Origin of the sequence: Paenibacillus sp. N3.4 (genome assembly GCF_008017805.1) — a bacterium.
GTDB lineage: Bacteria > Bacillota > Bacilli > Paenibacillales > NBRC-103111 > Paenibacillus_E.
The window spans coordinates 1-57,671 of record NZ_VRTT01000033.1 but is presented as its reverse complement, the minus strand read 5'-3'; the positions used below and the strand labels follow the sequence as shown (position 1 = coordinate 57,671).

The 57,671-nt window shown below is 40.9% G+C and carries 59 protein-coding genes, 4 pseudogenes and 1 riboswitch; of the genes and pseudogenes, 12 read left to right on the top strand and 51 right to left on the bottom strand.

The features are described 5' to 3' along the window. Positions 1-185: 185 nt before the first annotated feature. The 11 genes and pseudogenes from FU659_RS17900 to FU659_RS17855 all read right to left on the bottom strand — a co-directional run bounded on the left by FU659_RS17900 (position 186) and on the right by FU659_RS17855 (position 17,125). Positions 186-1,388 carry a macrolide family glycosyltransferase gene (locus FU659_RS17900; protein WP_147948825.1) on the bottom strand — a complete coding sequence of 401 codons (1,203 nt, stop codon included), beginning with the start codon at positions 1,386-1,388 and terminating at the stop codon, positions 186-188. Between the two features lie 1,270 nt (positions 1,389-2,658). Further along, entirely contained in the window at positions 2,659-3,813 is a 1,155-nt protein-coding gene (locus FU659_RS17895; RefSeq protein WP_147948824.1) for a heparin lyase I family protein, read from the bottom strand. A gap of 487 nt (positions 3,814-4,300) precedes the next feature. Next, on the bottom strand, positions 4,301-10,786 hold the full coding sequence (locus FU659_RS17890; RefSeq protein ID WP_147948823.1) for an Ig-like domain-containing protein: 6,486 nt from the start codon (positions 10,784-10,786) through the stop codon (positions 4,301-4,303). Positions 10,787-11,116: 330 nt separating this feature from the next. Continuing rightward, on the bottom strand, positions 11,117-11,359 hold the full coding sequence (locus FU659_RS17885) for a hypothetical protein (RefSeq protein ID WP_147948822.1): 243 nt from the start codon (positions 11,357-11,359) through the stop codon (positions 11,117-11,119). A gap of 58 nt (positions 11,360-11,417) precedes the next feature. After that, positions 11,418-11,633 (bottom strand): type 1 glutamine amidotransferase family protein, encoded by a 216-nt coding sequence (locus tag FU659_RS38895; RefSeq protein WP_397355978.1) that lies wholly within the window; start codon positions 11,631-11,633, stop codon positions 11,418-11,420. Positions 11,634-12,288: 655 nt separating this feature from the next. Further along, positions 12,289-13,389, bottom strand: coding sequence for a prenyltransferase/squalene oxidase repeat-containing protein (locus tag FU659_RS37305; protein WP_261807892.1), 1,101 nt, complete (start codon positions 13,387-13,389; stop codon positions 12,289-12,291). Further along, positions 13,366-14,150 (bottom strand): annotated as a pseudogene (locus FU659_RS37300) (prenyltransferase/squalene oxidase repeat-containing protein); the annotation flags it as partial. The pseudogene FU659_RS37300 and the gene FU659_RS37305, both read right to left, overlap by 24 nt. Before the next feature lie 496 nt (positions 14,151-14,646). Then, positions 14,647-15,012 carry a hypothetical protein gene (locus FU659_RS17870; RefSeq protein ID WP_187274220.1) on the bottom strand — a complete coding sequence of 122 codons (366 nt, stop codon included), beginning with the start codon at positions 15,010-15,012 and terminating at the stop codon, positions 14,647-14,649. A gap of 264 nt (positions 15,013-15,276) precedes the next feature. Continuing rightward, complete coding sequence (locus FU659_RS17865) at positions 15,277-15,648, bottom strand: VOC family protein (RefSeq protein ID WP_147948820.1); 372 nt, start codon at positions 15,646-15,648, stop codon at positions 15,277-15,279. Positions 15,649-15,904: 256 nt separating this feature from the next. Then, positions 15,905-16,498 (bottom strand): GNAT family N-acetyltransferase, encoded by a 594-nt coding sequence (locus FU659_RS17860; RefSeq protein WP_147948819.1) that lies wholly within the window; start codon positions 16,496-16,498, stop codon positions 15,905-15,907. 186 nt (positions 16,499-16,684) lie between these two features. Next, positions 16,685-17,125 carry a hypothetical protein gene (locus FU659_RS17855; protein ID WP_147948818.1) on the bottom strand — a complete coding sequence of 147 codons (441 nt, stop codon included), beginning with the start codon at positions 17,123-17,125 and terminating at the stop codon, positions 16,685-16,687. A 32-nt stretch (positions 17,126-17,157) separates the two neighbouring features. Here FU659_RS17855 and FU659_RS35595 point away from each other — a divergent pair, with 32 nt between their 5' ends. Next, the gene (locus FU659_RS35595) at positions 17,158-17,331 is read left to right on the top strand and encodes a hypothetical protein (protein WP_187274219.1); all 174 of its coding nucleotides are present in this window, start codon (positions 17,158-17,160) and stop codon (positions 17,329-17,331) included. Here FU659_RS35595 and FU659_RS17850 read toward each other — a convergent pair. From FU659_RS17850 to FU659_RS17760, 20 genes and pseudogenes are all read right to left on the bottom strand, one after another. After that, positions 17,324-17,848, bottom strand: a complete 525-nt coding sequence (locus tag FU659_RS17850) for a hypothetical protein (RefSeq protein WP_147948817.1) — start codon at positions 17,846-17,848, stop codon at positions 17,324-17,326. The two genes, FU659_RS35595 and FU659_RS17850, sit on opposite strands and share 8 nt — an antisense overlap. 356 nt (positions 17,849-18,204) lie before the next feature. After that, positions 18,205-18,525 carry a site-2 protease family protein gene (locus tag FU659_RS38890; protein ID WP_397355987.1) on the bottom strand — a complete coding sequence of 107 codons (321 nt, stop codon included), beginning with the start codon at positions 18,523-18,525 and terminating at the stop codon, positions 18,205-18,207. A 327-nt stretch (positions 18,526-18,852) separates the two neighbouring features. Further along, complete coding sequence (locus tag FU659_RS17845) at positions 18,853-19,326, bottom strand: HEAT repeat domain-containing protein (RefSeq protein ID WP_147948816.1); 474 nt, start codon at positions 19,324-19,326, stop codon at positions 18,853-18,855. Between the two features lie 487 nt (positions 19,327-19,813). After that, positions 19,814-20,158, bottom strand: coding sequence for a hypothetical protein (locus tag FU659_RS17840; protein ID WP_147948815.1), 345 nt, complete (start codon positions 20,156-20,158; stop codon positions 19,814-19,816). 242 nt (positions 20,159-20,400) lie between these two features. Further along, complete coding sequence (locus tag FU659_RS17835) at positions 20,401-20,907, bottom strand: DinB family protein (RefSeq protein WP_147948814.1); 507 nt, start codon at positions 20,905-20,907, stop codon at positions 20,401-20,403. A gap of 528 nt (positions 20,908-21,435) precedes the next feature. After that, positions 21,436-21,768, bottom strand: a complete 333-nt coding sequence (locus FU659_RS17830) for a DUF3024 domain-containing protein (protein ID WP_261807887.1) — start codon at positions 21,766-21,768, stop codon at positions 21,436-21,438. A gap of 207 nt (positions 21,769-21,975) precedes the next feature. Beyond that, the gene (locus tag FU659_RS17825) at positions 21,976-22,569 is read right to left on the bottom strand and encodes a hypothetical protein (protein WP_187274218.1); all 594 of its coding nucleotides are present in this window, start codon (positions 22,567-22,569) and stop codon (positions 21,976-21,978) included. Positions 22,570-22,767: 198 nt separating this feature from the next. After that, positions 22,768-23,100, bottom strand: a complete 333-nt coding sequence (locus FU659_RS17820; RefSeq protein ID WP_147948813.1) for a hypothetical protein — start codon at positions 23,098-23,100, stop codon at positions 22,768-22,770. 322 nt (positions 23,101-23,422) lie between these two features. Next, positions 23,423-23,974 carry a GNAT family N-acetyltransferase gene (locus FU659_RS17815; protein ID WP_147948841.1) on the bottom strand — a complete coding sequence of 184 codons (552 nt, stop codon included), beginning with the start codon at positions 23,972-23,974 and terminating at the stop codon, positions 23,423-23,425. A gap of 229 nt (positions 23,975-24,203) precedes the next feature. Next, entirely contained in the window at positions 24,204-24,674 is a 471-nt protein-coding gene (locus FU659_RS17810; protein WP_147948812.1) for a hypothetical protein, read from the bottom strand. 327 nt (positions 24,675-25,001) lie between these two features. After that, entirely contained in the window at positions 25,002-25,349 is a 348-nt protein-coding gene (locus tag FU659_RS17805; RefSeq protein ID WP_147948811.1) for a hypothetical protein, read from the bottom strand. 845 nt (positions 25,350-26,194) lie between these two features. Then, positions 26,195-27,091, bottom strand: a complete 897-nt coding sequence (locus FU659_RS17800) for a GNAT family N-acetyltransferase (RefSeq protein ID WP_147948810.1) — start codon at positions 27,089-27,091, stop codon at positions 26,195-26,197. Positions 27,092-27,931: 840 nt separating this feature from the next. Continuing rightward, entirely contained in the window at positions 27,932-28,435 is a 504-nt protein-coding gene (locus FU659_RS17795; RefSeq protein WP_147948809.1) for a hypothetical protein, read from the bottom strand. A gap of 248 nt (positions 28,436-28,683) precedes the next feature. Next, positions 28,684-29,103, bottom strand: coding sequence for a GNAT family N-acetyltransferase (locus FU659_RS17790; protein WP_147948808.1), 420 nt, complete (start codon positions 29,101-29,103; stop codon positions 28,684-28,686). Between the two features lie 164 nt (positions 29,104-29,267). After that, positions 29,268-29,839: pseudogene (locus tag FU659_RS17785) on the bottom strand (histidine phosphatase family protein). 229 nt (positions 29,840-30,068) lie between these two features. Beyond that, on the bottom strand, positions 30,069-30,410 hold the full coding sequence (locus FU659_RS17780; protein WP_147948807.1) for a hypothetical protein: 342 nt from the start codon (positions 30,408-30,410) through the stop codon (positions 30,069-30,071). A 552-nt stretch (positions 30,411-30,962) separates the two neighbouring features. Then, positions 30,963-31,394: a hypothetical protein gene (locus FU659_RS17775; protein ID WP_147948806.1), complete on the bottom strand. Its 432-nt coding sequence runs from the start codon at positions 31,392-31,394 to the stop codon at positions 30,963-30,965. Positions 31,395-31,632: 238 nt separating this feature from the next. Further along, positions 31,633-32,184, bottom strand: coding sequence for a GNAT family N-acetyltransferase (locus FU659_RS17770; RefSeq protein WP_147948805.1), 552 nt, complete (start codon positions 32,182-32,184; stop codon positions 31,633-31,635). 212 nt (positions 32,185-32,396) lie between these two features. Next, a complete protein-coding gene (locus tag FU659_RS17765; protein WP_147948804.1) occupies positions 32,397-32,939 on the bottom strand; it encodes an AAA family ATPase in 543 nt (180 codons plus the stop codon). Positions 32,940-33,167: 228 nt separating this feature from the next. Next, complete coding sequence (locus FU659_RS17760) at positions 33,168-33,551, bottom strand: hypothetical protein (RefSeq protein ID WP_147948803.1); 384 nt, start codon at positions 33,549-33,551, stop codon at positions 33,168-33,170. Between the two features lie 527 nt (positions 33,552-34,078). On the opposite strand from FU659_RS17760, the gene FU659_RS17755 reads away from it, so the two are divergent. The 3 genes from FU659_RS17755 to FU659_RS37290 are packed head-to-tail and all read left to right on the top strand — an operon-like array spanning position 34,079 to position 35,985. Beyond that, positions 34,079-35,017, top strand: a complete 939-nt coding sequence (locus tag FU659_RS17755; protein ID WP_147948840.1) for a tyrosine-type recombinase/integrase — start codon at positions 34,079-34,081, stop codon at positions 35,015-35,017. Continuing rightward, on the top strand, positions 35,014-35,526 hold the full coding sequence (locus tag FU659_RS37295) for a tyrosine-type recombinase/integrase (RefSeq protein WP_261807886.1): 513 nt from the start codon (positions 35,014-35,016) through the stop codon (positions 35,524-35,526). The genes FU659_RS17755 and FU659_RS37295 overlap by 4 nt, the downstream gene beginning before the upstream one ends. Next, positions 35,527-35,985: a tyrosine-type recombinase/integrase gene (locus FU659_RS37290; protein WP_261807891.1), complete on the top strand. Its 459-nt coding sequence runs from the start codon at positions 35,527-35,529 to the stop codon at positions 35,983-35,985. Between the two features lie 81 nt (positions 35,986-36,066). Here the strand turns inward: FU659_RS37290 and FU659_RS17745 are convergent, their stop codons facing one another. Next, positions 36,067-37,092, bottom strand: coding sequence for a tyrosine-type recombinase/integrase (locus FU659_RS17745; protein WP_147948802.1), 1,026 nt, complete (start codon positions 37,090-37,092; stop codon positions 36,067-36,069). A gap of 301 nt (positions 37,093-37,393) precedes the next feature. Between FU659_RS17745 and FU659_RS17740 the strand changes: the two genes are divergently transcribed. After that, a complete protein-coding gene (locus FU659_RS17740; RefSeq protein ID WP_147948801.1) occupies positions 37,394-38,101 on the top strand; it encodes a toll/interleukin-1 receptor domain-containing protein in 708 nt (235 codons plus the stop codon). A 15-nt stretch (positions 38,102-38,116) separates the two neighbouring features. Beyond that, positions 38,117-38,878 (top strand): toll/interleukin-1 receptor domain-containing protein, encoded by a 762-nt coding sequence (locus FU659_RS17735; RefSeq protein WP_147948800.1) that lies wholly within the window; start codon positions 38,117-38,119, stop codon positions 38,876-38,878. 306 nt (positions 38,879-39,184) lie between these two features. On the opposite strand, the gene FU659_RS17730 is transcribed toward FU659_RS17735, so the two are convergent. The 9 genes from FU659_RS17730 to FU659_RS17695 form a co-directional block, all read right to left on the bottom strand. Continuing rightward, entirely contained in the window at positions 39,185-40,243 is a 1,059-nt protein-coding gene (locus tag FU659_RS17730; protein ID WP_147948799.1) for a hypothetical protein, read from the bottom strand. Beyond that, positions 40,244-41,893, bottom strand: a complete 1,650-nt coding sequence (locus tag FU659_RS17725) for a hypothetical protein (protein ID WP_147948798.1) — start codon at positions 41,891-41,893, stop codon at positions 40,244-40,246. 592 nt (positions 41,894-42,485) lie between these two features. Then, the gene (locus FU659_RS39340) at positions 42,486-42,788 is read right to left on the bottom strand and encodes a methylated-DNA--[protein]-cysteine S-methyltransferase (RefSeq protein ID WP_187274217.1); all 303 of its coding nucleotides are present in this window, start codon (positions 42,786-42,788) and stop codon (positions 42,486-42,488) included. A 71-nt stretch (positions 42,789-42,859) separates the two neighbouring features. Then, complete coding sequence (locus FU659_RS39335; protein WP_187274216.1) at positions 42,860-43,060, bottom strand: hypothetical protein; 201 nt, start codon at positions 43,058-43,060, stop codon at positions 42,860-42,862. Continuing rightward, positions 43,045-44,505 carry an AlkA N-terminal domain-containing protein gene (locus FU659_RS17715; protein ID WP_147948797.1) on the bottom strand — a complete coding sequence of 487 codons (1,461 nt, stop codon included), beginning with the start codon at positions 44,503-44,505 and terminating at the stop codon, positions 43,045-43,047. Before FU659_RS17715 ends, FU659_RS39335 begins: the two co-directional genes overlap by 16 nt. A 564-nt stretch (positions 44,506-45,069) precedes the next feature. Continuing rightward, positions 45,070-45,261, bottom strand: a complete 192-nt coding sequence (locus FU659_RS37285) for an adenylyltransferase/cytidyltransferase family protein (protein ID WP_261807885.1) — start codon at positions 45,259-45,261, stop codon at positions 45,070-45,072. 113 nt (positions 45,262-45,374) lie between these two features. Further along, a complete protein-coding gene (locus tag FU659_RS17705; RefSeq protein WP_147948796.1) occupies positions 45,375-45,830 on the bottom strand; it encodes an ester cyclase in 456 nt (151 codons plus the stop codon). A gap of 422 nt (positions 45,831-46,252) precedes the next feature. Then, positions 46,253-46,339: riboswitch (cyclic di-GMP riboswitch) on the bottom strand. Between the two features lie 259 nt (positions 46,340-46,598). Next, positions 46,599-47,282, bottom strand: a complete 684-nt coding sequence (locus FU659_RS17700) for a DNA alkylation repair protein (RefSeq protein ID WP_147948795.1) — start codon at positions 47,280-47,282, stop codon at positions 46,599-46,601. A gap of 64 nt (positions 47,283-47,346) precedes the next feature. Then, positions 47,347-47,901, bottom strand: a complete 555-nt coding sequence (locus tag FU659_RS17695) for a DNA-3-methyladenine glycosylase family protein (RefSeq protein WP_147948839.1) — start codon at positions 47,899-47,901, stop codon at positions 47,347-47,349. Between the two features lie 225 nt (positions 47,902-48,126). Between FU659_RS17695 and FU659_RS35580 the strand changes: the two genes are divergently transcribed. Beyond that, on the top strand, positions 48,127-48,378 hold the full coding sequence (locus FU659_RS35580; protein WP_187274215.1) for a hypothetical protein: 252 nt from the start codon (positions 48,127-48,129) through the stop codon (positions 48,376-48,378). A 431-nt stretch (positions 48,379-48,809) separates the two neighbouring features. On the opposite strand, the gene FU659_RS37280 is transcribed toward FU659_RS35580, so the two are convergent. The 6 genes and pseudogenes from FU659_RS37280 to FU659_RS17665 all read right to left on the bottom strand — a co-directional run bounded on the left by FU659_RS37280 (position 48,810) and on the right by FU659_RS17665 (position 52,247). Continuing rightward, a complete protein-coding gene (locus FU659_RS37280) occupies positions 48,810-49,019 on the bottom strand; it encodes an adenylyltransferase/cytidyltransferase family protein (protein WP_261807883.1) in 210 nt (69 codons plus the stop codon). Between the two features lie 51 nt (positions 49,020-49,070). After that, positions 49,071-49,364: a putative quinol monooxygenase gene (locus tag FU659_RS17685; RefSeq protein WP_147948794.1), complete on the bottom strand. Its 294-nt coding sequence runs from the start codon at positions 49,362-49,364 to the stop codon at positions 49,071-49,073. Between the two features lie 46 nt (positions 49,365-49,410). Beyond that, positions 49,411-50,229, bottom strand: coding sequence for an SPL family radical SAM protein (locus FU659_RS17680; RefSeq protein WP_147948793.1), 819 nt, complete (start codon positions 50,227-50,229; stop codon positions 49,411-49,413). A 157-nt stretch (positions 50,230-50,386) separates the two neighbouring features. Next, entirely contained in the window at positions 50,387-51,100 is a 714-nt protein-coding gene (locus tag FU659_RS17675) for a 2OG-Fe(II) oxygenase (RefSeq protein ID WP_147948792.1), read from the bottom strand. Further along, positions 51,093-51,641 carry a methylated-DNA--[protein]-cysteine S-methyltransferase gene (locus tag FU659_RS17670; protein WP_147948791.1) on the bottom strand — a complete coding sequence of 183 codons (549 nt, stop codon included), beginning with the start codon at positions 51,639-51,641 and terminating at the stop codon, positions 51,093-51,095. Before FU659_RS17670 ends, FU659_RS17675 begins: the two co-directional genes overlap by 8 nt. Next, positions 51,625-52,247 (bottom strand): annotated as a pseudogene (locus FU659_RS17665) (bifunctional transcriptional activator/DNA repair enzyme AdaA). The gene FU659_RS17670 and the pseudogene FU659_RS17665 overlap by 17 nt, the downstream one beginning before the upstream one ends. Positions 52,248-52,461: 214 nt before the next feature. On the opposite strand from FU659_RS17665, the gene FU659_RS17660 reads away from it, so the two are divergent. The 4 genes from FU659_RS17660 to FU659_RS17645 all read left to right on the top strand — a co-directional run bounded on the left by FU659_RS17660 (position 52,462) and on the right by FU659_RS17645 (position 54,214). Beyond that, complete coding sequence (locus FU659_RS17660) at positions 52,462-52,659, top strand: hypothetical protein (RefSeq protein WP_147948790.1); 198 nt, start codon at positions 52,462-52,464, stop codon at positions 52,657-52,659. A 140-nt stretch (positions 52,660-52,799) separates the two neighbouring features. Beyond that, positions 52,800-53,099, top strand: a complete 300-nt coding sequence (locus FU659_RS17655; RefSeq protein ID WP_187274213.1) for an Ada metal-binding domain-containing protein — start codon at positions 52,800-52,802, stop codon at positions 53,097-53,099. Positions 53,100-53,104: 5 nt separating this feature from the next. Then, entirely contained in the window at positions 53,105-53,677 is a 573-nt protein-coding gene (locus tag FU659_RS17650) for a type 1 periplasmic-binding domain-containing protein (RefSeq protein ID WP_147948788.1), read from the top strand. A gap of 51 nt (positions 53,678-53,728) precedes the next feature. Continuing rightward, positions 53,729-54,214, top strand: a complete 486-nt coding sequence (locus FU659_RS17645; RefSeq protein ID WP_147948787.1) for a hypothetical protein — start codon at positions 53,729-53,731, stop codon at positions 54,212-54,214. Between the two features lie 212 nt (positions 54,215-54,426). Here the strand turns inward: FU659_RS17645 and FU659_RS17640 are convergent, their stop codons facing one another. Together FU659_RS17640 and FU659_RS17635 are read right to left on the bottom strand one after the other, a co-directional pair. Continuing rightward, positions 54,427-54,921 carry a TraG/VirB4 family ATPase gene (locus FU659_RS17640; protein WP_483874510.1) on the bottom strand — a complete coding sequence of 165 codons (495 nt, stop codon included), beginning with the start codon at positions 54,919-54,921 and terminating at the stop codon, positions 54,427-54,429. Positions 54,922-55,251: 330 nt separating this feature from the next. Next, on the bottom strand, positions 55,252-55,728 hold the full coding sequence (locus FU659_RS17635; RefSeq protein WP_147948786.1) for a UPF0158 family protein: 477 nt from the start codon (positions 55,726-55,728) through the stop codon (positions 55,252-55,254). 507 nt (positions 55,729-56,235) lie between these two features. Here FU659_RS17635 and FU659_RS17630 point away from each other — a divergent pair. Next, on the top strand, positions 56,236-56,631 hold the full coding sequence (locus FU659_RS17630; RefSeq protein WP_147948785.1) for a VOC family protein: 396 nt from the start codon (positions 56,236-56,238) through the stop codon (positions 56,629-56,631). A 171-nt stretch (positions 56,632-56,802) separates the two neighbouring features. Here FU659_RS17630 and FU659_RS17625 read toward each other — a convergent pair whose 3' ends face one another. Both FU659_RS17625 and FU659_RS38880 read right to left on the bottom strand, forming a co-directional pair. Then, positions 56,803-57,123 (bottom strand): hypothetical protein, encoded by a 321-nt coding sequence (locus tag FU659_RS17625; protein ID WP_147948784.1) that lies wholly within the window; start codon positions 57,121-57,123, stop codon positions 56,803-56,805. A 223-nt stretch (positions 57,124-57,346) separates the two neighbouring features. Then, positions 57,347-57,541, bottom strand: a pseudogene (locus FU659_RS38880) (Imm53 family immunity protein); the annotation flags it as partial. Positions 57,542-57,671: the final 130 nt, after the last annotated feature.

Sequence of the window (57,671 nt, the reverse complement as noted above, 5' to 3'; positions counted from 1 at the left end):
TTAAGCTTGCATTTTTTCGATATATTAGGCAAATGTGGCTCCGCCCATCGACCCAGTCGTGCTGCGATAGGTGTAAAAGCCGATCTTCAATTTATTAGCCGGCTTCCTGCCTCCTCCGATTGATTTTCTTAATGAAAATCAATTATCAACGTCGCAAGCGACCGCGGCTTCCTTGATCAGCGTCGCTAGATATGAAAATGATTATTAAATTCGAAAATCTCATCAACAGCTTGGTGATACCCACCTGATCGTTGAAAGGATTCCCTAATATTTGCAACAGCTTTATTAATAGATGGGTCGGTTAACAAATGATCTGCGGCTTCACGTAGTTGATTTGCTGTCAAGCTTTGCATTTGTAATTTAATGCCTGCTCCAATATTGGCGACTTGCTCGGCAATGATCGGCTGATCCGCACTTTGCGGGATTACAATTAGCGGAACCCCGTAATAGAGACCTTCATGGGTACTGTTCATTCCACCATGTGTAATAAATAATTGAGTGTATTGCAGTACATCAGTTTGTGGAACATAATTTTTTACGATGAAGTTTTTAGGAATTTCCCCTAAATCAGAAACTTGGGTTTTATTCCCAATTGACATAACAATAGTACGATCAGTGTTCCCAAATGCCTCAAAACAAAGCTTATAGAAATCAATTGCTTGGTTAAAGACTGTACCCAGTGAAATGTAAATTGGTTTTGTCCCCTTGATTGCAGTAAAGTCGAAGTTTTCTTGAGTTAATCGAGAAAAGATGGATGGACCTACAAATTTATAAGTTTGGTCGAAAGCTTCTCCATAAGGTTGTAACTCCCTTGTTGTATAAACGATTGTAAGTGGTGCAGGATTACAAAACACTTCGTAAGGAGAATGGATCTCCACATCATATTTTTCCTTCACCATTACCGTCAGGCTTTGAAATTTATCGTTTATAGGTTTAACTATTTCTGTAGGGACTTTTGTAGAAAATTGGTCCAACATTTTATCGAATGATGCTTTTGGCTGCGCAAAAGAAGTACAGGAGTTGATTGCAGGAAGCTTAAGAATTTGAGCAAGTAAACGTCCACAACCAAACATGGAATCATGGATGATGTAATCAAAATGCTCTCCATTAATTTGTTCAAGAACGCTTGGTATGACGATATCGGCCGTAAGTAAAAGACCGTTGATTCTTTCGAGTAAATAATCTCTTCCACCTGAGATAAAGGCCTTAATAAATTTTTGATCGTCAAATGTTAGTACTGTAGCTCCCGTCTTCTCAATACGCTCCCGAAAAGCTTCTATACAAAAGTACACTACCTCTTCTCCACGCGAAATAAGCTCTTGCACAACGCCTATAGTTGGATTGATATGCCCTTCGGATCCCCCATTAATAAATAAAACGCGCGCCATTGCTACCACTCCTTAGGTATACTGATCTCTAAATTTGTGTAAGAGTAAGGGGCTATGTCCCATACCATCGCTCGACTGCAATCAAGTTTATCATAGTACAATACTTGAAAATCTCAAAACTTTAATCACCATATTATTCCACCATTCTGCGCGTTTGTATTATGAGATCAACCAGAACTTACTGTTTGATCCCAGACTGTTGATAAAGTTCAACTGGGTACGAAGGATTTTGAAGAAAATGGTCAACATCAGGGTACTTTGTCATAAACTCATAAATTTGTCCAGCACTTGATGAACTGTTTTCCCGATGATTAGGATCAGCAGTAAAGAGTTCTATAAAAACGATAAAGGATCTGCCGCTGCAGATCCTTTGACATGACAAAATAGGAGTTTTTGTGGTGTTATTGTTGGCTGAGTTCGCTTTTAATCTTGACTGTGAAAAAAGTTGATCGACCAAAAGTATGCTATCTGCGCTAAACAAGTTTATCAATTTGGTTATTGAAAGAATGATTTCGGATACCTCAACTCACCTTTGATTCTTTTCATCTTTACCTCTGAATAAAGCATGACCTACTATTTGGTGGTTTTCTTCAGCTACAAGCGACAATTCGCGGATAAATCCTTCCGATGATCTAATCCTTTCAACGAGCCTGGATTCATTTTCCCTTGGCGGTAGCCTTCTCCTGTTTTTGTTGAGCTCTTGTTTTCAGTTAGCTCAATAATATAGTACTTAGACGATGATGCAAGGTGGGGATGGCATGCCTTATTGTTTCATCGGCAGTGAGGCCAACCATTTTGAGAAAGCGCATCGCCTGCAGGGACTGCGAGTACTGGTGCCCCACCTTTGTGCTGACGGCCGTGACAAGCGTTGCCGTAATGTTTCTTGATGTGGAAGGACGGGAGTGATCGTCTTGCTCACTTGGATCTTGATCACGCTAAGCGCTCCCGCCAGTAAATTTTGAAGTAGGTTGTGAGTACCCGCTTTCATCTGGTTACGAACAGTTCCTTAACGATCATTAAGACAGTCAGCTTTTGATAAATAACCTTTTTGACTGATCAACGTAAAGAAACAGCGACAGTGCCGCTGCTTCATTCAACTATAGTTTTTCATCAGTGATATAATTCAATAAGAAATGGCCGATACGTTCTGGATTTGGACATTTAGACATTCCATCTGTCACAACAATTCAGAGGTAATAACAGTCAGATTATTCAACTGAAACAGCCATCACTTGATGACCTTAGGGACAGCTCAATAGATCCTTAGTACTTACTTTACTATTAAAGTATACATGCTAGCCGATGTACTTCCATTGTTCCCCAAAGAAACCGTTGAATTTGCAGAATACGTTTTTTGATATAAATTAAATGTCCTTGGCGTGGATTCGCTATTTACCAGACTTGTTCCCGTGTCTGTCCAACCGCTTAGCCATGAAGGCTTGATAGTGATCGAATTATTTATTGCTACATAGACGGTTGCATTTCGAGTTACGTTAAAAGTTACCAACGGGTCTGTTGTGTAAGCTTTGGAATCATTTGCGGTCCTAATCCATTCAGCCCCTGCCACGATGGTCGGAACGGACGTAAATGTGAATGTCCTGTCACCGTATTGGCTATTGCCTGCCTGTAATTGTTTTTGCACGGACCAATTGGCCGCATTCGCCGTATCCTTGACGGAAAAATTAGAAATAACTGACTGAGCCGGATCCTTCCCGATACTAATATTACTAAGGTAACAGTTTCTAGTATTATTGGCTATGACTCCTTCATCCCGATTGTAGATTCCGAATTTCGTATGCATGTTGACGGTTGCTCTAGGGAAGCTCAAGCCCGATTGATCATACACCAGAACGCCGTTGATCCACAATTTGAAATAAGCATTCGTTTCGGAACCCTTCCACTCTACTTTAAAATCGTTCCATTGATTAGTTTTGAGCGTATAGTCAAATCCGGATCCTATACCTAATACAGACAATTTCCCCTTTTCATCTGCAGTTAACATCCAATAAGGTCCGTTGTCACCTATAACTTGTGCAATAGATGCATTGACAATGGAAGTATCGAATCGTTCTCCCCAAGCTATGCTTACGGCTTGATCTCTTGGCCATTCGTATCCGTTCACGTTGATTTCGGTTCTTGGATTCGTACCCGAAGAGGTCCTATAATCATCGCCGGACTGCCATAGCAGCTTGAGAATAGTACCACGCTGCCCAAGCGGATCAGTCACTCTGGTGATTCTACTGTCTGGAAGACCAGATGGCGATTTTGATGTGCCATTCATGTTCTGTTCAAAATCCTGAGAGTACATGATCGTCCCATCCGCATCAGGTCCCTGAGTGCCAGCGAAAACAAGCGAGGGGAATGGCAAAAGACAAATGGCAAAAATCAAACTGAACAATCTTAACGTTTTGAAATACTTCTGCACCAAAATACCTCCTGAAATTTTATTTTTTGGTTTTTATTTCTGAAACAGTTACCCTTACTTACCTCCCTTTTGGATTAATTTTGAGCAGCAGAAGTTGGCAGAAATTTAGATCATTCCGCTGCTGTCAAATTATATGTGCTTTCATGGTAAAAATTAGTTTGATTTCTTTTCCTATTTGTTTAAATTCCTATCATTTTAGGGGTTTTCAGAATAAGAAGGGGCTTTTTTGGAACAACCCCTGATCTTACGCAGTCTCCAGTCGTTTTGACGGCAATCTCAATCTGCTCTTACTTTTTGATTTACCTTATAATTCATGCTTAGAGAAGAAGATCCAATTTTAAACGCTTCCAGAAAAAATTAGGCGACTTCTCCCCGGCTGAATACGGTGAAGCGATCACCACTTAATGGGCGCACATAAACACAGGCTGCCGGATCATTCCGGCAGCCTGTATCTATTAATTGAACCCTTCCCCTATCAATTATTCTTTTATAGACAACTACTGCTGTAAAATAATTTTTGCGCTACAGCCGCAAGATCGTTAATATCTATCACACCATCGTTATTGATATCCGCGCTTGCTAACCAGTTCGGACTGCTCAGGGTTTCTCCATAGTGACTAGCAACAATAGCCAAGTCGCCGATACTGAATTTGCCATCACCGTTCAGATCCCCTGGTATCGCAGCATGGATCGAAGCAAGGAACGCCTGCAGCGATGCATTCAAATCGGCAATAGCTTGGTTAACTTGATCCGTTGTGGCTTCAGAATTGCCTGCTACGCTTTGTGCCTTAGCGATAGCCGCTTGAAGAGCTGCTTTCGAGCCTGCTGGATATTGTCCCGGTCTGCTTCCTTCCTCTGCCGCATCGCACTTCGCTTGTACGGTTGCTATCAGTGCATTCAGTGCCGTTTTATCCACGACCGTAATTTGTAAACTGATGGATGCGCCTTGCACAAGCGTTTCTACGCCATGGCCGTCGGAGACGACCACGTCTGACAAGGAGACATTGCTGCTCGCGGATTGCGCTGCAGGATTCACCTGGAAGCTCAGCTTCAAGATCGCTCTACTGTTGCTGTCCGTAATGGCATGAGAGGCTCCTTCACTGGCCGAGATGATTCGAATATGCCCCGGTGTTCCCGCATGGCTCACAAAAAGGCCATCGATCAACGGGGTTACCACTCTTAGCTGTACTTGCGCTGGGTCATAATTAACGGTCAAATCTTCGGCATAAATGCCTCCGCTAACGATCGAACCCGTGTTGCTTAATCCATAGGTCAGATCAAACGATTGCTCCGGATATAAGACGCCCGGTCCCGTTAGCGTTGCCGCAAGTGCTGCGACCGTTTTGGCCGGAACAACGACTGGAAGGCTGCCAGTAACCGCTTTGGTGTTGTCCGATGTCCGAGTCACTTCCAAGACAAGGTTAACCGTGGTCTGCACGTTTGGCGGAATAATAGTTCCATCGGTTAGAATGACCGAAGTGTTATTCGAGCTCTTGACAGCTATGGTAAACCCATATGGTACAGACGGCAACGTTACACTTGTCGCGTCTTTCGCCGGAGCTGCAATGGCTGAAAGGTTTGCTGCAATATCCGCCGCTGTTGGCAGAGCAATTTGAACCACCGTAATATTAGCCAATGCCTTATAGGTTGTGTCTGCTACGGTTCCTTGTACGCTAAAGCTTCCTGCAGCTGCATATTGGGATGAATTGATGCTGTTCCAGATGACAGGCAGTTGCTTAGTCGTGCTATCGCTGTAAACCGCTGTTACTACCGAAGGCAATACAGGCGCAGTTCCTTCTGTTGTCGTGATGTTGATCGGTGTAATGCTTACAATCTGCGCCTGGACCGGAGATTCTGCCAGTAAGGTCGGTGCCGAAATCATAAACTTGCGAGAATACGGATCTGTTCCCATTGACTTTACAGCGACTTTGGACACATCGGTCATGTTACTCGGTAAAGTATAGCTTGTTGTGCCTGCCGATAAGTCAGCAAGTACCGTAGTGCCATTATAAACCGTGTAGCCTCCGCTTAATGCATTGGAATCCCATTTCAGAATTTTTGCTGAACCACTGGTTTCAAGCTTTAGGTTCTGCGGAGGAGTCGGCGCATTAAACACTTGAACTTGTGTAAGGCGCGGAGGTCCTGTAAGATCCGAACCCGCGTTGCCGCCGGATGCGTTCTCTACCTTTACTTTGATATACCTTGAATGGTAGGTCTTACCAAGGTCTATCGGGTACGAACTATCTGCCGAATCGGCACCGCCGTTGTTGTTGCCTGTCGCATACGTATAACCTTGCACTGTCTGTTTATCCACTTGTCTAAATGTCATGGCGTCAAACTCAGCCGCCGATGTATGGTTACTGAAATCATCAGATACATTAACGGTTGCGCCTTTCAATCTCGTCGATTTTGCAAACAGTCTGATTTGGCTGAAATCCATGGCCTGGCCAAGGTCAATGACGAAGCTGCCTTTGCTTGCTCCATCGGTACCGAGCCACGAGTAGCCCCCAATTTGACTCAAGCTGGTCACGTTGTTCACATTGTACTTGGTTGCGTCTTCCAGTACGCCGTTGGTCAGCTTGTTTGCATTACCGTATTCATTAGCCCGCGCAGATTGCAACTGGATCGGGTTGGCGCCTTCTGTCGAGCCTACGTTATACGCTTTTTTATTAAGCGCAAGGTTTACAGCGGACACGCCTGATGCCACCTTGCTTATGGTAATGTCGGCAAGCTGAAGCGATGCGTCATATACAGAGTTTGCGCCGCCATTGGAGCTGCGGTAAATGCCCCACTTCGGACGCTGATATTGATCGAACGTAGCCGGATACTCGGTCTCAATTCCGCTTCTCTCCGCTCTTCTCCATAAGTCCTTCACACCGTCGGTTGCGCCCGAGTTCGTAAACACTTGATAAACATCCGGGCTGTCAAAAGTGTATACCTTGCCGGTTACCATATCCGTTATTTTGATCGTAAGCCAACCGGTATCGGAAATGAGTGCGTTTAGCTCCACCTTGATCCAATGGCTGTCGATTTCTTTTAACGGAATGGTCAACAGAGTCTTATCGCCGTCATACCGGTTATGATTCACAACGAGGTTCCTGCTTGTCGTTCCGGAAATTGACATCGCGAGCAGATATGCACCGTTTTCTCCGCCGCTGTTGCCGCCCGGCAATGTATTAGCCCCTTGGGCATTCGTAGCCTTCAACTGGAATATATGTCTGAAGCCTGATTGATTCCACTGGTTGCCGTCCGGAATATTCCAAAGCCATTGATAGTTCACCAGATCTCCCTCATAGGCGGTAAAATCATGGGTCGAATCTTCGCTTGGACGAATTTCGACTCTTTGCCTGTCATTGATCGCTGCGCCGTCAACAACATAGCCTAATGCCGGGTCAAAAACACCCTTGTGGCCGTACTCGCCGTTGCGAACATTTTCTGCGTTTGCGTCATTCACGCCTCTGCCGTTGGCAACGACCTTGAACACATTTTTTTGCAGGAAGCTGTCCCATACGCTCAAGATATGGTCGTCGGCCAAAGTCGCCCGAGGATCGTCACCGTAAAACTCGTGGTAAGAATCCCTGATCCTCTTCGTTATCCCTTCAACCGGTTCGTCGGTCTGCATTGCGCCGCCCAAAATGTTAAATGGAGATACGCCTTCAATAGCGTTCATTTTGATCGTCTTCTCATTCGCGCCATAACCGCGGGCGGTTACGTCCAGCAGGAATACAGACGGAGCGCCTTTGCTGAAGTGGAACGTAAATTCATTGGTGCCGAGCGGCAATTTGGCTAGGTATGAAGGTGCGAATGTAGCCGCATTGCCCGATAACGAGTAATCCGTATTGAGACGAAGTGTATCAGATCCTTTGGAGATGCTCGTCAGCGTTTGGCCGTTGGTAAGATTTATGCTGGCAGTTATCGGCGCGACTTGATCCCATGTGCTGTAGGTATCCTTAGCCGGCGCGAGAACTGTTGTGTTAGATGCCGGATTTTTACCGTAAATAACCAAGCCGGATAAACCCATCATCGATTTGCTATCATCCGTGCGCTTGTCGCCCGGTCCGACAGATACAATTTGTATCATTACATACCTGGCTGTGAACGGATACAGGAAAGTCTTGTTATCATAGCCCCATCTTTGACCGTTATAGGTTTTATAAGACCATAAGCCTTCTGTTTCCGTACCCCCGGCCAGCATCCAGCCGTTCGCTTTCCAGTCATAATAGCTTGCCGAATCAGAAGCCGTTGGCGCAGTTGCCCAAGCGCCGGGGTCATTAGAGTAATATACTTCGAATCTTGTCGCGTTGGCTTGGATATTTGCGATCGTGTTAGGTATTTCAAGGTACAATTTATCGATCGTTTTTGACACGCCCAAGTCAAGAGTCAATGCCAATGATGAAGGCGAATAATCGTTCTTATATATATTCGAGCTTGAATTGCGCCAATAGCCGCTGCCGCCCGACTTCAAAGCGTCTGCTCCCGAATGACCCGGAGCTTCCGAACTTACCTTGAGATTCACGCCTGCTTGTGGTGTAAAGCGGGACGGATCCAACAGGTTGACAGAGCCAGCAGGAACTTCCGGTTCTGTTTCCGATACAGATGGTACTCCGAAGGCTCTGAATACATTGCTGAGCAAGCCACCGGCACTTATCTGATCGACATCGGATACAAGCAGCAAATATTGGGCTCCAACCGACTCTGCCAAAGTATAGCTAACCTTCGGGTTCGTACTGCCAGGCGGAGTCGTCTTTCCTGCTCCGGGAATCGGAATCCACGAAGCGCCATTTGCAGTCAAGAGCGGTTTTTCTGTTCCTGTATTGGGATTGGTGTCAAAGTTACCGCCCTCCACAAGTTCATTATAGGCGGCAGCATTATTTGTAGAGTACACTTGATAGTTTTTCAATATTTTACTATTATTCGTCCATTCAATTTCAATTTTGCTGACATCGATCTTCTGTTCCAGCTTGATAGCCGCCCAGTACTGGTGATTGCCTGCTGATGGCTTCGATAAGGAACTATGCGCTTGCCAATTGGTGGATGAATTGTCATCGATAAAGTTGTTTTTGGTTGCTCCGCTTTGAGTGACAACCTTAATTTCGGCCCCCGGCGTTACCGCCCAGTTTTTATAAGCCGCAAGGTTGACGTCAATCGACGGCTTAATGTTTTTGCTGTTCGTAATGCCTGGACCGCTGAACTCGCCATAAATTTTAGTTATACCTGAGACATTGGGCTTGTAATCGGTCGGGCTCCATGTGACGTTTACCATCTCCGTTTTACCCGTACTTAAGGTAACATCAATTTTGGAAGGTAATGGTAATTTATTGAACGCTGTGCCTACGGAAGCCGAAATTTCTTTCTGTCTGACCCAGGCTGCAACATCCTTAGCTTGTGCATTCGGATTCCAGCCATCAGGGAAAATGTAACTGTCTTTATCCCTTTTGACCAGGTGTGTATCAGCCAAATACATCGTTGCCGATTGAAATTCATCTGCATAGGCCGCATCTCCCGGAGTATTGTACATCCCCCGATATAGACCCCATTTGGAACGATTTTGCTGCCCTGATTCAACAGGCAGGTCGCCTCTTTCGATTCTGCCGGTAATCGGGTTCTTCACTTCAGGGCGTCTATATGTTTCGGCTGTCATTCCGCCTTGGAAAAGCACTTTGTCTGTTTCCAGGTCGACAAGCTTACCGTAAAGATAACCGTTATCGGCTGTTAAAATAGTAACTTCCATATCCAGCCAGCGGTCAACGACCTTGTCTAATGGAATTGTGAACAATGGCTTTATTCTGTCCGCATCGCCGCCATCCGGATTGTTTCGGAATTCAAGTTGTCCTTTGCCTCCGCTTGAAACTAGCGAAAGGGTAGTCACCGGCTGGCCGGCTGCGTTGCCTGACACTTCTTTCAATTGGAATATGTGCCAAAACCTTTGGGGATTAATAAAATCACCGGCTTGATGATTCGCCGTATCATTCTGAAACTTTAACGTTTCCGCTGGAAGCATAAGCCTCCAGTGATGGGTCATAATGTCGCCGCCCAGACTATTGGCATCGATACTGGACGCGCCGGTGTTGCTCTTAATTTCCAGTCTCTGGCGGTCGCTGTTGACCGCTCCGCGATCGCCGTCGTCCCGGCCCACGCCCCCTGGAGCAACGAAAGGCAAAAATTCATGAAAACGCAAAATGTCGGAGTTCAATTTATTTGCGCCCGGAGTATTGGCGATCCCGTATTTTGTGAGCGCATCCACATCGTTTTTGCCAATGGTCTGCAAATACATGTTGTCTCCCAGCCAGGATTCAGGAACTGTAGAAGCCACAGGGTAGTCTCCAGAACGGTCATAGACAGAATCCGACCACGATTTTCCGCTGTAGGATGAGGGGGTGCCCGGACCTTCTACAGAACCTGTCGTACTGCCATTGCCAATTTTAGAAGCGCCCATCACATCCCATGCGGATTCGCCCGCATGAATATTGAGTGGCAAAAATTTGTCGTTAGGTCCCATAGGGCCTGCAATCGCGGGCAAAGCGCTTTCCACAGTAACCGTAATCGTATATTTTTTACTGTTGCTGCTGTTGCTCTTATCGGTTACCGTCAAATAATACAATGTCGTTCCGCTTGCTGAAAATAAGTCCATTTTGGCATCGCCTTTGTTGATGCCGCTGGCAGCAAAAGAGATAGCTGTTGTTCCGTTGCTTCTGTAAAGTGTCGCGGAAGCGCCTAGGTTCGTTGTTACGTTCAACATTTGGTATAAGGTGCCGTAGGGCAACGATATATCAATGGTTGCTTGATTAAGATCAACTGCTGCGTTTACTGGCTTGTTCACTTCAATGTTCAGTATATCTAAGCTGTCTCCCGTCGCTGCAAGAACTGTTAACGCTGGAAAAACACTAATAATAAGCGAAAATACAAGTACAAATGAAAGAACAGAGCTTAATACCCTTTTTAGAACTCGTTGCTTAAACATCTTAATAGACATCCTAGAGCCTCCTTGTGTCAAATACGGATAATTAAACGTGGGAGTCAAGACAACAGCTGCGTTCCGTGTGATATACAAATGAATACACTACCAAAGCCACTTTTCTTGGAATCGCTTCCAAGTTATTAGACCAGCTCCTTCCTTCTCCTAGATTAATTATTATAAAGCACAAGCTTGTTTCCGCAGATGGAAAAATTTATGATAAGGATGTTATTTTTAATCATATGGGTTGTGAATACAGGTTTTCCCGCTCAGTGATAATAAAATAAAGCAAAAATCCACCTCGCTCCCGCTTTATATTTAATTTTTCTGCCTACAACCGTGTACGTATCACTTCACCGCGTTCGGAATGCTCGTCCGGAAATCATTCAAGCTGACCAAGTTGGAGGACAAAATACCAACCACTACAGATCGGATATTAATCAACCAATCTGTAGAACTCGTCGTCCTATGCTGCATCAGTAATTGCTCTCCATTATTTCCGAGGACCTCAACTAAGATAGGATGATGTTCCCAGAGAGATATTTGTCCAATAAGAAGAAAAACAGGAAAGTACCTCCTATATTTACCCATGTTTCCTCCTACTAGAAAAACTCAATAGCTACCATTTCATAAGACGAATAATATAGCTTTAGGATTTCCTGATTAAGGTATATGGGAGAGGTTTCATGTCCAGCCCCAAGTCCTTCGGTGATAGGGTGGCTTGGAGAATCCAGATGCGCTCCTTCTCGTTGGCTTCCCGCCATTTGATATTGCACGAGGTGTCCATCAACTTTTTAAATATTTTCGATTGGGAAGCAGAATGCCGATCATAGAAATCCAGACCAAGCTGATATCTTTTCTCCATTGTTCTGCTTAAAAGAGCACAAGCTTTCTTTCCAAGTCCTCCATGTTCCCTCCGGTATACGAGCATTTGTAAAATTAGTTTATCATATGAAGATTAGAGACCTGAACAAGAAAAACCACCCATTCACATCAGATCGTGATAATAGGCGGTAGCTTAATTATTATATAGAATCTAGATTTTTATTAAAGGAATTTCGAGTTCGTTATGAACAAAAATCATGTCGGAATCTGATATCAAATACCTCCATGGATTAGATTCCACATCTGTCTACGATGGTAAGGATTTTGAGGATCTACGCAGCAATTCATCAGCCACTGAGCTGCGTTCTCTCTTTGGTCGAGTGTCACTGGCACTCCCAAACAATCGGATAGCCGATCAATCATGTTACAGCACCTACCATAGTCTTTTAAATCTTCAAATCTGTGGGACCGAAGAATTCCGCAAACACGGTTGAAATGCAGAGGGTTCATGAATCTGCACCGGAACGTTCTCATTAACTGCGGGTCAAGGTATGCCATAATTTCTCCTTTCGTATCGATCATTTTCTCGCCATTAAGATGGAAATTAAAGCTTTCTCCTACTTTGTGACGGTTAGTTTAGCATATGTGATCGTTCAGAAAGGGACAGGGCTGCTTTCTCGTAAAAGTGAAATTGGTTACATGCAGTAGTCATTATATTTCTTAATATAATGACTCAAGGTGAGTAAGGGCCAAATATGGGGATAACTGTGATAATGAATATAGAAATGCCCGGGCAGCCCGGCACCGGTTGGGTACGATGATCGTTTGCTTTCCTGCTTGTTCCATTCCATTAAATTGGCCAGTCCTTTATTAATCTCTTCAGTTGGCTGATCATGGATGGCAATAAGAGTATCGAGTGCCCAGGCCGTGTGAACCACTGTAGAGTAGGGAGCAGGAACATACTTTTTATCTATATCGCTCTTGCAAGACTCGCCCCACCCACCGTCCAATTGCCTGATCTTTAATAGCCAGTCAAGCGCTTGTTGAATGATCAGATGATCGACAGGCATCCCAATTGCTCTCATCCCGGTAACAGCGGCCCACGTACCATAGATAAAAGAAATTCCCCACCGGCCATACCATGATCCATCGTTTTTTTGATTTTTGATAAGCCAATGTACACTGTCTTGAACCCGGGGATGAGTCATCGTCAACTTTAAGTGACTGCCCAAAAATTCAAGGGTACGACCTGTTATATCCGCCGCAGAAGGGTCTACAACCGTATCAGCAAAGTTCTGTATACCGAATAGGCGAGTCATATATGGGTTGCTGTTCTTTTCAAAGGCTGCCCAGCCCCCATCATCATTTTGCATTCCCAACAACCAGTTAACTCCTACTCTCCACGCCTCCCGATAGTCTAATTGATGGTCAGCAAACCGCGTAAGCGCCCGCAAAACGGCCTGCGTATCATCCACATCCGGATTTGCAGTGCTGCTTTCAGAAAATCCCCATCCTCCTGCGAGGTGAACAAGAGTGTTCCCTCCCCCCTCCCTTAGATCTCTTTGCTGAAGAGTAAGTAAGTATTGAGCTGCATGCTGAATCGCCGGATCTTCTGTCGTTAGTCCCGCTTCCTGTAAAGAATGGCAGATCAGCGCCGTGTCCCATACCGTAGAAGGAGAGTTCTGAATATGGGCCTCATTTTTTATTTGGTATCCGAAAGAGATTAACCCCTGAATGGCATGCTGAATAATAGGAGAATCGGGCTGGTAGCCGAGAGACAGAAGAGCATAAATCATGAAGAAGGTGGCGCTCGCATAACTGCTGAGAGTACCGTCCTGTACTATATTTTGCAGCATATAACGCTCTGCTTTCTTAATTGCCGCCTTAGAGACAGGATTGGCTGGCCAGCATTTGGAAAATACATATAACCAACGCCCCTTTCTATCAAGTCTCCTGTGTTTACGAGTTACAAATAAGTGAGTGATGTCCGGCGCGGATGGCTGCCTAAGCGAGAATTTCCGGTGGCCAAGAATCATACGGGGGCAAAATGAGTACGAACATAGGAACTCCATCTGTAAAAGCTAAATGGGATTAACTTAGGCATATGCAATAAGAATAGAGGGATCGGATAAAAGGTAGGCCAAGGGTAGAGATGATTTAAAGCCAGCATGAACTTGGTGGAAATATGAGCATTCTCAACTCCGCCGTTACGAAGGATAAAGGCTTCCGCCAATTGCATATGGCGGTCATGTCGATCTGAATATCCAGAAAGCAGCAGCCCGGTATAAGCCTCGATCGTAGAAGAGAGATGACCCTCATCATCGTCGTACTGCTTCCATGCTCCATTCACTGCCTGTTTGTTCAGCAAGCGCTGGCCCAGCAAGGGAATGAGCTCCTTGTCTTGGCTGTTGAGGGTGCTTAAGAGAATCATCATATAGGCGTCTGTCACAGGTCCTGTTTCAAAACAATACCTCCAAGACCCGTCCGCATTTTGCTCAGTCTTCAGACGGCTGATGCAGCGTTCAATTTCAAATTGTACTTTCTCCAGTAATTCCATATTTACACCCCGAAACAGGCGGTTCACACCTTATTTGGCTCATACTATGTACGGCGCGATATTTCGGTGGAGGCTTTCACCCAATCAGGCTGAATTTCAATCATTTGCCTAGATGAGCAGTTGCTGTGGAGGAGCGTCTATATGCAACTACTTTGCAGGGTATCTAAGTAAGCGTCAAATAGCCCACACCTTGTTATAAAGATGCAGGCCACAATGTGAATATATTAGGATTTAAACACACGACATGTTAATGGCAATGATGGAGACCAAGGTAGCAGTTTGTCTAGTCATTATTTCAGTTCTTTCCTGTGATTTCATCAAACGTTCTTGTATTCACGAATCAAGCAGCGTTAGCCTGCGGGTCTGACGGACTTAGCCAGTGCAGGATTGTCTGCTGAATCCGCTTCTTCGAAAAGCCTCTGCAGACTAAGGGACCGCCAGGTCCGTCGCGTGAATACTCTGTTAGATGAAGTAACCTTAATCTGTGAGACTACTTTCAAATTGGGTTATCGCATTTCCATTCAGCATCTAAAGCCGTCAAATCAAAATTTCGAGAATTCAATTCTACTTCTAATTTTCCAGTGCCTCTAATATCAGTGATACACTCTCTTAACTTTATGTCTTCATTATTCAAGTCCCATTCCTTATCCATATCTTTCTCATTAATTTCGTACTGAAGTATTGAGAAAAATAATTCGTTATTTTTGGATAGATCATTTAGATATTTATTAGGTTTTGATTGTAACTCATGGCCATATACATCCTTCATAACGTAAGGTCTAATAATAATAAATTTCCGATGACCTTGTAAGGTTGGAATAATTTCAGCTGCAAGACTATTTCCAGCTAAAATATGGTTCATTTGCTTTATACTAAGCCTTTGCATTTTTCCACTCTTCTTTATCGGTTTTATATAGCTTTAAGGTATTTCATCTAACGTTCTTGTGTTCCCGAACACTCACCGATTTAAGGCCGGAGGCCGGGCGCGATGCGCTTAGTCGGTGCAGGATTGTCTACCTGAATCCTCCTCCTCGGAATGCCTCGGGCAGACCAAGGAGCGTTAGCTCCGCAGCGGGAACAGGTGTTATCAGATGGTCGGGACATCTTTGAAATATTTACAAAGACTTCATACTTCTTTAGATTCTATTAATTCTATTCTTCTTCCGTCAGGGTCTTCCAGAACCGCTCTAATTCCCCGATCAGTTTCAGTCGGACTTGATATCACTTTGCCTTTCAAGACATCTATTTTTAGTATAACTTTATTAATATTCTCAACATAAAACCCAATCATTAATGCTCCAGAATCTTTCCAATTTGGAGTATTGGCTTCTGTTCCAGGATAAATCTCAATCACAAATTGGTCTTGGACATATGAATAATGAATTGGTCCATTTCCATGTTGTTCTTCATTAAGTTCAAGACCTATACCTTGATAGAACTTTTTAACCGCTTCAATTTTTGATGTTCTAAACATAATAAAGTTAATAGATGTTTTCATACTACCTCCCATTAATCTACTATTAGATGTAGGTTGTGTGTCGCACTTATAAAAATTTCCCGACTTTCTGATAACGTTGTTGTATCTACGAACCCTAATTGGCTTAAGGCAGCTTGCTGCCGGGTCCGGACGGACTTAGCCAATGCAGGGTTATCTGCTGAATCCACTTCCTCGAAATCCCTCTTGCAGATCAATGAGCGTTAGCTCCGCAGCGTAGATACGGTGTTATCAGAAGGAATCTGCTTCTTCGAAATACTTACAAAAATCTTGTTAATTCTATATTGGAATATGTACTATCAGAATAATCTTTATCTCCAAATATCCCGTTAATCTTGTCAAACCCTAATTTACTCCAGAATCTCAATGCAGACCAGTTCTTTAATGCTACATTAATTCTGATTTCTTTATACCCTAGTCTAGTTAGTCCTATAATTATTTGATTTATTATTTCTTGTCCATATCCTTGTTTCTTATATTTATTTCCTACACACATAAAAGCTATATATGTAATGTCACTCCGCGGATAGCCGTGGTATATACTTAACATTCCGATCAAATTGTTACTATCTCCATTAGTTTTTATCGTTTGAAATTTATAGTTTTCTTTCTTACCACCTGGCGGTAAATCTCCTTTAAAGTAACATTGATTTATGTATTCTGTATCTGGTTCACGTCCATCCCAAAGACTTATATTGCTACTTGATTCATAAAGTTCTTGTACTTCTTCTAATTCTTGAAGTTTGATGTATTCAAATATAAGCCTTTCAGATTTCCAAGTGGTTTTCAGAGCCACCATAGTATCACTTCCAATTGGTTTAATATATTTTTCTGATAGCGTTGTTGTATTCACGAACCCTCACCACCTTAAGGCACGTTAGTGTCGGCCGTGATGCGGTTAGGTGGTGTAGGGTTGTCTGCCTGAATACACTTCCTCGAAATTCCTCGGGAAGACCAAGGGGCGTTAGCCCCGAAGTGCGAATACAGTGTTATCTGAAGGAGCATGTCTTCTTTGAATCGCTTACAAAATCTCTTTGAATTAATCTGCTCTACGTAGAATTTCAGAATTAATTAACTTATTTATATCAATATTTAACTGAGAAATAACAAATTCAATTCCTGAAATCCACATTGTATCTCCTTCCAAATCAGCTTGTTCTAGCGCACGATCAAAAAAAGGAATTAATTTTTCGTTATTATACTCCTTCAATATGTTTATTGATTCTAGTGATCCGGGCCAAGTAAGATCTTTTAAAAGAAATATTAACCAAGGAATTGCAAATTCTGTTCGTGTAATTCCAATATTCTTAATAATTTCTATAGCATTATCCCAACAGTCTTTGCCAGTATCTTTAATTAGACTTGGTATAAATTCATCAGTAATATTATCTATTAAGTGTTTTATTGCTTTTGATTGAACATCTTCAGATTTGCTCCAACTGAGGTCATCTAAACAGATTTTAAGAATTTTATAATTCATCTACAATACGCCTTCTTTCATTACAGATTTGCATGGTCTTTCAGATAACGTTGTTGTATCAACGAACCCTCACTGCCTTAAGGGACGAAGTCCCGGCAGCGACGCGGTTAGGCAGTGCAGGGTTGTCTGCTGATTTGCACTACTTCGATATCCCTCTTGCAGACCAAGGGGCGCAAGCTCTGCAGCGGGAACACGGTGTTATGTGATGTTGCCATTCTTCTGTGATACACTTTCAATCATTACCTTACAGTTATCCAGTATCACCCATAAATTACTGTTATCAAATCCCTTTACTGTTCCTCGGACTTTTTGTCTTACCTTAAAGTAATCCGGTTCTGTATTATTCCTAACGTCCCAATAGTCGGTTAAACCAAATGTAACGTTATTAAAATTGATAATAATTCCTTGTGGATAAAAGATCTCCATAAATCCTTGAATTTCTTGTCCTATAGATATTGTTTGTACTGTCCTATTCCAATTTTCCTTAAATGGTTCTACTCCTGTATTCCATACCAATTCAAATTCTGCTTTCTCGATTTCTTCTTCAATCGTACTACATACTTCTTGATCTGTTAGAAAAAAGTGAAGTTTATCAAAAGGTCTATTAGATACAATTAATTTATTGTCTATTTGAGTGGCTTGTCTTAAAGCAACATTATCATCGTCAACTTCAAAGTAATATACTTCTTTCCGTTCTTTGTGTTCTTGCCTTATGTATTTCATCCTGAATTAATCCTTTCTTTAGTTGATCTTTGGCAATTTCACAGAACGTTGTTGTATTCACGAACACTCACTGGCTTAAGGCGCGTTAGCGCCGGGTCCAACGGACTTAGCCAGTACAGGGTTGTCACCTGAATCCACTTCCCCGAAAACCCTCATGATGACGAAGGGCCGTAAGGCCCGTAGCATGAAAACTGTGTTAGGTGAAGTCTGGGCCTTCTATGGAATACCGAATACATTATTATTCTCTTATCTTCAATATTTGTATTAATCTTAATCCATCACTCGGATATAATTCTTTATCAAAATAATAATTCCTTGGAATTAAAGCTCTAATAACATCCCATAAAAGTATTGCATTAAAAACTAGAGGCATAAAAAAAATTGTTACTATTACCAGTACCAAAAAAAACATAAATGCATGTTAATGCTATCAATTGTAAAGTTACTCCGCCTAGAATGAATACTAGCAATCTAAATTTAATATTTGTTAGTTTTTTTAGATCTGCTGAATTAAATCCACCATAACCTAATTTAAATGTAATTTGAGTACCAAATAAGGTTATTGTAAACAGTCTTGACCATTCTCCTATAATTACTTCTTTAACGTTTAAGCCAATTAATTTACCGGAAATAAAGTGTCCCAATTCATGTATACATGTACTGAAGTACTTAAGTATAAATATTCCTAGATAAATAATTGTTATCGATCTGATTACTGGTTCAATAATTGATAATACAATTATTATTACAGTTCCAAGAAGGAGTACAATGTCTTTTTTTTCAATCTATAACCTACTTTCATTCCTACAATTGATTGAATTGCCCAGATTTCACCTATCGTTCTTGTATTCACGAATCCTCACTGGCTTAAGCAGCCTTAGCTGCGGGTCCGACGGACTTAGCCAGTGCAGAATTATCTCCTGGCGGACCAAGGGCCGTTAGGCCCGCAGCGTGAATACGTTGTTAGGTGATGTTACCGACCACTTGAAATACTTGCAAGAATTTCAAGCTATTGTCTCTAGTGCTGCAAGTGCTCTTCTTCTTACATATTCAACATAGTCCTCTGAGAACTTGACTATCAGTTCCTTAGCTCGCGGCTCTTTCTGTGTAATTCTTCCAAGATAATGAGCGAATTGCCATCTTGTATCATTATCATGATAGTTAAGTGCTTCTTCGGCCAGTGGATATAAAATTGATGGTTTTCTAGTTAGTTGATCAATAATTTCTTCACATTCATTGTCTCTACCTATTATGTATAAAAGGTTATTTATTGTCTTTCGGTCCCAATCTTTATATTCCGAGTTCTCAAACAGCTTTGATATTAACGTATATATAAGAGTCCATAATTCATAATTCGGCTCCCATTCCTTAACTTGCTTCTGATTCTTTGACCATTTCCAAAATTTATCAATTTGCTCATCAATTTTTGTATAAATGTCTTTTGAATTATCATGAATTATGAAATATAATTCCTCCATCTAATCACCTATTTCTTAATTTACATCTCTCGGTAATTTCACATAACGTTCTTGTGTTCCCGAATCCTCACCACCTTAAAGGAGCATAGCGACTGGCCGCGATGCGGTTAGGTGGTGCAGGGTTGTCTGCCTGATACTACATCTTGAGATGCCTCGGGCAGACCAAGGGGCGTAAACCCCGCAGCGGGGACACGGTGTTATATGATGGGGATGCCTTCCTCGATTATGCTAAAATAACGAATTTCTTGTCTGTCAGTTCATTCAACTTCTTTAATACTTGTTTATCACAATACATTAAAGTCAAACTCTGTCCGTCATTAAAATAAATGTATTGTTTATCCCTATTCCTCTCCAGAGCAAGTTTTCCTAGTCTCTTAAATAAGCCAATATCAAGCCAATCATCATTAAATTCTATTTCCCAATTATAATGACCTCCATCTAAATCAAATGAAACCGCTGCCTCTTGTTCATCAAAATCAATGTTACTTTATATATTCTCCAATGGTAATTCACCCTTGGCTAAATTAATAAAATCCTTTAATAGCTTTGTATAAATATTCTCTTCATCAATACACTCAGTATCAAAATTCCAAACGTCATTAGACATTCGAATTTCGTTATCATTATGATCAAACAAATTAGCACCAATTATAGTCAAAAGTAGATAAAAAGGATCTTGCTCATAGTTTTCTCTGTCAAATTGAACTAATAAGTTATTTACTAACCTGCTAGATTCGCTCTCTTTAAAAGTAATTCCTAGCCTAAGTAAAACATTAATTTGTTCTTCTAGTGTTGGATTAGCTTTCCTCGTTCGTTTAAAGAAATTAAACATCTGTGCTTATTCCCCTATAATCAAAGATTTGCATCCCTTTCATATAACGTTCTTGTATTCACAAACCCGAGAGGCTTAAAGGAGCGTAGCGACTGGGTGGCTCTGCCACTTAGCCTCGCAGGGTTATCTGCCTGATTCCACTCCCCTGAAATGCATCGGGCAGATCAAGGTTCGGCGTTGCCGAGCCGCAGCGTGAATGCGTTGTTATAGGATGTATCCGCCTTCTTCGAATATGCAACGCCTTACTTGAATCCATTTTTAATATCATTAATTTGTTTAATATGTCTTTGTTCATGCAAGTACAGTGATTCAATCCATTCAATTAATAACATTTCTTTAAAGACTGGATGTATAAAATGTCTTCTACTCAGCACTGATGGGTCTTCTATTGTGTTTAATATTTCATATAACGTCTCTCTTGAATTTTTTAGTTTTTCAATAATTTCTTGATGTTCTAAGATCTCATCAGTTGGTTTAGCAATGTCAGGGGCTTCCAATTTATTGCTTCTATCAAATAGAGAATCTAATGGCTTTTTCTCTATGAATGAATCTTCATTGCTCTTTAACCCTTTCTTTATTGCTAAGACATATAATTCTTCTGTCTTACTTAAGTGCTGACATACCTGACCAATACTCCAACTGTATGGGTCCATTTGTTTGTTTAATTGATCTCCACTCAAGCCATTAAGTGTTCTTAGTAATTCGTCTCTTGTTCCTGTTAATTTCTGAATGATTTCTTTAAGTTCCATCGAAAACTTCCTTTCTCTAATTTTTTGCGGATATTTCCTATAACGTTCTTATGTTCCCGACGTCCGCCGAAGGCGGATGTCGGGAACATCCTCATCGAAATCCATCGGACGGACCAAGGGGCGAATGCCCCGTAGTGGGAAAACGCTGTTAAGTGATGTTACTAATGGGCTTCCCTGCTCAGCCCCCTTGCAAATTAATTGCTAAGTTCCCTACTAATCTCTGATTTTAATACTAAAATCCTGACTGTTTCCGTATGGAAACGTACTTCCCGATCAGTTTTCATGAATTGCAGTTGTTTGTTTTACCCTTTGTTTTCCATTAGTAATTTCACTTAACGTTCTTGTATTCACGAATCCTCACTGGCTTAAGGCAGCGTTAGCTGCCGGGTTCGACGGACTTAACCAGTACAGAGTTGTCTGCTGGTTACACTTCTTCGAAATGACTCAATGACTCTTGCAGACCAAGAAGCCGTGAGGCTTCGCAGCAGCGTGAATATGGTGTTCACTGAAGTTATTGCCTTCTTAGAATCACAACCAAAATATTCCTTTACTATCCCTATCTATAATCATTAATTGTGTTTCAAAGCTTTCATCAGGTTTTATATCATCTACGAAATGCCATCTGTCTTTACTGTCTTTCCAATAGACTTTCCATTTGTTATCCTCTAACCTAAATTGCGCTATAAGTAACTCCACTCGACTGCCAGGAATATATGAAGGTCTTTCTTGAAGTAATGTTATAGTATTGCCTCTGAATTTATACCTGATCTCAAATTCTTCTTTAAGATGTGTAGGTATTTTCCTTTCCCTGTAGTTATCTAAGATTTTTTCTATCCTCTTCTTTGTAAATGCATCCAACACTTATCTCTCTCCAATTGTTTTTATTGTATTTTTATTAGCAATGATTTCAGTTAACGTTGTTGTGTTCCCGACGCCTCACCGCCCTAAGGCGCGCTAGCGCCGGGTCCGACGGACTTGGGCGGTGCAGGGTTGTCTGCCTGATACTACATCTCGAAATGCCTCGGGCAGACCAAGGAACGTCAGTTCCTCAGCGGGAAAACGGTGTTATCAGATGTAATCGCCTTCTCCGAACATGCTTTCAAAGTTCACTTCATCTTCATCTATATTTTCTTTTTCTTCTTGTCCTATAAACATGTTCATTTCATTCAATGACCACAAATATTCACTCCATGTTATTCCAAATACTCCCCCTTCTTCTGTATAACCAGCAATATAATAATAGTCCTCTGCGTCAAAAGTCGGTTTAAAATCTCTTCCAAATACATCAGATTTATGATCATAACAAGTAATTCCGTATGGAAATCCATTCGAGGTGTAACCAGCTATTAAGTAAAAATTAGAATCTTGATCAATTGAATGGATATCTTCTTCAATTTGTCTTCTTTGCTTTCTTTCTAAGTTCACTATATGGTTATATTCGAATCGGGTCTTTAATTGTTGTTTGTACTTAGAATCTATTACAACTCCGATCATCTCTAGTTCTCGTACAGCACATAATAAATCAACACCAAAATGTTTGCTATATCCTCGTACAACATTCTTGCCAGTATATTCTTTAATCCATGTTTTTGCAGCCTGCAATCTAGCTGGGTGCTTCATTCTCTTTTTCCTTGGTGAGTTTGATTTCTGTCTCTTTGCCATTATTAAGTCAGTCCTTATTTATTGTTTTAATGATTATATCATGAGGATTTTGATATATTGGGTTTAACATATTGCGATGATTTCTGATTACGTTGTTGTATTCACGACCCCGAGAGGCTTAAAGGAGCGTAGCGACTGGGTCAACGACTTAGCCTCGCAGGGTTGTCTGCCTGATCCGCTTCCCGAAATGCCATCTAATTATGTTAATAAATCCTTTTCCTTCAAAGTCTTCATCTCTAACTGTTTCATACGCCTTTCAATATATTCAATTGACTCTAAGCTATCGTCCCCTGGTTCTAATATTTCTGTATAATAAAAAAGTAAACTCAAAGAGACATTGTAATTATCGTTTACAATCTTGAGATGTCCATTATATTCAAGCATTTGTAATACATCTTTTAAATAATTTTCTTCTAAATTTATGTAAAGTACAGTGTTTAAATAGTCTGTTAAGTCAATAAATGTTGGTTCAACTTTCAGCTTTTTTCGTAATCTTAAAATTGATAAAACAATTAAAGGCTCATGGTTCATCTCCGTATATTCGCCTCCAAAAGTTATCGTCAGTTTGTTTTAACATTCATAAAATAAATATACCACTACAGTAAATTTATGGTAGTGTTTTTGAATTTAATCTGGTTTTCAAATTGCCCCGATTGCATATAACGTTGTTGTGTTCCCGAACCCTCATTGGCTTAAGGGCGCTTGCGCTCGGGTCCGACGGACTTAGCCAATGCAGGGTTGTCTGCCTGATACGACTCCTTCGAATTTACCTCGGGCAGACCAAGGAGCGTTAGCGATGCAGCAGGAACACGGTGTTATATGATGCCGATCGATGCCTTCCTCGAATTACATACTACTGCTTGATTATTTCTTCATATTCTCTCTTCAATATGCTCATATAAATCGTATCTGAATAACGTCCATTAACAAAACTCTTCTCTCTTAATCTTCCTTCTTCTTTGAATCCGCACTTTAAATAACATCTATACGCTCTTTCATTAAAATCATGTACCTCTAGCTGTAATCTATTTAGATTTAATCTGTTAAATACAAAATCCTGTAGTATTTTTATTGCTTCAGTACCATATCCATTGCCAAGGTACTCCTTAATTCCAATCACGATTCCAAGTTCAGTTGACCTATTCTTCCAATCAATTCTAAATAAATCGATTTGTCCTATGTATTCCTCAGTATCTTTATGAGCAATTACAAATCCCTTCTGCTCTGTTTTCCCTTCAAGTATTGAATTTAAATATTGTTCTGTTCCATTTACAGTATGCGGAAATAGGAATATATCTGATAAGTTATCGACGATTTCCGGATCATTACACCATTGCCTCATAAACTTTAAATCTTCCTTGCTATACTCTCTTAAAATAATTCGATCACCAATAAGTCGAGGCATTGTGAACACATCCTTTAATTTTTTAATTATCATTGCATCGGTTTCATATAACGTTGTTGTATTCACGAACCTGAGAGGCTTAAAGGAGCGTAGTGACTGGGTTGAAGACTTAGCCTCGCAGGGTTGTCTGCCTGATTCCACTTCTCCGAAATGCATCGGGCAGACGAAGGGTCGTAAGGTCCGCAGCCTGAATACGGTGTTATCTGCTGTTCCTTATCCCCTTGAGTTGCTAGAGAATAGCCTTTACGTATTCAATATTAGTTTTTGAAAGTGCCTTATTTAATAATTTTTTGTTATATCCTATCGTCTTAAGAGCGGTAATTATTGCCTCCCTACGATCTTGACGATTTCTTCTAATATTAGATTCTAATTGAATTTCTAAGGGAACTACTGGAATATTATATCCATAAAAATATACATACCTTGCATGCTCCCAGATAACCTTCCACCTTCCCAAATGTTCATCTGTTGAAGGTACCTTTGAAGCAATTGCTTTAACAACATTTTCGGTTCCATCATTAGAAATTAAAGTGATATCTGATACTTTAAGTTCCTTTCTATCTGACTTATGCAGAAAGTCGCCACCATCTAGCAATGAAGAGGAGTAGCATGGAATATTATCCATTCTCGCATTCGTTTCGTTGTAATAATATTCAGTCACTTCAACTCCGAAATATGTTTCTTCATTTTTGTATTTCATAACAAAGTCTGGTACTTCTCTTTCTTGTATTTCAAATAAATCTATATCACAAAGATTAGCTAAAACCCTTCTTTATCTTTTTTAGTCATAAAACCACCTCTTTAATATCTAGCGGTAATTGCGCATAACGTGCTTGTGTTCCCGATGCCTCACTACCTTAAAGCCCGAAGGGCTGGCCGCGATGCAGTTAGGTGGTGCAGGTGTGTCTGCTGAATAATCTTCCTCGAGATTCCTCGTGCAGACCAAGGGGCGTTAGCCCCGTAGCGGGAACACGGTGCTAGGCGAAGCCATCCTGAGATAACTCTCGAATCACTTTATATCTTTGTCTTACTTTGTTTCATGTTCTTGATTAGTTTCTTCTTTAATTAGTCTTTCATATTCTTCCTTATATTCATCATCTTTACCTTTACTCTCCTCAATTACTTCATTGAATAGATTTATGTCCCATTTTTCTGTTAATTTGAATGAATCTAAAACTAATTTAATGTCTTTATATAAATTAAAAAATAAATCATAATCTTGTTTTTGTAATGGTTTCAAATTATCATAGGGACTTCCGGTTGAAGAGAACTTTGCGATTATTAGTCCATTCCGTTCCCCAAGATATTTAAAGAAACCCACATGTTTTTCATGCACTTTATATTGTATTGGTGAGCTTAGAAATACTTCAAACAATTCTGCATCCTCATTACCACCCTCTGATTTATAAAAAAATGAAACACGTGAATCTCATTCATAAATATAAATTTAATTCATCCAATCAATTGGTAATTCCAATTGGAAACCTAACTTAGTATTTATGTAATAATAATTTGTTAGATCTTTATGTTCGTTGGGGATTCTGGTAGTGTCCCAGTAAGAAATAACAATAATATCAGAATTATCTTCAATGATTAACCCCCTCATAAGGAAATGTCAACTAAGTTAGCTTTTACGATGTTTATGAATTTTGATAGTTTTGCAGCTTGATGGTTTCGCCTAACGTTCTTGTGTACCCGGTGTCCACCGTAGGTAGATGTGTCCGGCTGAATAATCTTCCTCGTATTCCTTCGGTCGGACCAAGGGGCGTAAGCCCCGCAGTGGGAAAACGTTGTTACACGACGGGTCTTTGAGTTACCCACATTCTTCTCCGAGATTGCATTCATCTGGGTCTCAGATCTGCCTGTTCTTCATGGTTGTTTCTCTTGGTATTCTTCTATCTCTAGTGCCATCGGCGATTGCTTCCCTGAACTTCCTTCCGTGGCATGCACTTGCTGATTCCTCATACGTAACATTAGAATGCTATCACTGTTTTTCCAGGTTGTTCACCCTATTTTCCTTCTCCTGTCGTGTAACGTTGTTGCATTCCAGACGTCCCACCACCTTAAGCCACGTAGTGGCGGGTCGGCTTGCCGACTTAGGCGTGCGCAGATGTGTCCACCTAAATTTTCTTCCTCGAAATCCCTTGGTGTGGATCAAGGGAGCGTAGCGACCGCAGCGGGAATGTGGTGTATAGGATGTTGGCGCCTTCTTCGAGTTGCTTACATAATGTCCTTTACCATCAGTAAATGTATATCTATTAATTTGTATCCTAGCGATTTATATAAATTTATAGCCGCTTGATTACTCCCTACTACTCCTAAGGTTGCTTCTTTCTTATCTTTCTCGTCACGCAGAAACCTAAGAGCTTCAACTATTGTTCTCTTAGCGACTCCTTGTCTTCTCCACATAGGATGGGTAAATATTTGTTCTGTTGCGCTTCTTTCAGATGAGATTCCCCAAGTCATACAACTTGAAATTGGTTTCCCCTGATAAAAAGCTGTAAAGGTATCCCATTGGGGGCCCGATTTAAACCAGTTTAATTTTGCCTTACTCCATGATTCACCTTCGGAAGCATCTTTCTCTGCCTGTAAATATAGTTCTTTGTCTGACTCTGTATCCATAGTCCATCTTTTAATTTCGATTTTATTATGAAGTGAGTAATCGGGTAATGGTTTCGTTAAATCACGCTTCATAATTAAATAATTTAGAGAATGATAAAATCCATTAGATAGCAAAAAATCTATAGATTCAAGATCATCGTGAGAACAGGTTTTGCTAATTTGTATTTGTTTGGAGGAATATTCTTGACGAATTTCATTTGCCCTTAACAAGATACTATTAAATATTTCTGTTTCTAAAGGTTCATTCTCATCTGAATCTGTATCTATTATAAATCGATGTTTGTAATCATCATCTCTTCCTTGTTTATTAAGATATTCACAAGAATCAGTTGGTTCCAAGTGACCACATGCAACAATTCTTCCATTTAATTCAGCACAGAATATATTCTGTGCAATAAAATCCTTGTTATATTGATAAGATACTTGGTTTAGAAAACTAATTTTCCCAATATCATTTGCATCTTCAGATCTGTAATTACGAATGACAGTGTTCATTTAGGGTCTCCTCTGTCTATGATTTATTTGTCTTGCGCCAATTTCCTATAACGTTCTTGTATTCACGAACTCTTACTGGCTTAAGGTGCGTAGCGCCGGGTCCAACGGACTTAGCCAGTGCAGGGTTGTCTGCCTGATACTACATCCTCGAAATGCCTCGGGCAGACCTAGGGCGTTAACCCGAAGCGTGAAAACGGTGTTATCTGCTGTTACCGTCTTCTTGACTTAGCTTACAGAATATTTTTAATGATTTTATCTTTTCATGTGTTTCCTTAATTTTTTTATTCAATTTTCTTGTTGAAACATTTATCTAGTCCATAATCTATGCAAAGTAAAATTATCATTAAGAGCCCTATGTAAATATATGCCTGCATATTTGGTAAATTATTTTCATTAATGTACCAGAATGTAGGTGTTCCTAGTAATATTAATATTATTGAATTAATGAAGCTTCTTTTTAATGGTTTACCTTGTAAAACCCCCCTTATTGTAAGTCCAACTACTCCAACTACTAAACCAATTATCCATGTTAAATCAGCAGTATGCTTCAGATGCGCTCAACTCCATACAGATATATGTCACATTATTTCTTGTGATTTATAAAGATCCTTTCTTTAATGAACTTATGGGTGTATAGGGTGTTATACTTCTTTACGGTAATTGCAGATAACGTTGTTGTATTCACGAACCCGAGAGCCTTAAAGGAGCGTAGCGACTGGGTCCGTTAGGACTTAGGCTCGCAGGGTTGTCTGCTTGGAATTCACTTCCCCGAAATGCCTCGGGCAGACAAAGGGGCATAAGCCCCGCAGCGGGAAACCTGTGTTAACTGAAGTAACACGGCTACTTTGATTCAGCTTCCAAAGCACTTTTGTTAATCGTCCTTATCCCTTTGTTAATAAAAAATATTATCCACTCCATATAACCTATTAAAAGCAATATTAGTGATGAGATAAACAATGCTTCATATATATAAACCTTAGTGAAATTTTTATAATAGTCCTTTGCTAGCCATGTGGCTAATGCTAAAACTACTGTTCGTAATAAAATAATTACTGGTTTCAGTCTTCCATCATAAATAGAAAATGAAATGTGTAGATCTTTTGAGATTCTACTAAAAATAAATAATAGTATATGAAGAATGACATGGATTATCAAAAAAATAATACTTACAATGAATGCACCTAAAATTGGTATTCCAACGCTATCAGCGTCAGATGGTAGATGTAATGATTCTACAAATTCATCATCCATAAATTTCTCTTCAACAACCTGAGCGTAAAAATAACAAGTCAGTATTGATAGTACAAAAGTGATAATTAAAAAAACTCTTTTACTAATCTTCATTAAATATCTTCCATTCTTTATTAGATATTATTGCGTGTTATTTCAGTTAACGTTCTTGCATTCCCGACGCCCCCTCACATTAAGGTCCGTCAGGACCGGCTGCGCTTGCGCAGTTATGTGGTGCGGGTGTGTCGCTTGAAATCACTTCCTCGAAATGCGTCTCGGCGACCGAGGGGCGCAAGCCCCGATGCGGGAATGCGGTGTTAGATGATGTAGTCGCCTTCATCGAATCACCGACACAAATGTCCTTATATACTCTTTAGAAAAAAGACTTCTCCGATATCCCCAGGATTAATTCCATTGATTATCCCACATTCCTTAAATCCCATATGTCTATGCCACTTCTGTGGTTCTGCTTCATTGACTTGGGATGAACTATATAATGTTTTGATTCCTTGTTTACGTAAGTGATCTTCTAAATATTCCAGCAAGGTCTTTCCTATTCCTTGTTTCCTATATTCAGGTCTTACAATAATCAATCCAATATACGGGTATTTAGACCACAAATACTCTATTCTCAAGTATCCAATTATTTCGTTGTTTTCTTCAGCAAGTAGAATCTCTTGATTCTGAAGCTTCCAATTCAAAATGTTTTTTAAGACAGACTGATCCTCAGAAGCAATATCTTCTAAATCATTCATCCTGCCAAATCGTACTGTAAAAGTCATGTCCTTGTTCCTCCGAGATTCCCCTAAATATGGTTTGTGTAAATATCGCGGTTATTTCATCTAACAACTTCCCCGAAATTCCCTCTAGTGACCAATGGCCGTTAGGCCCGCAGCGTGAATACGGTGTTATATGAAGTCACAGCCTTCTTCGAAATACATTCCAATCAGCTCTTCCATAATCTCTTTGTGTCTATTAATACTTCTTCATCGAACTCCAACTTATAAATATCCGGTTTTGAAGTCTTTAATAAAAAATTCAAATCGTACTGGCTGTCAAAGTATCTCATCATCAATGTCATAACAAGCCCATGAGTTCCTATTACAACTTTCTGCCCTTTATATTCCATTAGTATTTTTTTCAAAGTTGATAGAATACGATTCTGGCAAATCGTAATAGATTCCCCTCCAGGTAACGAAAAATCCGGATCAGCAAACATCTTCTTTACAGATGGATACAATTCCTCATCAGATAAAATCTTATCGTCACTTAAAAAAACTATTTCCCTAAGATCTTCAAATACTAATATTTCTTTGCCCGAAGACTGAGCTGATTCCTCAATTGTTAAAATAGCCCTTCTATATGGACTTGAAATAAACACATCAATTCCTTCATCTTTTAATAATTCAGTTATTAAATTGGCATCTGACCTCCCTTGTCTGTTAACTCTCGTGTTCTCTCGTTCCCTTCTGTTTTAAGTGATTCTCCGTGTCTTACCATATAAATAATGGTTTTCATAATAACCCCCGTGGAATACTTCGATTAATATAGCTGTGATTTCATATAACGTTGTTGTATCTACGAATCCTCACTGGGTTAAGTCGCGATAGCGCCGGGTCCAAAGGACTTGCCCAGTGCAGGGTTGTCTGCTGAATATGCTTCCTCGAAATCCCTCCTGCAAACCAAGGAGCGTCAGCTCCGCAGCGTAGATACGGTGTTATATGACGTCACTGACATCTTTGAAATACTAAAATCTCTCTTCATAATCTTCGTCTTCTTCAACTCGTTCATATCTTATCCAGCTCATTTCATCAATCCCTACAATTTCTTTAAATTCATCAACAAGATTAAAGATATTATCCTGCTGTCTAAAATAATTTGGGTTCAATATTGATGTCAATTTGTCGATTTGCTTATCCGTTAAATTGAATAGCTTAAAAGCTGTGACATTACATTCATCAAATAAATCATTGAATGCTTTCTCCTGTAATCCATTCTCTTCAATATATTTTTTTATTTCATTATGATACTCGGTGGTAAATAGTTCATATAAATCTTTATCAGGATAACGTTCTTCAAAAATCTTCATTATAAGTTCTTCGTCGAACTCATAAGAAATTCTTAAACTAGCAACTTCATTGCCCTCTGAAAAAATTCTATAACCCCAAAAGTGATCTCCATAATTGCAAAAATATAGTACTGGAGCATCAATTGATAATTGATAAATAAACGCCGGCGCTTCATGAAAATCAATGTAATTATCTTCTCGGGTTAAAAATGCGACCCACTTTTCATCTAATACCTTAAGTAAAGAACCTGGAATGGAATGCTTTCTTATTGCTTTCTTATTGCTTCTTTATGAGATCTCAACAATAATTGTCCTGAAGTAAATTCGCTCATTTTATCTCTTCCTTTGTTCTTTAATTGGTTTTAGTGATGTCATATAACGTTCTTATGTTCCCGAACCCTCACTGCCTTAAAGGAGCGTAGCGACTGGCCGCGACGCGGTTAGGCTGTGCAGGGTTGTCTGCTGATTAGGCTTCCTCGAAATCCCTCTTGCAGACCAAGGCTCCGTAGGAACCGCAGCGGGAACACGGTGTTATATGACGTTAACCGCTTCATCGAATTACCTACAAATTCATCATTTCATTAATTTCTCTGTAATCTGCAGTTTAAGCTCTTCAAAATACTTTATTAATTTATCAGCTTCATCTTTAAATCCAATTGAATTGCTAACTGTTATCCCATTTGCGTCCGTGTATACAAATCGTAATCCTTTAAATCCACCTCTAGGACCAACATACTTAACGATATCTCGCGCAGTCTTATATTCTTCCAGTTTCTGTTTTCTTCGCTTTTCTGCTTCCTCTAGGTATTCTTCATCAATAATTTCAAGTGACGACCATAGCACATCTAATGACCCAACGTCGGGAAAGTGTACTCCAGTAAAATTATCATTCCCTCGTGACCAAATACCATAATTACCTATTGTGAAGCCTTCTGTTCCAGCCACTAAGCCTTTCAAATATTGAGTAAGGTCTACTTTCAACTTGACCTTTATTCTTTCTTTCATTTAATCTCCTCCGATCTGCTAGTGAATAGTAATATTTTCGGGTAATGTCATATAACGTTACTGTATTCACGAATCCTCACCACCTTAAGGCCCGTCAGGGCCGGCCGCGATGCGGTTAGGTGGTGCAGGGTTGTCTGCCTGATTCTTCTTCTCCGAATTGCCTCGGGCAGACCGAGGGCTTTAGCCCGAAGCGTGAATACGGCGTTAGGTGATGTCACGTCCATCGAAGTGATTACATTCAATGGTTTTTATGCCCTACATACTCAATAACCCAACAATCCTTATATTCTCCTTCATGCCATTCATGTTTTGTTAGATACTTCTTCTTAACAAATCCGCACTTCTCATAAACCCTTAATGCACGTTTGTTCCAAGCCTGAGGATCCATAACGATCTTATCTGCTCTCTCCTGCGTTTCTAAGTGATTTATCATTGATTTTATTAATTCTGTTCCTATTCCCTTATTCCATAAATTAACTTCCCCTATGAATTGGTCCATCCCAAATATCTTCCCAGCAAATCCTTCATAGCCATATTCTTGTTTTTCTTCTTTAGTTATTAAATAGAATTGAATGTAACCGATGTCTTCTTCGTTATATTGAATAATACATTGAGTGATTTCTTGTGTTCGTTCAAAATAATGTTTTTTAACCATTTCTAAGTCGTGAGGCCGATCGCGTCCTCCATAATATTCTAATACCTTTGAATCACTCAACCACTTTACTAAAAGAGTAGCATCTTCCTCTGTGATTAACCTTACACTTAACTCTTTTTGTTTAATTAACTTCATAGCCATACCTTCTTACATTATGGTTTTTAATCTTGTCGTGATTTCACCTAACGTTCTTGTATTCCCGAACCCTCACTGGCTTAAGGCAGCTTGCAGCCGAGTCCGACGGACTTAGCCAGTGCAGGGTTGTCTGCCTGACCCCACTTCTCCGAAATTCCTCGGGCAGACCCCGAGCTGAAAGGCCCGCAGCGGGAATACGGTGTTAGGTGAAGTCAGTCCTTCGTCGAATTACCCTCAATATTCATTAATATCCTATTTATAATCTCACTTGTATCTAGCTCATCTGTTACTATATGTTTTTCAAATTTACTATCTCTAAATGCATTCACACACTTCTCTATCTGTTGAAATTGCCAACCACCAATCGTATCCCCTCGAACTGTTAGGCGTTTCCTAAGTGTTTCCTCTGAAGCAATCAAACAAAAATGATATAACTCGTTATCGATTTCTTCTAATCCTCGAGAAATATATTCAAAATTAATTGGCTTGTATATTGTCATCGGTATGATTAAATGTTTATTGTACTTCTGGTTTAATTCTCTTGCTATATTAACCGAAAGTATTCTCCATAGATCAATATCCTGAAAATCATCTGTCCGTTCATAATCTTTTCTCGTTTCATCCGGGATAAGTTTCCTTAACATGTAACCAATTTCTTCTGGATCAAATATCATACTGCCTGGAACCCTCGTATGGAGGTTGCTAGCTGTTGTAGTCTTGCCAGAGCCGAAGGCTCCATTAATCATGATTATCATCAGAATCTCCTTATAATTTTCATGTTTTTCGACTGATTTCACCTAACGTTGTTGTATTCACGAACCCGAGAGGCTTAAGGCGCGTAAGCGCCGGGTGGCTCCGCCACTTAACCTCGCAGGGTTTTCTGCCTGATTCCACTTCCCCGAAATTCCTCTGGCAGACCAAGGGCCGAACGGCCCGCAGCGACAATACGGTGTTATATGATTGGGAGGGCTTCTTCGATTTTACTAAAATTCTTCTTTATTATTTTCCCCGTACTTACTGAAGTTTGCAAACCAACCGTCCTCAGTAAATAACTCTCCATGTAATCCATCGCTAGCTTGTATAATATTAATTCCTTGTACTTTAATTTCTATTTCATTATTGAAATCTGCTTGTTCTTGTAATTTAAATAAAAAATCATGTATTCCTGAATCTAGGCTCCTAATCAATGCCCTTCTAAATAATTCTATTTGTTTGTCATCAAAAGATTGCATTTCATGTTGCAACTGCTGAAGTTTTGGTGCTTTCCAGTGTCCTTTAACAAGTAATTCGAAAAAATCGATAGTTCTATCTCTTAAATCTGTCATCAATAATTCTCCAAATTTATCTATAGCTTCTCTTTCATTCACAAATGGTCATCCTTTCAAAATAAGCTGATAAAATAAATGTACTATAATAAACAAAAAATGGAAACGACTATGTCGAATCCAATGTAAGTAGTTAATTTGGGTTGAATATATGTTTTTAATTAAATCTCTTCGTCCCTTTCATATAACGTTGTTGTATTCACGAACCCTCACCAACTTAAGGGACGTAGTCCCGGCAGCGATGCGGTTAGGTGGTGCAGGGTTTTGTCTGCCTGATTCCACTTCCCCGAAATGCCTCTGGCAGACCAAGTCCCGCAGCGTGAATATTGTGTTATACGAACCGGGAAGAGGTGAGCGCAGCCCACCGAAATGCCGAAGAAGCCTTATGTATCAATGGATTTCGGGTTTTCCAAAGCTCTTCCATCCGATTGCAAAAAACCCGGAATTTCGTTGAAGTTATGCGAAATCGTATATCCAAATGTTTTACGAACCTCCCCTTGCCCACTTCGTATATCTGCTTTGCTTCGCATATCCAATAAGGGAGGAAATGCGAAGTGCCTCAACCAAATATGAACAATTGGTCAAGCCTTGTTCAATTGTTTCTCATGGACTGCAAATCCAGAAACCTAACCAAGCCAACTATTCGCCGTTATGGGAACGGATTGAAAAAGCTCGAACAACACTTAAATACCCAACATCTCGAATGGTTTGATTTAACTCCCGATTTGTTAAAGCATCGTATCATCCCCAGTATGCTTGATGAGACATCAGCCTTGAGAACCGTCAATTGCAATCTGGCCATTATCAAAGCATTTTTTGCGTTTCTCGTGGCCGAGAAACAAGCTGATTGCAATATTGCGGATGGACTAAAGCCGTTTAAAATCCAACCCTCTTTGATGCATACTTTCACGGATGCTCATTTGACGCGATTGTTTACTGAACCCGATCGTTCAACATTTACTGGCTTCCGTAATTACATGATGTTGCTGATTTTGCTTGAAACCGGAATACGGCTGAACGAACTAACTCAACTACAAATCACAGATGTTCTATTAGAGGAAGGAATGGTACGTGTTCGGCAAGGGAAAGGCAGAAAGGCCAGAATGGTACCGATTCAGCGAATCGTATCCCATGAGTTGCAACTTTATTTGCTAGAGCGAGGAACGCTGGACACGGATCGACTGTGGATCACGTTGGACAATCGCCCATTCGATGAAGGTGGCATTCGATCCATGATCTCTCGGATTTGTAAAACCGCAAACATTCAGGATGTGCAATGTTCCTGCCACACGTTTCGCCATACCTTCGCAAAAAAGTTTTTATTGAACGGTGGCGATATTTTCTCGTTAAAAAATATTCTTGGGCATTCACGGATAGAAACAACTGAAATGTATGTTGAACTTTTTTCGCGTGATTTGCAGACTCAACATGAGAAGTTTAGCCCGCTGGAACAGATCTTTCAGGAATACCCCTCACTCTTCGCGGAAAGCGGGGTGCAGGGGGAATGACTACCGGACGCAGACAAAATAAGTTGGTCAAAGTCGATAAGGCAAGCGACGCCAAGCAACAATTAAGCTATAGCGATCTGCTTCACTCTTTTATTCTCGATTGCAAGTCAAAAAACCTTTCGCCGCTCACGATTCGTTTTTATCAGGATAGTGCTAAACAACTGGAAGCTGCCTTCCGGGATCAAGAGCTTGTACTAGATATTTACTCCGTCACTTCTCGGGATATTAAGAATCATTTTATTGCCTATCTGTTCGATCAAGGAAAATCGGACAATACCGTCAACGGACGCATCAAGGCGATTAAGCAATTCTTGAGATACTTATTTGAGGAAGGCTGGCTCCTTCAGAACCTTTCAGATGAGATTCATGCCACCAAAGCAGAAAAATTGATGATTCAAACTTTTACCAAAGAACAAGTCGTCGCCTTGCTGGAACAACCGGACCGGAACACGTTCTCTGGCTTTCGGGACTACACCATGATGTTGGTTCTTTTGGAAACGGGAATGTGAATCAGTGAACTATGCAATGTGAAAATTGGTGATGTCTTCTTTAAAGAACAGGAAATCCGAATCACTAGAGGAAAGGGAGGAAAGGCCCGCCGCGCTCCTATCCAACAAACATGTGCCAAAGTGATACGCCGTTACCTGGATATTCGGGGAGACTTAGAGACGGATGCGCTATTCGTTAACATGAATAACGAAAAGATCAGCACCCGCGCACTACAGGAGAAAATGCACGATTACGGACTTGCTTCAAGCATCAATGGGGTGCGAGTGTCCCCTCATACCTTCCGGCATACAATGGCCAAGTTCTACATTTTGAACGGTGGTGATCCGTTCACACTCCGACGAATTTTAGGCCATGCCACGCTTAAAATGGTTGAGTATTACGTCGAGCTGTTTAGCAGCGATATTAAGCAACAGCACAAGAAGTATAGTCCGGTTGAAAACATGAAACGAATTATTTAAACCTTGCCATAAGCAGAAGTAAAGGTCATTCATTAACGGAATGGCCTTTACTTCTTACTCTCTTCAACCCCATTATGATAGTTAAATCAACCTGTTTTGATACAATCGACGCAAGGGAGAGGATTTCGTATGCTTCGATTTCATTTCAGGACGCCACAAATTCACGTAACGCTTTACCATATCCTGCGAAGAATGACCGAGAATATCTTGCAAGCTATACGGGTCCCCCTCATTAATAATGTACATTTTGGCGAAGGTATGTCTTAACGTATGCGGACTGACTCGAACGTTAGTGATCCCAGCATCCTTACCATATTGGCGTAAAGCCACTTGAAACGAACGAACACCAAGCGGGCGACCATCAAGTGTGACAAAAAAGTGAGATGAACGAATGTCCCCTCTTGCTTTAATATAACGGATTAACAGTTTACGTACATCATCACAATAAGGGATGTCTCTTGGCTTCTTACTTTTACCAATGACACCAAGGAGCAGATTCTCTTTAACATCAACCTGATTTATGTTCAGTTTTGTTATTTCTCCGACTCGCAGCCCACTATCGAAAATCAATGACAAAATGACAAAGTCACGAAATCCCGTAAACGTGTTTTGGTCCGGCTGCTTGAGAAGGGCTACAACTTGCTCTTCGGTGAAGGATGGAATGGTTGGTTGATGACCTTTACGCGTTCGTAAGTGTTCTGCCGGATTATCCGGAATCCAACCTTCTTCATGTAAAAATAAAAAAAAGCGCTTGATTGATTTAATTCGGTTATTGATCGTATTGAGCTTGTAGCCTTTTTTCTCAACCATAGCCATGATAAATTTGTTCCGCAACAAGTCTGTTGATACATGATAGACATCGGCTTCAATCTCTTGCTCTCGCAGAATTCGCTCATAACATTTCAAAGTGCTCAATTCAAATTTTACAGTTTCCTCGCTTGACGTTTCTGCACGGCGGGCTTGAATAAATAATCTCACGGCTTCTTCCCATGTTAACCGATAACCTGAACTGGAAAACGAATCTACATCGTATAAATCATTACTGCGTCGTTTATTCGCTCTTTCACTCTGACTTTGCCGAAATAGGCTTACAAAATTTATGCCCATCCTCTTCCCTCCAAACAGATGTATTCCGAAAGCCCCCCTCACTATTCGTTTCATTTTCCGGACAAAACCGGACCCTCTAAAAAGTCAATTTGTCAGCGTTCTATGGTCTCAGGCGAAGCGAGATTGTCAGATTGAAATGCTCCCAAAGATGCGATCACAACGATTTGAAACAGGAAAGCCTTGAACCAAACGTTGCGATCATTTTATGATATGATGTTGAGGTGAACTGAGAATTAGCACCATCATGCAAATAAGAAATTTGATGTGTTTCTAATATATACGAATGGGCGGTGAGTGACCAATGGAAGAGTCCTTTGAGTACCACGGTTACGATTGTATTGGCTATAATGAACGGGTTAATTTTGATGGTTCACAATATACAGTGGGCGTTTTAAATGATACGAAGGCAGAATACTTATTCACGGAGACAATAAGTATAACCGGTACTGCAATAGCATGTTTATTTAGTAATAGAAATAGTGATCAGACACTTCCATACCTGAAAGAACGAGTTGAGTTAAAAGTAAAAGCCCGAATAGACTCTGGAGAGTTTGAGTCTGATGGTCGTTATGTTAACCAAATTACTTCTACGAGTAAAGACGAGACTCCAGAACCGATTGATGAACAACTAATCGCTGTAAAAGTGCTTACGACGTTACATAATATCCGGAAGATTACTCCCGCCAGCTATAAAAGTGAGAAGATGGAGCTCAAGGGGTTTTGTTATTTATTCAATATTAAAGAAGAGCTTCTGTTCTACATCTTATCCATTCTTGAAGAGAAGAAGTATATTGTTGTTCAAAACATTGAATCAGGGAATATTTATATTTTAGCGGAAGGTATTGAGCAGCTCAAAAGGCTGAAAACGGAGTCACCTGTAAAAATAGAAGTATCCGAAAACACCCTTCCAAAATTATGGGACGTTTTTATTAGCCATGCAAGTGAAGATAAAGAAGAAATTGTTGAACCGCTTGCTCTTGAGTTACAAAAATATGGTATCAAAGTTTGATATGATAAATGGTCTTTGAAAATTGGAGATAGCCTCAGGCAAAAAATTGATGAAGGCTTGACACTTTCACGTTTTGGAATAGTTGTTCTTAGCCCAGCCTTTTTTAAAAAGCAGTGGACAGGTCTAGAATTAAACGGGCTTCTGCAAAGAGAAGTAGTTGGCCGCGGCGAGAAGGTCGTTTTACCTGTTTGGCACAATCTGACTCCAAGGGAAGTTACAGATTTCTCCCCGATCCTTTCTGATAAACTTGCTATAAACACAAATCAGGGGATAAATGTGATAAGTAAACAATTAGCTGAAGTTATTTCTGAGCATGAAATTGATGAAGATCTCACTATAGTCAAACATTCTTATCTTTCATTGGACTTTTCATTCAAATCACTGAGTGCTATGAGTACGGGGAAGTTGCATAAATACGAACTTTTTCTTCGTGCTAATTTACTTTCTCCGCCAGTGCTAAAGGCATTTAGACTTTGTATTTTCTGGCCTAATAATATACGGATTTCAAAGTTGGAGCACCTTCGAAAAGGTGTTGATAGAAAAATTGACAATCAATACTATACTGAATATTGGTATGACGAAATCTCGCCACTCTATCCAGGAGAACAAAAGGAATTAATTGGATTGGATAGTAATGCACAAATCGGTTATGAATTTGATAACGATATATGGTCTTGGGTAAATTCCAACTCAATTAAACTACAATATAAAATTTACTATGAAAGTATCATGCCTGAAACAGGTGATAAAAACTTTAAAGATTTAAATGAATTTTAGAGAAATATTTATAAATAGGACTCCGTGGCAAGTGCAACACGCCTGATTTGATGAGCAGCACAAATTACTACGTCGTTCAAGATATAGTTAGTGTGTAATTTGGATTGCACAGAGTGGATCTTTAATATTGAATGGGAATCTGAGTTTTGGTTAACCGGCGAAGTACGGATTTTTGCTAGTCCTTCCTGTCGGGACTGTCCGCAAGTATACACATGAAGTCGCTTAAAGAGAAGCATATAGAAATTGTCTTTTATACACATGGATAAGCAGCAAATGAATTCTCCCTCAGCAAGCTGAGGGGAGAATTCATTTGCTTCCATGTTCTAACTCCTGTACATTATTCAATATGTCTCCTACTGGATCACAGTCCTCCGCAGCTTCTCGCACCAATTGGATATAAGTAGAGAATGACTCCTTTGTTATCTCATCCTCACATGTTACAACAAATCGTTCCAACTCCTCGGCGTAATCACGCAACTTGTTCGCTTTAACCCAGTTCTTCATTTGATTCTCAATGTTTTGTTTTAGTTTCTGTTTGCGATGATTATACTCTTCAAGCCGCTGAAGCTCCTGCTTCTTATCCCTTTCTATCTCTTCAAGACATTCCTGCTCTTTTTTCTTTATTTCATATTCGCGCTCAGCTAGATTTCTAGACACGATTATCCCAATTGCATTTTTCAAAAAATCTGTGAGAATCTCCCCTATTTGTTTTTCAAACGGTCGATCCAGGATTTCATTAAAACAAAGGGATTGTGCCGTTTTATTTCTGTGTGCGAAACCGAGAATCTCCGTGAACTCCATTCTGAGCAAACCACTGGGGATCTTTTCATACATGGGACTTAAACCCGTCATACTTCCAGATTGTACCTTCGACAAAAAAGAACGTCTTTTGACCATAATTTCGATCAATGAGGCGGAATACTCATGGTCTAGTAATCGTATCCGGATATTGTCCTGTTCTCCTGCAAATACGTCCACCCTCCCACCCAATTCACTAATTGCATTAATTAAGCTATTCATAATTCCATATGCCCGATTGGCTTGCTTATCGGATACGTTTATGAACAACACAGCTTTGTTCCTGCGGTTTTCAACCTTTGAATTCCTTAGTGAATACGGATCAATCTCTTTATAAAATTGATGTTCTTCATCACGGGCCTTGCGGTAAGCAACCTCATCCTGAAATTCTATGATTAATGGATGTAGGTACTTATTGTTCTTCACAGCTTGAATATCCTTGCACCATTGATTAAACTTGGTCATTGATTCCGGTATTAGCAGTTCAATTTCATCAAGCTCTTTTAACTGATTTATCGGATAATTGTTTATGTCCATTAGTTCTATAAAACCATGTCGCCACACCACCTATTCGCCCTCCTGACCGGAAAAAGAGAAACCACCTCTTAGCAGATCATCAACTAATTCTTCAAGCTCAGCTTCAGAAGTCATCCCCTCAGGCACTAAGTAACGGCTCAAGTTATCATTTAGCAACGCTGAAAATGAGCCTAAGAAATCCGAGTTCTCAGGATAATCATATTTATATAAATACGTATTTCCATCTTTATAATGTTTATGAGAAAATCCCGTTCGGCTAGGAAGATTAGACAAATGAATTCCGACGATGCTCGTTCTGATCTCAGTAAGTCGATTGAAGTCTTCCTCGAATTCCCCCTTATAATTCTTCCGCTTGATCAGCCTTGAAATATCTATAGTAAACTTTAATTTAAACTTCATTTCCTTCACTGTTTTATGGATATTCACAACATCCTCAGCTGTTTGCATCAAATACTTTAACTTTCCACTTTGCTTCTGCGGTCCATTAACTAAAGCAATTTTTATGGTTTTATATTTTTTCAGACTTTTTTCGAGAATAGAGTACTGCTTGAAAAACTCCTCTTCACCGTAGGTTTGAGACCGCAGTGGGGATAATAATTCTAGTGTGTCAGGCACCCCATACTGGGAGAACGTATCCATCAGATTCTTTAAAACAACATCAAGTCGTGCTGCGTCTTTCCACAATAAATCATTGTCTTTCTCATAACTCAGACGCAAAATGTACGCTTCATTTGGAGCAACCTTTATAGTACCTGTTGTCGTTTCTAGAAATAACATATTACTCTTGACATCTACCGGGTACATCATGCCTTTCGTTGTTACCGGCACTAACTCATTAATCCGTTTTACCAGGCTCACTCTTCCTGTCGAAATACATAGATTTACATACTCAGGCCAGTAGTCCTCATCACTTGCATCTTCAAACACCCATACATACATGATCAGCATTTCCAACTCGCCTTTACGTCCATTAATAAAAGGGCGATGCTCGTTCTCTCTATAAAGAACATCCATATTAAAAGGATTATCGTTGTATCTATGGTTGTAACGATTGATGTAATAGAAATGTTCCGATTCTCTGATATAAATGCGCTCAATGTATTCGTCAAAAAAAGTGCTTGTATAGCTCTGAGCAAACTCGAATAAATTCACGCCGTAACTGCGGTACGTCTCCTTTACCCAGCTAACCAGAGTGTTATCCAAATACTTGAATCCAGAAATGGACGGTTCTTCTGTCTCTCTTGCTTTTATCTCTTTTGCCAGAATGATCAATTGATCCCGGTACTGCTCAATTTCTGTTCCTTTCATTTTTGAACTGCTACAGAACTTATGAATCGTATTCTCATAATCCTCGGTACTGTAAATTAGATGAACATATTTTCGTTCATACATCCATGACTTCAGTAATCGATCTACCCGGCCCTTTGTTTTTTTGTAGTATTCAATAACAAAGTCCTTGCTTTCAGGAAAGAAACCTTCTATCTCTTGCGAGATTTTTAATGCTGATTGTTCTGTCTTGATGTTCTCATAATCGTATTCTTCCGGATTCAGATAATGATTGAAATAATCCATGACATACTTCAGAACCGCGGACATGTTTTCGGCATGATTTTTAAAATTGAATTCATCAAGGTTATCTTTTTTCTTCATCTTTATTATGTATTGTTCAACTGTAAGCATATAGTTCCCTCACTTTCAAATCGTCAGGATTCAAATGCAAAAATTTCGAATCTACGGATTCTTCTCATTATCAAGCCGTACTCACCATTCGGAGTGTTAATTTACACGTCCTAGTAGGCGTTTCCCTAGTTGTTGAATACAGCCCAGTTCTATTGCTGTCGCCTCATACAGACAATTATGAATTCAACTTAATAATAGATTTTCGACAAACGGAAGGAATTTCCTGTGATATACAAGTGTGAATAGTTGGGAACCGTGGGGAATTCAGCATAAATAAAAACCCTTCCGAAGAAGAGTTTGGTTTGAGGGGTATGGTACGGTCGAGAGGACTCGAACCTCCATGAGGGTTTAGCCCACACGGATCTGAATCGCGCACGCTAAAGGGAACTGAGCGAAAAACATGTCCCTTTAGGGGAACCAAAAAACCGAAAAAGGCCTATAAATTCAAAGGATTCCAGCGTTTCAGGCCGTCTTTCCCTAGTGCCACAAGGCCTCTCGGGAATTCATCAAAAAGTGACCGAAATTGCACGTTTGAGAGAACTCAGAGAGAACGACACTCGAATCAGCCCTGCTCCACTACCATCGACAAATTTTAGCTGGAGCAAACAACTGCGCCCTTGGTAGGTACAAATAACGGGGACATATCTACACCTTCGTGTTCAAGCAACTTGATTTTTTTATTGATGCCTCCGGCATACCCTGTCAAGCTGCCATTTGCCCCTACAACCCGATGGCAGGGCATAATAATAGAGATGGGATTATGCCCTACTGCTCCGCCAACTGCTTGACTGGACATGCTTGCTTTGCCCATTTGCACAGCCACAGCCTTTGCAATATCGCCATACGTGATATATTCACCGTATGGAATTTCACATAAGATATCCCATACAGCCATACGAAACGCTCCTCCAATGGGAGCTAAAGGCAGATCAGAAATGGCAGGTTTCTCACCTGCAAAATATTTGTCTAACCATTTTTTGCAGCGTCAAATAACGGCATATCGTTATTCTCTATCATTTCTTCGGGTATGGTACCACCGTGATATTTTTGCCCCTCTAACCATAAACCTACAAGGTTGTCACTGTCACATGCAAGCGTAATCGTTCCTACGGGCGACGAATAATTTGTTGAATAATACATTTTATCCACCTTTACAGCGCGTTCCAAAGATTGATTATAGCGTAACTGCGCCACGGCCGCCATGCTTCTGCCATTTCTAATAGTTCTTTAGATGTGTAAGTTCCAAGTGCCTTTTTTACGCCAACGTCCGTTTCAAGGAAAGCGTCAGGCCATTCCATCGTACGCATAGCAATATACTGTGCTGTCCAGCTTCCAACACCGCGAATTGTCATCAATTTTTTTATTTCTTCTTCTGGCTGAGCGCTAAGGCCAAAATCAATTTCTCTTTGCACTATTGCCCGTGCTAGATCATAAATAATTCTTGATCGTGCCGCAATCACGCCTAACGGGCCAAGGTGATTTTCAATAGGCCCATCCAAAGCAAGTATATCTTCAGGTGAGGGAAAAACATGGGTCAAGCCCTCTATACCGGTTTGAATTGGCGTACCGTAAGTATTAACAATTCTTGCAGCCAATGTGCTTGCCGCTTTTACGGTGATTTGTTGTCCAAGCACCGCCCGTACCGCCATTTCAAAAGCATTGAAACAACCTGGTAAGCGAATTCCTAACACACAAAGACCGGGACGTATATTGTTCATTGATGAAAGCATTTGATACACCGCGTCTGGGTCACAATATAAATCAAACAGATGACGTACCCGCGCTAAAACTAGCGGCAATACAGGCAGCAAAGTTTCATTCACTGTGACGATCAGCGCATTATTTGAGGATTTGTGGCCTACTCGTATCCACCCATATACATGCTTTCCCTCCGCATTTACCAAATGCACCGTACGCATGTATTCACCATTTTTCACTGCATCAACCCCGGCAATTGCACGTCCGGCGAGAAAGTTCAATATTTCTTCCCACCGATAAGGCGGACGGTAACCCAACGCTAAAGTCACGTCGCTATTATGTTTCTTTTCTTTCGAAGTCCGCTTCCGTAATGCTGTGGGCGAAAGGTTATATTGTTTTTTGAAAAGATCATTGAAACGGCGTAAGCTGCCAAAACCAGCGGCCATTGCAACATCAAGTACCGACAAGTCAGTATCTGTAAGTAGGTTTTTAGCAAGAAGCAATCTGCATGTTTGTAGATATTGAACTGGCGACACATTATATTCTGCCGTAAATACGCGCCGCAAATGTCGGTCGGTACATCCAAGCCGTCCAGCAAATTCATCTAAACTTTGTACGTTCCCGCAATTTTCTTCTAGCATTCTCGCTGCTCGGTAAACCAAATTAGCAGTGGCGTCGGTAACTGAACTACCGGGAGCAAGTTCTGGTCTACACAAAAGGCAAGGGCGAAAACCAGCCTGTTCGGCTTCCGCTGCTGTGGAATAAAAAGTACAGTTTTCAGACTTTGACTGCTTTGCCCGGCACACCGGGCGACAATATATTCCCGTGGACGAAATACCTACAAAAAAACGCCCATCAAAGCGTGCGTCTTTTGCCTTAAATGCCGCATATAAACCACTAACATTTTTCAACATTTTTTCGTCTCCCAAACTGACCTTAGCTTAATTATACCATGTCCCTTGAAAGTGTCTGGCTGTTTTCGGACATGTTTCTTGAATAATTGATTTTTGAAAAACATCACTAATGCGATATTAAAAACGACATCCACGCTTCGTCCTGTGGTTGGATAAGCAGTGATACCCCACTGTTTACAATTACTGCCTACTGCCAAACCTGTAGTAGTCTTTCACACTAAAGTTATCGCCCATTCAGAGCGAACAAAAGAGGCATTATTTGAAATCAATGCCTCTTTTACAGGTGCGGGCTTTTGGCTCCCCCAGCTCGCTCGTGCGCAGCGACGCAACCTGGTCCCCCCAAAAATGTTCACGGAACATCAACGCGCTGGACCTTTGCCACCCCCACCCTCGCCTGGCGGCAGGGTTTCAGACGCGCGCTAAAAGCGCAGTAGAAACCCAAGCCAAGAGGACTTACGAAAATGAACACTATCAAGCACACCCCCGTTTCCGGTGCTTTCAAGGTGGATGTCTCACGGGGTGAACGTATCGGCCGCGTGTCGTCGGAAACACTACGCCGGCAATCTAGTAGTCGCATTGTTCCTTGGCAAGGCGTAATAGGTTCAAGTGGCCAATATGGAAGAGATCGTAAGCCCCCGGGGCGTAACCGATGCGGATCATGGCAACATTCCTTGTCTCGTTTGTAGAATTCAATGAGAAGAAATTACCTTCGCGCTCTGTTTTCAACGCTCCGAATCCTGTCTTTGAAATCAACATTTTCTGAGACTACTGCGCTGATAAAACAAACGAGGCTCGCACCGGGGTTCGTGCGAGCCTCAATCCTCCCATCGAAGAGCGCCTACCTTTCGGAAGGCTGTGTGCAGTTTGGATCAAGCCTTCTTGATCAGGCTGAGCTGCATCATGGCCGTCAGGCCGTCATCCAGGCCATTCTCTTCCACGATCAGGCCGTCGACGACTTTCAGCACGGTCTTGCCGGTGAAGTGCATCTTGCGGCCGGTGGCAGCGGGAAGGCCCTCGTAGCCGGGCAGAAGATCGTCCCAAGCCGCACCGGCATGGGTGCCGCCGCCTTCCCACTGGCCGACGACGTAATCGCCTTCGGCGATCAGATCAGCGGTGCCCCAGAAATTGAGATCGGGGAACGCAGCACGAAAGTCGGTCATGAAGGCCTTGATGTCTTCCCGGCCACGGCGCGGCTCGTGTAAAGAATACTGCAGAAGCATATCCGGATGAGCGATCTCGTCGACGACGGCGAGATTGACATCCTTCCCCCAGAATTCGGTGAACCAGCGAACGACGACAGCCTTGTTGTCTTCTTCTTTACTCATTGTTTGCCCTCCTGTTAGTTGAATCTTCATTTGATACGTGTAACGTTACAATGAATACGATAGTACATTCGACAATGCATTGCTCGCCGTTTTAGGACATGGTTTTTTATACAAATACATTTTATTAGTTTTTTCTCTATTTATGTAGTAATTCCCTAAATTTTACTTTCAATAGCCACTGCCCTGCTTTACTATACGCTGTGGAAAAGTAGCGTTCAAGTATGAGATAGACGATTTGACGCGAAGTATTTGCAGGATTGGATACTCTCGAAAACCGTGAAGCATATGGACTTAATGTTGTTAATCAGCTTATCACTTGAATGGATTGTCGTTTACTCATATATCTGCTTTGAATATCATTTTACTCTCCTCAGTTTTCTAAATAAACAAAAAACACGACCCCATAGGCCGTGTTGGGCAAATTGGGTAACCCGGCGGTCATCACTTGAAAAGTGAGAAGATCCGTGGCTTTGCGTCACTGCCTTTCGACAGTTTTGCCGTTTTCCATATTGAGTTGCTAGTCAGATGTCCTAGTCCGCCGTAATAACGGCATCCCATAACCATCTTTCTCGAAGCTATCTGTTGCCGCGCTGTTTCCTGTCGAGACACTGCGCGCAACATGATGTTCCGTCAACCGATGACAGCCTTATCTTTCATTTTGACATGCTAGCACTTGCCACTGTCAGTTTCACTCTAGACACACCTTGCCCTCGTCAATGACATACTCCACGAATCAGTGCAGGATGGTTGATGCCTCCGATTGATGTTTTATTTTCGTTTCATGCTGCGAATCATTTTTTTGGTTTCTTGATCCACACGATAAGATTCGGTTATTTTTTGCAGTGCTTTGTTGAATGTGAAATCGCACAGAGAGTTGCTTCTTAAGTATGCCATTGTATGGTCTGGAAACTTCACATAATAGATCGAAATTGCCCATGCAACAGCCATTTTGACATAATATCCTTCATGTTTGATATTGTCCAACAGTTGCAAAGCAAGAACTATGTACTCTTCTTCAATGTAAAAGTCGAGAAGCATGACCACCCCAAAGCGAATCTCATATTCTTCAGCAGAAATTAGATAAGGCTGCAAAAAATCCCATACTTTTTTCATATTCGTTTTTGTGAATTTCAGTCCTATACAAAAGCTATCGCACACTGACCAATTATCAATTTTAGGTACAAAATCTGCTACATATTGCAGAATTTCATCTATATCTGTTTTTACATAGCCAATTACCATTCCCTGTAACATGATTTCTTCAAAATACTCATTATCAGTCTGTTCTAAGTAAGCTCGCCAATCTTCGCGGGCAATTTTTTTGGCCAGCTTGCGTAACTCAGGTAGCCGAACGCCCATAACATTATTAATATTCGGAATTAGAGCTGCAGAAAACTTTTGATACTTCTCATCCGCCAACTCTAGTAATTGTTCTTTGATTGTATTTTCCATCACTCTACTCCTCGTGACTGATTTCTAATTCTAACTTTCTCAAATACATTATCATGCTTTCAACTTACTCAAATGAAATGGTCCATAAGTAAATCGAAGCAATTGATCCTAAAGGTGAATACCTGCGACGATATTGTTCAAATTGCTCTTTTGTAATAGATGACAAACCGTACAGTTTCATCATTCCGCGACGAATGGCAATATCGCCCCAACTTACAATATCGCGCCGCTCCATCGAATTAATAAGCATCATTTCAGCCGTCCATCTACCGATTCCTTTTAGCATCATCAGCTTTTGGATGACTTCATTATCAGAAAGATCATGTAGCTCTTCCAAACTAAACGCGCCTTGTTCAATAGTTTGTGAAATATTTAGAATGGTAACTGCCTTTTTCATCGTCATACCGCACTTTTGAATATCATCTGCATTTTGCATGGACATATTTCCAGGTGTTATTTCACCGAATTGATCCTGCATTCTTTCCCAAATGGTGTGGACAGCTTTAACCGATATAAGCTGGCCTATAATGGCATAGACGAGCGCAGCGAACAAATCGGGAATAATAACACGTTCAACCTTCCCCATTCGTGTCATTGCTGCCCCAAGTATTTCATCCATGCTCTTCAAATAATTTATTTCCTCTTGCCCATAATCAAAATTCTTTGTTCGTACTGTCACTAAGCGGCCTTCATCCTAAAAAAATTCATTTTGATCGTTCGATGCTAATTTAATGTGAATAAGATGTAACAATAATATACTCTCAATAAAATGAGAATGTAAGAATAACCGAATATAACAGCAAGATATTGAAATTTAATCACTTCGGGTCCAGTTCCCCGCAGCTTGCTGCGTAGAACTAATCCGAAGTGCAGAAGATACCTCGCAGCTTGCTGCGAGGAGATTCATTTTGGTATTGTTGAAGGAAAAGATAACAATCGGTTTGATCCTGCTGGAAACGCGACTCGCTTCAAAATGATGCAAAGGCTCGACGGAACAACTGCTTATGGAGTTTTTGAACTTGTAAGAACACGCATCGAGGAGGTTTTTCAGACGATTCGCGAAACTGTGCTTCAAGGTAGAGGGATTTTGCAGTGAACTGTGTAGCTGCGCGGCTGCTGTCAAAATCTCAATGAGAAAGACTGTAGCACTGCCTTTCAGTTTGCGGATTACGATAGCGTTCGATATAGTGACAGCGCCAGTCTAGGACTTTATTTCTTGTCCAAGGCTGGCGCTGTTTGGATTTCTGAGGTCATTCTGCGATTGAAGGGAATCTGAACTTGAATTAGTCTTCTACGACGTTTTCTTACCATTTGTTGGATCACGCGAAAGATTGTGCAAAACAGAGCGCAAGAGAGTGCTAGAAATATGCTGAGTGTACGGAAGGTAAACAATAGACACTCCTAATTTGGCGAACTGTTCCTCATAGTTAATCCATAGTAAACTTCCCTTCCAGTCGTCACCAACTAATGTCACATGAAATCTTCGATCTTCCCAGACCGAATAGCGATCCATTTCGTGTTGCGGAATTACTTCGTTGACGAAGCGAAGGAACCCACAATTGCCGCCCTCTCAGAGTAGGGGATAACGGGTGTCTTGTTTTTGTATCTTAGAGACAGTTCATCAGTCGTAACTCCGACCACGAGCTTATCACAATGCTTACTCGCTTCTTCGAGAAAGGTCAGGTGACCGATGTGAAAGAGATCAAAGACTCCGGCAGTGTAGCCGATTACGATCATAATATTATCCTTTCAGTCCGGTTTTACCACTTACCTAATATACATTACATATCATTTATCAGAACCGGCGCTATTGTAAATGTATTTCTTAAAATCTATTGGTTTTTCTAAAACCTCATCTAGTTCCCTTAAAAATAATTGGAAATGGTCGCTCTCGTAATGCTTAATCATTACCTCATCATCCGGTCGGTATTCGATTGTAACAAATCTTCGCGGCTCATAGGTCCTCTTGAAAATGTCGTGACAAATGCTGCAATGCAAATTTTTAATGTGCTTGTCAACACTCCGTAAATAATCTTCTTCTCGATTCGGCTTAATATGAATTAAAACATTCAGTTTGATCATTTTTACATCTCCCCATGTATGTGAATATTTTTTAAATGGCCGAACTCTAAGGTTCAAACCCTGGTTGGCTAATAAATATTTGGTCCTCAGAAAAATAATATTTTAAACGTTCATAGACCTTCCGATAAGCGGAAGGCGTATACCATTCCTCCATACCAAGTTGTTTATACAAAGCCTCAATACCTAAATTCCGTGTACGTCTTCCTCCGCTGCCATCTCCCATATAATAGTCATCTATACATACACGATTAACCAGTTGGCTCAAAATTTCTGCTAATTTTTCGCTGCTTGGCAACATAGGCGCAATGGTTGCCTGCGTTGGCACACCAGCTTCAGCCAATAATTGAAGGGTTCTTAATCTGGCTGCTATTGGAGGGGCATAGGGCGAAAAATGCCTCCTGATTTCTTCCAGGTCAGTTTCAACTGTCATACTAACACGAACATGCTTTCCTAGTCGCAATAGAAGATCAATATCACGTCGAACAAGGGGACTTCGTGTCTGCACAAACAAAAAATCAGGTGGATCGTACGACATGATTTCTAGTATGGACCGAGTAACTTGTTCTTTGTTTTCTATAGGCTGGTATGGATCGGTGCTTGATGACATGAAGATAGTAATAGGTCCCTTGGTCTTAGCTTTTTGATACTCTTTCTGAAAAACGGCTGCAGCTTCTTTTTTGATATCGACCCATGTTCCCCACTCTGCGTCGCGGAATGTGGAGACCGGCATTTGTCGTACATAACAGTAAGAACAAGCAAATGAGCAACCCGTATATGGATTAAGTGAATGACTATAACCCGAAAGAAAGCCGGTCCCTCTATTCAAAAGGGTTTTTGGATATTTGTATAAATATAACGGCTTCATACGCTTGCTCCGAGAACGTTAAACACAGCCAAGGTAAGTGATGGCAACTCGAGTCCCCTCCATATCCCAAACATTATATAGAATCAAGGGTCCACCTTTGACATGCATTTCATGAATGGTTGTTATGCTTTCCCCTCCTAATTTTGGGATAAAGTTTCTATTTCGCATCGTGAAAAATAATACCCAAACTGTATCTTGTACCTGTAGTTACAGTATTTACACCGTGTCTAAGCGTCGTTCTATAATAACCACGTGTTCCTAATACGGGACGATGGTTGGTTGGAAAAATTAGACCTTCCCCTTGATTCAAGGTTATGACGTGCCCACGGCTTTGCGCCCGCGGTCGCTGCTCTATCAATAAGAATTCACCACCCGTGAAATCCTCTTCTCTTTGATTGAGAGCGATTACGACCTGAAAGGGGAAGAATACTTTCCCATACAAATCCTGATGCAAGCAATTGTACCCCCCTGCTTCATATTTCAGAATCAATGGGGTTGGACGGTTCTGTCCCTCTTGATGACATTGATCGAGGAATTCTTCCAGTGTTGCCGGATAAGAAGCATCGTGACCTAATTGTTCCAACCAGCGATTCGCTGTTATAGCAAGCTCCGGATACAATCCTTCACGCAACTGCTGCAACAAAGATGGAAGGGGAGCATTGTAATATTTGTACTCCCCAATCCCAAAGCGATACCGAGCCATGTCGATAGTCGTTCGAAAGAGACCTTCTTCTTCATAAGTGCTGACGATCTCTTGACATTCGGTTTTGTTTAGCAGATTAGGCAGTTTAGCATAACCATGTTCGTCTAGCATTTGCTGGATGAAATTCCAATCCAAATTATCTTCGCTTAACGAGAGGCTCTCAGGCATAATGTAAATCTCCCCCCATAAGGGCATTGTTATGTTCCAGTTCCAACAGTTTGGTTTTCATTTCGATGCCTCCACGATAGCCGGTTAAAGCCCCGTTTTTACCGATTACACGATGGCATGGAACTGTAATCAATACAGGATTCGCACCAATAGCAGAGCCTACAGCGCGCACAGCGCTCGGTTTTTGGATCTGATTGGCAATATCCGAATATGATTTCGTTTGTCCGTAAGGGATTTCGCAGAGTGCTTTCCACACGTCGAGTTGAAATGTCGTTCCGTGAAAATCGAATGGTATTGTAAAACTTTTGCGTTTTCCCTGGAAATATTCGATGAGTTCATTGGCATAGGGCTGCAATTCCCCCCCATCTTCAATCAATGTACATCCAGGAAAATGGGCTTTTGCCCAATCAGCCAACTCATCCATAGGCATATTTTGAGAACCCACGTAACAAAGGCCATTAGACGTTGCTGCAACAATTATGTTCCAATCCACGTGCGATAATTGTGTCCAGTAAATCGGTGAATTAATGTTGTTTCTCATGATCGAAAACCTCCATTTTAATTTGATTTTGTAATTGACGGTAGCTTGCCGGGGTTTGCCCAATCCTTTTCTTAAAAAGGGTTATAAAATAGGGCGTATTTGGCATGCCGACGCTCATTCCAACTTCCGAAATGGGCTTATTGGAAGATAACAATTGTGCCTTTGCTTTTTCGACCCGCACTTGTTGAATATACTCGACCGGAGTCAGATCTTTGACTTTTTTAAATGTGCGTTGCAGATGATACGGGCTGCCGTGAGAGATATTTGCGAGAGTTTCCAAGGTCAACGTCTCCATGTAATTCTTGTCGATGTAATCTGTCACTATAGCCACCCACTCATCATCAGCAAACGTTGTCCGGTCGGTTTACATCGTTTGCATGGACGAAATTTAGCGGACAATGCTTGCTCGCTGGTTCGGAACAAACCAATGTTTTCTTTTTTTGGTGGTCTGGATTTGCACGATGGTCGGCAAAAGATGCCTGTGGTCTTTACAGCATAAAAAAATTTACCGTCGTAAGCAGGGTCATTGTTGATGACGGCTTGCCATTCTTCATCCGTCAATGTTTCAGGATTCTGCACGTTGTTCAGATCATTTAGGTTACGTATTAATTTTTCCGTTTCCGGCTTTGTATGCTTCTCCAATTCCGTTCACCTCCACGAAAACAGTATAACCCCAAAAATAAGCTCTTGTACGTATTCTCGAATATAACAGCATGATTACGAAATTCATTAAATGCCATTTTATGTTACAACTAGTTTAAGGCAAGTAATGAGTTGTATTACAGGCCAATAACAGGTGGTTTTACTTACTCAAGGAGAGGTGAGGAAAAAAGGAGAAGGGATGAAATGTATAAATTGGGGAACTTGTATCATTTTCAGGCAAGGACTCGTTGAATATTACAAAAGAAACAAGGCAGCAATTCATGGAAAAGAACAACGTGCAAAAGAAATTGATCCAAGAGCTTATATAAATCTAAACGTGGAATTAAAAACGATCGAAAGCGAAGAAAGCGGATAAATACAGACCGTTAGAGCGACTATACGGCATAGTAATATTCGTAAGCACCAATGTTCGCTTGTCTAATTGAGGAAAGCATTATTTATGTCTGATTGGTGTCTAGCTTTAGTACAAATGACTAATTTGAAATGAGGATGTACATGAGTATAGACGACATTAAAAAGAACATTAATCATTCTTCTTACACACTATTAGGCGCTGATCGTCGCCCTTATCAAAGCAGAACCAAAGGAACTTTGGGAGGCTATCGCCGAAATAAAATTTATGGTCGCCTAGATTGCCCCTCTGCACTCCGGGCTATAGCGAAAGGAAGATATGTAAAATATCGCGTATTTTTTGAAAATGAAGAAATAGCTATAGCCGCAGGATACCGGCCTTGTGCAGTCTGTTTACCGAAACGATATGCTAGCTGGAAAGCGGCACAAACAAAGGAGAGTTGACGTATATGGGTACATTCCAACGTTTTTCCTCCCCGTTGATGAATAAAGAGATGACTGAGGAACTGCGGCTTATCAGTCCGCCTGAGGCACATACAGACAAAGAGATATCAGCTTTGGTGAATCTGATTACGAGTAGTTATCCACCCATTGAGACGATAGTCATCGGTCACGGGCGGGAAATAGCCTCGGTTGAGGCTGCTCAAGTTTTTGCTAAGCACTGGGAAGCTCGCGGAGGCGGCAGCAACAGAGGAGGGGTAGTACTGGCTGTCGTGAGTTGGCCTGAAGAAGCAGCTTCCTGGCTGCGACCGGCAAACCGATTTACAGAGTTGAAACCGGATGGTTGGGTCGTTACTGGAGCTCTATTGGGTTGGGCGCAAATGAGCCGGCGTTTAAGGCACAGTACCGGTTGGGACCCTCGACGAACCTACGGATTTGCATCATTAGCTGATTCACGATTAATTCGATGTGTCGGAGGAGAAACACATGAAGGGATGCGCGGTGTTTGGCCCGATGGAAACACATGGCTTATTGAGGATGGACAGTTGATCTCTTATTCCTCTGATATGAACAAAACATGAAAAAAGAAACAGCATATCAAATGTAAATTATACGTAGAAGGTGACTGAATAATGGCTTTAACAAAAATGCCTCCGACAGAAAAAATTCACGAAGCGTACAGCGCTATTGCAGATGGAAGGGTAGTAATTGAGGGGAATTCAGCTAAGGTATTTTCATCCGATCATACAAAAACATACACGGTACAATGGGAAGATGAAGTATATTCTTCTAATGATAGTGCATCCTACTGGCAAGGATATCCTGGTTACCCGATCATTGCAGTTTTAATGATTCAAGGTAGACTGTCTTTTCATGCAACAATGGCAGAGCATTTCAAGGGGATCAATTGGAAAAAACTAAATGCCAAATATAAAGCAAACTATGCGGCTGCTGTTTCTGTCATTTTAGAAGAACTTCAGCAGAAAGGTATCGACTGCACTGTGATTCAAGATAAAATTGAAAAAGTGTATGGCGAATTAAAGGAATTAGACATCAAAACGAAAAGAAGCTCAACCCGTCCGCCACAGCCACTCGAAGCTGCACGACAAAGTGAGTAATCCTTCCAATAGGATGGTTTCATAAAAGAAGGTTCTTTCTTGTATCATTGAACAGTGATTTTTTCAAGCAAAAGAGCAGCGAAGGGTGATCCTTCCTGCTCCTTTGCTTCCCTTTGTATACTTTTTGTATCATAGAAGCGTTATTGTTGGATGACGAAAATGAATAATGTGCTGTGCTCAAGAAGCGACTGAATTTCAACCGCTCCTTTCCGCTATTCTCCGGGCTTGGTAGTCATTAAGCGGTACAACTTCGTGTGCCGCGGGAACTTGTCGGTAAACGGCACAAGGGAACTACCCACCTTCATCAATCCATTTCCAGCGTCGACATTCGTGATGTAAGATAACTGCAGCTCCGAAATGTTCAGCAGTTCTGCAAGCTCCATTCCGTCGGTGCGGGCCTGATTCAGCATTACAATAAATTCGCTGTTAGCGAGCATTGTGCGGGCCGTGTGGCTTTGCAGCAGATCGTCCACATTTTGCGTAATGCCCGTACAAAAAGCGCCATACTTTCGGACGCGCTTCCAAAGCGTGAACAGAAAGTTGGCGCTACCCCGGCAAGAGCAATATCGCTCGGCAGTCGTCTCTATTATGCTCTGTTCCCTGTCTTCCAAAGGCATAAATAGGTTAAATTCGATGTCAAAACCTTTATTCTTGATCGTTCGTTTCCATATGCCGTTGACTAGACCGTCGATGATGATGGTCGGCATAGATACTCCCAGGGAAATTTTGCGTGTATATTCCGCTCTTAGTACCGCTCTCCTTTCCTACAGCTAATTGTAAACGTCTAATGTTGAAAATAGTAAGTCAGTGATCCTAAGGTCTATCTAAATCTTTTTCCAGTTTATAACTTTACTTTCTTTAGACAACTACTCTGTCCGTTAGTAGAGAAAAGGTTAGCATGCGGCAGCCTTAATGAAATTGAACTCGTCCTCCGTTAGAGTTGAATAGCCAAGAAAAAAAGCTGACTGTTCACACTGTCAGCTTTTTGCAATGTTCATCTACCACTGCTCTTGTGTCTTGATTGTACCAGTTTTGCTTCATTCCTCTATTACAAGATCCTTCGCTTCACACCATTCGATTACTAATTCCTTTAACTTTTTTTCTTTGAATTCATACCATTGTTTTTCGACGTCATGTTCTATGATCCCGTCTTTAAATCTTCTGAATGCCCCTCTTCCTTGAATAGCTCCAAACAATTCTTCTCTAACCTCAACTTCGCTTAATATTCCGATAAATTCTTCTATTATTTCATACTCATGGTACTCGTTTCTTAGTGTAAAATCCAAGTAAGCATCGTTTTCATCTTCAATAATTTTTATGGCTTTTTCAATGTTTTCTCTTTGCCAATCCGGAAACTTTTCAAGTGGCTCTTCATCTTCTGCGGCTCTTATCTCTTCTCTTGTTAATGTAATCACTTCTCCCGTATGCGTGTTTATGTATGTAAAGGTCTCGTCCATTTGAATATCAATCTCATTAATTAGATCATCTAATTTCACTGTTGCTTTTTTCTTCATTTTAACACTGCCCTTTCAATGAAATCCCTTTTTAATATAGTTTATTCAAAACACCAAAAAAAATCAAAGAGGAGCTGCTTTAGAAGATGCAACTCCTTCTCATCTAAGATAGTTTTTCGTTTAATCAAATGTTGTTAACTTATTTGTCTAAACGATGCGCCGAACGATCTAGTAGGTACTTAATACCTGATATAACAGCAACTACTAAGCCAATGCCTGCAATATCCAGACATATCTAGAGTCTCCTCCTTTTCATCTTGTGCTGCTTAAAAATACCTAAATGGGTAAAAATAATTTGCCCAAGCACTGAAAATTTTCTCCCTTTTTCTCAATTATAGAGATTACCGCAGAGTCCTGCAGTCCGTCGTCTTTGACACCTGCTTACCCTGAGTCACAAATCATGTTATGATAATGAATAACCTTCTAAATAATTCCAATAATGAAGAAGGAGAATCAAAAAGTAAACCTAATATAAGACATAAGGAAGTCAAACCTTAGGAGGAAATCATGGGCAGATTAGTTCATTTCGAAATTCATGTCGATGACATGGAGCGTGCTAAGAAGTTTTATGGAGAGGTATTTGGATGGACATTTGAGGATTGGAGCAATTATGCAGGAATGCCCTATTTTGGGGCTGTGACGGGCGATGCAAATGAACCTGGACTTAACGGTGCTTTGATGCAACGTCAAGGGGCTTCCTCAGTACCAGGCCAGGCTTTGAATGGCTATGCATGTACAATGGGAGTGGGAGACTACGATTCTACGGAATCAAAAATTCTTAATCATGGTGGCAAGGTTTCACTGCCAAAGTATGCTTTGCCTGGAATGGCGTGGCAAGGGTACTATATGGACACGGAAGGTAATATTTTTGGTATACATCAGCCAGATAAGAACGCAAAATAGAAATATTTCGATAATAACTCAGGTGTAATACGCATAACTGCCAGTTAGCTGAGAAGGCTGCCGTTCTATGCTATCGGCAGCCTTCTCCTAATATCTATTGAGCTATGTTCTCCGTTAGAGTAGCCTTTTTGGGTGTTGAATAATTGATACCAAATAGTGGAATGTCTAGAATCAAACAGAGAGCGTACCATCATGATTAGGGGCATAGTTCTTACTACATTGAGTGGTTCCTTTTGTAGGGGAATATGAAAAAGAGGATAACGGAATCTTTCCAACGGCAGGTCCCTTGATAATGCTATTAAAATAATCTTGAACGATGCCCTTAGCGGATTCTTCAAGATTTTGTTGTTGTACCTCCTGTATAGGTCTGCTCGTTTTCTCTTCAAGTGACCTATTATCTTGCAACCCAGCTGCACTGACTATTCCAACACAAGTAACTAAAAAAAGAACTGTCAGGATCGAAGCAAATTTAGAACTCTGTCTCTGTCTCATTTAAAAACTCCTTTTTGTTAATTTAATTATTCACAAACACCATAGCCCTATTATCTTTGTCCCAATACCTTATTGTCTTGTCTACTTCCAGTAAGTTTTAACTACTCAAATAGACGTTCAACGCTCACAAAAGTTCCATTATTTCACAAACCCCGCTCAACTGCCCTTTAGATGAGAAATGCCGCTGAGATAATCTCAGCGGCATTCTCTTGTTGTAGATTCTTTAGTTCAATTCTATCCAGTCTTTGAAGATTATAAGAATCTCCTCTAACTTGCAATGTATCCAATCATGCTCGGTTCTACCTTTAACCAAATTTTCAAATGATTTGTTTTCTAAAGTGGTTTCTTGCAAATTAATGCTGACACTCCAACCAGGATTATCAAGCGTACCGATTTTCAATCCATAACTATGTTCCCAATCCCTATCACACTATGATAAATATCAATCTTCCAACCATTTTATGCCACTCTGAGGATGGCTTTGGGCTATATCATTTATAAATTAAGCAACTTTATTGATTTGCTCCTTCTTTTGGCATCTGACTCAT

Bases quoted from the DNA above. Each gene is read 5' to 3' on its own strand.
- FU659_RS17770 (WP_147948805.1), bottom strand. From the start codon at position 32,184: ATGAAGTTAATTAAACAAAAAGAGTTAAGTGTAAGGTTAATCACAGAG.
- FU659_RS37305 (WP_261807892.1), bottom strand. From the start codon at position 13,389: ATGATTTATGCTCTTCTGTCTCTCGGCTACCAGCCCGATTCTCCTATT.
- FU659_RS17700 (WP_147948795.1), bottom strand. From the start codon at position 47,282: ATGGAAAATACAATCAAAGAACAATTACTAGAGTTGGCGGATGAGAAG.
- FU659_RS17695 (WP_147948839.1), bottom strand. From the start codon at position 47,901: ATGGATGAAATACTTGGGGCAGCAATGACACGAATGGGGAAGGTTGAA.
- FU659_RS17625 (WP_147948784.1), bottom strand. From the start codon at position 57,123: ATGAGACAGAGACAGAGTTCTAAATTTGCTTCGATCCTGACAGTTCTT.
- FU659_RS17855 (WP_147948818.1), bottom strand. From the start codon at position 17,125: ATGAATTATAAAATTCTTAAAATCTGTTTAGATGACCTCAGTTGGAGC.
- FU659_RS17685 (WP_147948794.1), bottom strand. From the start codon at position 49,364: ATGATCAAACTGAATGTTTTAATTCATATTAAGCCGAATCGAGAAGAA.
- FU659_RS17650 (WP_147948788.1), top strand. From the start codon at position 53,105: ATGGGTACATTCCAACGTTTTTCCTCCCCGTTGATGAATAAAGAGATG.
- FU659_RS17640 (WP_483874510.1), bottom strand. From the start codon at position 54,921: ATGCCGACCATCATCATCGACGGTCTAGTCAACGGCATATGGAAACGA.
- FU659_RS17835 (WP_147948814.1), bottom strand. From the start codon at position 20,907: ATGGAACTTAAAGAAATCATTCAGAAATTAACAGGAACAAGAGACGAA.
- FU659_RS38895 (WP_397355978.1), bottom strand. From the start codon at position 11,633: ATGGAGAAAAGATATCAGCTTGGTCTGGATTTCTATGATCGGCATTCT.
- FU659_RS17820 (WP_147948813.1), bottom strand. From the start codon at position 23,100: ATGAACCATGAGCCTTTAATTGTTTTATCAATTTTAAGATTACGAAAA.
- FU659_RS17815 (WP_147948841.1), bottom strand. From the start codon at position 23,974: ATGCCTCGACTTATTGGTGATCGAATTATTTTAAGAGAGTATAGCAAG.
- FU659_RS17635 (WP_147948786.1), bottom strand. From the start codon at position 55,728: ATGAAGAAAAAAGCAACAGTGAAATTAGATGATCTAATTAATGAGATT.
- FU659_RS17845 (WP_147948816.1), bottom strand. From the start codon at position 19,326: ATGGAGGAATTATATTTCATAATTCATGATAATTCAAAAGACATTTAT.
- FU659_RS17705 (WP_147948796.1), bottom strand. From the start codon at position 45,830: ATGAGTAAAGAAGAAGACAACAAGGCTGTCGTCGTTCGCTGGTTCACC.
- FU659_RS35595 (WP_187274219.1), top strand. From the start codon at position 17,158: ATGGTCTTTCAGATAACGTTGTTGTATCAACGAACCCTCACTGCCTTA.
- FU659_RS17825 (WP_187274218.1), bottom strand. From the start codon at position 22,569: ATGGCAAAGAGACAGAAATCAAACTCACCAAGGAAAAAGAGAATGAAG.
- FU659_RS17890 (WP_147948823.1), bottom strand. From the start codon at position 10,786: ATGTCTATTAAGATGTTTAAGCAACGAGTTCTAAAAAGGGTATTAAGC.
- FU659_RS17810 (WP_147948812.1), bottom strand. From the start codon at position 24,674: ATGAAATACAAAAATGAAGAAACATATTTCGGAGTTGAAGTGACTGAA.
- FU659_RS17630 (WP_147948785.1), top strand. From the start codon at position 56,236: ATGGGCAGATTAGTTCATTTCGAAATTCATGTCGATGACATGGAGCGT.
- FU659_RS17870 (WP_187274220.1), bottom strand. From the start codon at position 15,012: ATGAACCATATTTTAGCTGGAAATAGTCTTGCAGCTGAAATTATTCCA.
- FU659_RS17655 (WP_187274213.1), top strand. From the start codon at position 52,800: ATGAGTATAGACGACATTAAAAAGAACATTAATCATTCTTCTTACACA.
- FU659_RS17755 (WP_147948840.1), top strand. From the start codon at position 34,079: ATGAACAATTGGTCAAGCCTTGTTCAATTGTTTCTCATGGACTGCAAA.
- FU659_RS17885 (WP_147948822.1), bottom strand. From the start codon at position 11,359: ATGGGTAAATATAGGAGGTACTTTCCTGTTTTTCTTCTTATTGGACAA.
- FU659_RS17850 (WP_147948817.1), bottom strand. From the start codon at position 17,848: ATGAAATACATAAGGCAAGAACACAAAGAACGGAAAGAAGTATATTAC.
- FU659_RS17675 (WP_147948792.1), bottom strand. From the start codon at position 51,100: ATGCCTGAGAGCCTCTCGTTAAGCGAAGATAATTTGGATTGGAATTTC.
- FU659_RS17775 (WP_147948806.1), bottom strand. From the start codon at position 31,394: ATGAAAGAAAGAATAAAGGTCAAGTTGAAAGTAGACCTTACTCAATAT.
- FU659_RS17680 (WP_147948793.1), bottom strand. From the start codon at position 50,229: ATGAAGCCGTTATATTTATACAAATATCCAAAAACCCTTTTGAATAGA.
- FU659_RS37280 (WP_261807883.1), bottom strand. From the start codon at position 49,019: ATGATCGTAATCGGCTACACTGCCGGAGTCTTTGATCTCTTTCACATC.
- FU659_RS17715 (WP_147948797.1), bottom strand. From the start codon at position 44,505: ATGTTGAAAAATGTTAGTGGTTTATATGCGGCATTTAAGGCAAAAGAC.
- FU659_RS17795 (WP_147948809.1), bottom strand. From the start codon at position 28,435: ATGAAGATTAGTAAAAGAGTTTTTTTAATTATCACTTTTGTACTATCA.
- FU659_RS17725 (WP_147948798.1), bottom strand. From the start codon at position 41,893: ATGCTTACAGTTGAACAATACATAATAAAGATGAAGAAAAAAGATAAC.
- FU659_RS17765 (WP_147948804.1), bottom strand. From the start codon at position 32,939: ATGATAATCATGATTAATGGAGCCTTCGGCTCTGGCAAGACTACAACA.
- FU659_RS17645 (WP_147948787.1), top strand. From the start codon at position 53,729: ATGGCTTTAACAAAAATGCCTCCGACAGAAAAAATTCACGAAGCGTAC.
- FU659_RS17790 (WP_147948808.1), bottom strand. From the start codon at position 29,103: ATGACTTTTACAGTACGATTTGGCAGGATGAATGATTTAGAAGATATT.
- FU659_RS17740 (WP_147948801.1), top strand. From the start codon at position 37,394: ATGGAAGAGTCCTTTGAGTACCACGGTTACGATTGTATTGGCTATAAT.
- FU659_RS17865 (WP_147948820.1), bottom strand. From the start codon at position 15,648: ATGAAAACATCTATTAACTTTATTATGTTTAGAACATCAAAAATTGAA.
- FU659_RS37295 (WP_261807886.1), top strand. From the start codon at position 35,014: ATGACTACCGGACGCAGACAAAATAAGTTGGTCAAAGTCGATAAGGCA.
- FU659_RS17745 (WP_147948802.1), bottom strand. From the start codon at position 37,092: ATGGGCATAAATTTTGTAAGCCTATTTCGGCAAAGTCAGAGTGAAAGA.
- FU659_RS37285 (WP_261807885.1), bottom strand. From the start codon at position 45,261: ATGTTGATTTCAAAGACAGGATTCGGAGCGTTGAAAACAGAGCGCGAA.
- FU659_RS17670 (WP_147948791.1), bottom strand. From the start codon at position 51,641: ATGAGAAACAACATTAATTCACCGATTTACTGGACACAATTATCGCAC.
- FU659_RS17900 (WP_147948825.1), bottom strand. From the start codon at position 1,388: ATGGCGCGCGTTTTATTTATTAATGGGGGATCCGAAGGGCATATCAAT.
- FU659_RS17840 (WP_147948815.1), bottom strand. From the start codon at position 20,158: ATGTTTAATTTCTTTAAACGAACGAGGAAAGCTAATCCAACACTAGAA.
- FU659_RS17800 (WP_147948810.1), bottom strand. From the start codon at position 27,091: ATGAACACTGTCATTCGTAATTACAGATCTGAAGATGCAAATGATATT.
- FU659_RS39340 (WP_187274217.1), bottom strand. From the start codon at position 42,788: ATGGCTGTATGGGATATCTTATGTGAAATTCCATACGGTGAATATATC.
- FU659_RS17780 (WP_147948807.1), bottom strand. From the start codon at position 30,410: ATGAAGATTTTTGAAGAACGTTATCCTGATAAAGATTTATATGAACTA.